Raw genomic sequence first — 54,919 nt, forward strand, 5'->3', positions numbered from 1 at the left:
CCGGGCAGGACGTCGAGGTGATCCTGGACCGCAGCCCGCTCTATGCCGAGTCCGGTGGCCAGATCGCCGACCGCGGGTCGCTGGTCTCGTCGCACGGCCTCAAGGTGAAGGTCAACGACGTGCAGAAGATCGCCAAGAAGGTGTGGGTGCACAAGTCCACCGTCGAGGCCGGCCAGCTCACCGAGGGCGACACCGTGCTGGCCCAGGTCGATCCGGCCTGGCGGCGGGGCGCCACCCAGGGCCACTCGGGCACCCACATGGTGCATGCCGCGCTGCGACAGGTGCTGGGCCCCAACGCGGTTCAGGCCGGCTCGCTCAACAAGCCGGGCTACCTGCGCTTCGACTTCAACTGGCAGGGCGCGCTGTCCGAGCAGCAGAAGGCCGATATCGAGGCCGTCTCCAATGACGCGGTGGCCGACGACTTCCAGGTCAACACCTTCGTCACCGACCTGACCTCCGCCAAGAAGATGGGCGCCATGGCCCTGTTCGGCGAGAACTACGGCGACGAGGTGCGGGTCGTGGAGATCGGCGGACCGTTCTCCATGGAGCTCTGCGGTGGCACCCACGTGCAGCACTCCTCGCAGATCGGCCCGATCACCGTGCTCGGCGAGTCGTCGGTCGGTTCCGGCATCCGCCGCGTGGAAGCCTTCGTGGGCCTGGACTCCTACAAGTACCTGGCCAAGGAGCGGGCGCTGCTGGCCGGTGTCGCCTCGTCGCTGAAGGTGCCCTCCGAGGATGTGCCGGGGCGCGTCGAGCAGCTGGTCGAGCGGCTCAAGACCGCCGAGAAGGAGCTGGAGCGCACCAAGATGGCGGCCGTGCTGTCGAGCGCGGGCACCTTCGTCGAGCAGGCCCAGCGGGTCGGCAAGGTGTTGCTGGTCGCCGCCGCCGGGCCCGAGGGCGTGGGCGCGGGCGATCTGCGCACCCTGGTGCAGGACATCAAGGGCCGCTTCGGTTCCGAGCCCGCCATCGTGGTGCTGCTCGGCCATGCCGACGGCAAGGTGCCGTTCGTCGCCGCGGTCACCAAGGCCGCGCAGGATCTCGGCGTCAAGGCCGGGGATCTGGTGTCCGCCTTCGGTCCGGCCATTTCCGGCCGGGGTGGCGGCAAGCCCGAGATGGCCCAGGGCGCGGGTTCGGACCCGTCGGGCATCGAGGCGGGTCTGGCCGCCCTACGTGCGCGGGTCGCCGAGCTCGCCGGATAAATGGGCGACGCGGACACATCTGACACGCCGGGTCCCGCAGACGGGACCCGGCCCGTACCCGAAGCAGACCCGGCGCGGCCGGATTCGGGACATTCCTCCGGATTTGCTCGCACGCCGACCGAGGCCTCCGGGGTCTCGGCCGGCGAGCGGGGCTTCGCGTCGGAGCGGCCCTCCCCGGAACGGGACCCGGGCCGCGGCCGGCGCATCGGCATCGACGTGGGGTCGGTGCGCATCGGTGTCGCCTCCAGCGATCCGGACGGGTTGCTGGCCACCCCGGTCGAGACGGTGCCGCGCGCGAAGAAGGTCGCGCCCGGCACCCTCGCCTCCGATCTATCCAGAATTGCCGACATTGTGCGGGAGTACGAGGCCGTCGAGGTGATCGTCGGCCTGCCGCGCACATTGCGCGGGGAGAGCGGCGCGTCGGCTAAGCTGGCGGCCACCTTCGCGGGGCGTTTGCGGACCTTGATCGCGCCGGTGCCGGTGCGACTTTCCGACGAACGTTTGACTACGGTGTCTGCTGCACGTGCGTTGCGAGACAGTGGAGTTCGCGCACGCGGGCAGCGGCAGGTCATCGATCAGGCCGCCGCCGTGTCGATCCTGCAAGGATGGTTGGACGAACGGAGTGCCCTTTTGAAGCCGCGCGGTGATGACGCATGACCGACCGCTGGACGCGGGCCGAGGAACGCTACCGCCAGAACGCCGAACGGCGTTACCGCCGCGACGATCTGGATTGGTCCGAGGCGGACGATTACGAAGACGACACCACCGTCATTCCCCGCTACGAGGATGAGCGTTACGACGACGAGCACTACGCGGGCGAGGACTACGACGAGGAGCTCGCGCACGAGCCGGAACCCCCGCGCCGCAGCGCGCCCCAGCGCACCGAGCGCGGCCGCCGCGGCGACCGGGGTCAGCGCGCCGAGCCGGGCCGCCGGGCCACCCGATCGCAGTCGCGCGCGGGATCGCGGGGCAGCCAGCGCCCCAAGCGATCCCGGATGGCGTCGCGGAAAGCGGCCGAGCGCAAGCGGCGCCGCCGCAACCTGTTCGTCATCGCGGGCGTGTTCGCCGTATTGTTCGTCGGCGCAGTCGGATTCGCGGGCTGGAAGTTCGTCGGCAAGCTGAGCCCGCCCCCCGACTTCTCGGGCCCGCAGGGCCCGCTGGTCGTCATCCAGATCAAGCCGGGTGACACCGCCACACAGATCGCGCAGACCATGGCCGACAAGGGCGTGGTGGCCAGCAGTGGCGCGTTCTACGAAGCGGCCGTGCGCAATACGAACATGAACTCCATCCAGCCCGGCTACTACGCCATTCCGGGCCACAGCAAGGGCTCCGAAGCGGTGACCGCGCTGTTCAGCAAGGACGCCCGGGTCGGCAATGTGGTCATCTCCGAGGGCCGCCAGCTGCACGACTCCAGCGACGTCACCACCGGTGCGCGCAAGGACGGCATCTACCGCAAGATCGCCGAGGCCAGCTGTGTCGGCACCGGCACCGCCGCCAAGTGCGTCACCTACGAGCAGCTCGACCAGGCCGGGACCACCGCCGATCCGGCCACGCTGGGCGTGCCGGCGTGGGCGCTGGACCGGGTGCGGTCGGTGCCGGACCGTTCCCGCCAGCTCGAGGGCCTGATCGCCGGTGGCACCTGGGATTTCGACCCCAGCGCCAACGCGCTGGACATCCTCAAGCAGCTGGTGACGGCGAGCGCGGCGAGCTACGACGCCACCGGGGTGGCGCAGTCCGGCGCGGCCAACGGCCTGAGCCCCTACGACACGCTGATCGCGGCGTCGCTGGTGGAGCGGGAGGCGCTGCCGCAGGACATGTCGAAGGTGGCACGGGTCATCGTGAACCGGCTCGCCGCCCAGCAGCCGCTGCAGTTCGACTCCACCGTCAACTACACCCTCGACAAGACCGAGGTCGCCACCACCGACTCCGACCGTGCGCACAAGACCCCGTGGAACACCTACGCCATGGCCGGTCTGCCCGCCACGCCGATCTCCGCGCCGTCGCTGGATGCCATGCGCGCCATGGAGAATCCGGCGCCCGGCCCGTGGCTGTACTTCGTGACCGTCGACAAGCAGGGCACCACGTTGTTCACCGACGACTACAAGGAGCACCTGCGCAATATCGAAAAGGCCAGGCAGAGTGGAATTCTCGACAGTGGACGCTAGCCGGAGGGCCGCCGTGCTCGGCAGCCCGATCTCGCATTCCCGGTCGCCGCAACTGCATCTGGCGGCCTACCGGGCACTGGGCCTGGACTGGAGCTACGAGCGCATCGAGTGCACCGCCGATCAGCTGCCCGGCCTGGTGGACGGGCTCGGACCGGAATGGGTCGGGCTGTCGGTGACCATGCCGGGCAAGGTCGCCGCGCTCGGCTACGCCGACGAGCGCACCGAGCGCGCGGTCCTGGTCGGCTCGGCGAACACCCTGGTGCGCACCGATTCCGGCTGGCGTGCGGACTGCACCGACGTGGACGGTGTGCGCGGCGCGCTGGAAGGCGCCGGCGTGCAGGAGATCTCCCGCGCCGTCGTGCTGGGCGCGGGCGGCACCGCCCGCCCGGCCCTGCTGGCGCTGTCCGACCTGGGCGCGCACACCGTCACCATCGTGGCCCGCGATCGCGGCCGCGCCGCCGGGACCCTGGAACTGGCCGAGCAGCTGGGCATGTCGGCCGAGGTGCTCGATTTCGACCCCGAGGGCCTGCTGTTCGTCTGTTCCGACGTGGACGCCGTCGTCAGCACCGTGCCCGCCGCGGCGGCCGCGGCGGTGGCGGATTCGGTGGCGGCGGCCCCGGTGGTGCTTGACGCCATCTACAACCCGTGGCCCACGCCGCTCGCGGAAGCGGTTGCCCGCGCGGGCAATACCGTGGTCAGCGGCCTGGAGATGCTGCTCAACCAGGCCTACGGGCAGGTCGAGCAGTTCACCGGCAAGCCCGCCCCGCGCGCCGAAATGGCTGCGGCACTGCGGGACTGATCACGGATGTGACCGGCTAATCGAGGACGGCCGCGGATATTTCCGCGGCCGTTTCCGGTTCGAAGGCCTGCCGGAAGGTGAAAGCGTAAGGCGTGGGCCCGTTCTCACGCAGGTGGTCCAGTCGCGCCATGGCGTCGGTGAGCGTGGGCAGCATGCCCTCCGGCACCCACCACAGCACCGTGAAGACCTCGCGCAGCGGGGTGAACCATTCCCGGCGACGGCGCACGTAGTCCATGTGGCCGCTGCGATAGACGTAGTCGAACAACGCTTCCCGCGATTCCCACACGCTCATGTTCACCAGCATGTCCGGCTCGCCGTGGTACGGGCGCAGGGAGGTGGCGTTGTTGGATTCGCCGTCCACCATGCGCCAGACGAAGCCGGGGGAGGATTCGGCGACGGCATTGATCTCGTCGAGGGCCGAGAAGAATTCGGCGACCCGGGGATCGCCTTCGGGGGCGACCATGTGCCCGATGTTCAGCTGTGCGAGGTGCATTCCTCGACTATAACTAGTCGCCGTTGATTTTAGAAAAGCTTACGCAGCATCGGCCCGGCGCCGGATCCATCCGCGCGGTCCAGCCGGCCTCGGCCGCCGGACCTGCCAGCAGCGCCAGATTCATGCCGCAGACCAGCGGCGGGAAGTCCAGGGCGAGGCGGTGAAAAGGACAGTTGCGCAGGCGGATCGCGTCGCCGTCGAGATAGGGCTCGTAGCCGCGCTCTTGCAGCGCCTCGAACAGGTCGCGGCCCGCGAGGGCCGGCCCGTGCGCGGCGGCGGCCTTCGCGATGGCGTCCTCGAAGCCCTCGTGCTCGACCACCTCGGCGAGAATCGTTGCGACCGTGCGATAGTCGCGGGCCGGCAGCGTGATCGCGAACTCCGCGTCGGCGCGGCGATAGAACTTGGCGGGCCGGCCCGAACCGGGTCCGGTGCGGCCTTCCGGGCGGCGGAACACCGCGTCCAGCAGTCCCGCCTCGGTGAGCTTGTCGAGATGGAAGGCGGCCAGCGGCCGTTTGATCTCGACGGCCGCGGCCGCTTCGTCCCGGCTCACGTCGTGGTCGGCGGCCGCGACATGGTCGTAGAGCCGCTTGCGGATCGGATCCTGAAGCAGGGCGACGGCTTCGATGCTCACGCTGTCTTTGTAGCAGCGTGCCGGGCCCGGGTGTGTCCCGCGGCCCCGCTCCGGCTATGGTTCTGGAACAAGTTTCAATTCATTCGGTTCGGCCGGGCGGCCGCGCAGGTTAAGGTGATCGTCATGAATGCGTGGGTGTTGCGCGCCGTGGGCTTGGGGGCGCTGACCGTTGTGCTGGAGGCCCTGCTCGGTTTCGGCATGAGGTACTGGCCGACCACGGGCGCCTGGATGCGGATCCTGTGCCTGATCGTGCTGGTCGGCTCGGTGGTCGCGTGGGGCGTACTGGACGGCCGCGCCGATCGGCGCGCCAATGCCGATCCCGAGCGTGGCACCGATCTGACCATGCGCTGGCTCAAGGCCGCGCTCGCCGGTGGCCTGGGCTCCGGCCTGGCCGCCTGGATCCTCGACTTCGTTCCGGGCTTCGACCTGGGTGATCAGGGTCTGGTCTTCAACATCACCTCGGCCGCGTCCTTCATCGTGCTGCTGATCTTCATCCCGGGCGTGCTCGGCGTCGCCCTCGGCCGCTGGCTGGCCGGCCGGGGCGGCAAGAAGCAGTCCGGCACCCCCGCCGGCACCGCACCCAACCCGCAACCCGCCGGCGTCTGAGGCTCCCGTCCGCGCTCCACCCCGCGCCACCGATCTCGGTGACGCGGGGTTTTTCGTGTCCGGGGGTGCCGACGGCAGCGCCCGCCGCCGGAGTCCGGCGACGGGCGCTGAGATGAAAGCCGCTGTGCCCTACAGCAGAATCGCGCCGCCGGTCGGGCCGTCCTCGCGGGCGATGGCCGAGTAGGCCGCGGCCAGCAGGCTCGGATCGGGGCCCTCCAGCCGACCCGGCTTGGCCAGGCCGTCGAGCACCACGAAACGCAGCACGCCCGAACGGGTCTTCTTGTCGGTCTGCATGGCGTCCATCAGCTGCGGCAGCGCATCGGCGTCGTAGGTGGTGGGCAGGCCGATGCTGTTCAGGATGGTGCGGTGCCGCTCGGCGGTGGCGTCGTCGAGACGGCCTGCCAGGCGGCCCAATTCGGCCGCGAAGACCAGGCCCACCGAGACGGCCGCGCCGTGCCGCCAGCGGTACCGCTCCCGGCGCTCGATGGCGTGGCCGAGGGTGTGGCCGTAGTTGAGGATCTCGCGCAGATTCGATTCCTTGAGGTCGGCGGCCACCACATCGGCCTTGACCTGGATGGCGCGGCGGATGAGCTCGGGCAGCACGTCGCCGGTCGGGTCCAGGGCGGCCTGCGGGTCGCGTTCCACCAGCTCCAGGATCACCGGGTCGGCGATGAAACCGGCCTTGATGATCTCGGCCATGCCCGCGACGATCTCGTTGCGCGGCACCGTCTCCAGCGTGGCGAGGTCCACCATGACCGCGGCCGGCTCGTGGAAACTGCCGACCAGGTTCTTGCCCGCCTCGGTATTGATGCCGGTCTTGCCGCCCACCGCGGCGTCCACCATGGCCAGCAGCGTGGTCGGCACGTGCACGATGTCCACGCCGCGCATCCAGGTGGCGGCCACGAAACCGGCCAGGTCGGTGGCCGCGCCGCCGCCCAGGCTCACGATCACGTCCTTGCGGGTCAGCCCGATACGGCCGAGCACCTCCCAGCAGAAGCCCGCGACCTGCAGGTCCTTACCGGCCTCGGCGTCGGGGATCTCCACCCGGTGCGCGTCGATGCCCTTGTCGGCGAGGGCCTTCCGCAACACCTCGGCGGTCTCGGCCAGTGGCGGCTGGTAGAAGATCGCCACGGTCCGCACGCCGGACCGGCCGGTCACCTGGTCGACCAGGTCGCCCAGCAGCCCCCGGCCGATGATCACCGGGTACGGGTCGGCCGTGCGGACCTCGATGCGAGTCGGCTCGCTCATAGGACTCCTCCGTGAATGGTCCCGCCCAGCGGCGGGCAATAGCGTGACCCCGTGGTGCGGGGAAGTTGTCGATCGGATCGGCGGCGCGTGCCCGGGGCGCGCGATGGTGCGCTCAGGATCACGAACCTCCCTCCACCGCAGGGGAAGTGGCACCGGGAACCGGGCCGTCGGCCGGCGTGTGCTCCTGCTCGCGGGCGCGGGCCCGGGCTCGTCGGGCCCGGGCCCGACGCGAGCGTCCGCTGCCGGGCTCGGCGACGGCGCCGGGTACGCGGGCCGCGTCCGACGGTGCGGCGGGTGTGTTCGGGGCGGTCGTGTCGGCCGCTCCGGCCGGCGCGGCGGTGCGGGGCGAATTCTGGCCACCGGCAGCGGAATTCGAGGGCGCACCGGCGATGCGGGAGGCGCGGCGACGGCGTCCGCCGGTACGCGCACCCACGGCTCCGGTTCCACCACCTACAGCGTCGGCCGCCGCGGGCGCGCCGGACCGGTCAGGGGACGCGTTCCCCGGCACAGCGGCGGGCGGCGCGACCGCCTCGCCGACGGTGGTCTCCGCATTCGGCGGGAGTGGAGCGGCCGCGGTGGTGCGGCCGCCGCGCCGACGCGAACGCCGGTTGCGCCGAGAGCGTTTCGCGCCCCCGGCCGCATCGGCGGGCGAGGCCCCGGAGCCCTGGCCGTTGCGTGCCTCGGTGGCCGGGGCCGAATCGGCTTCGGCGGCAGTCGTATTCGTGCCGTCGCCCGGCCTGTTCTCGCCGCGGCCGCGGCCGCCGCGGCGGCGTTTGCGGCGGGCGCGTGAGCGGGAGCTGACACCGGGTTCGACGGTGGCGGTCTCGGTGCCCGAATCCTCCGGGCGCGCAATCGGTTCCAGCCCGAGCTTGGCCAGGATCATGCGGACGACGCGGCCGGGGCTGCGGCCGTCGGTGCGCACCCGCACGGTCGCCACCTCGCGGTAGAGGGGGCGGCGGATCTTCATCAGCTCGCGGTACTTCTTGGCGGGGTCGTCGCCGTTGAGCAGCGGGCGGTTGGTGCTGGCGCCGGTGCGGCGCAGCCCTTCGCCCACACTGATTTCCAGGTAGACGACGGTACGGTCGTGCAGCAGGGCGCGGGTCGCGGCCGAGAGCACCGAGCCGCCGCCGAGGGAGACCACGCCGTGCCCGGCGAGGACGGCGTCGCGGACGACCTCCTCCTCCATACGGCGGAACTCCGGCTCGCCGTCCTCGGCGAAGATCTCCGGAATCGTGCGCCCGGCGCGCTCCTCGATCCCGGCGTCGGTGTCGTAGAGGTCCACGCCGAGTTCCCGGGCCAGCTTGCGCCCGATGGTGGACTTGCCCGCGCCCGGCGGGCCGACCAGCACCAGACTGATTGCGGGCCGGTCGGTTTCACCGGCCGCCGCGGTGGGTTCGTGCTCGCCGGACACCGCGCTGTCGTCAGCGGTCACTGCCCGGCGTGGCCCGGGATGTGCGGGCGGGCGTTGATCCGCTTCAGGTAGGCGTGGATGTTGTCGACGGTCTCGGGCAGCGAGTCGCCGCCGAACTTGTCCAGCACGGCCTGCGCCACGACCAGCGCCACCATCGCCTCCGCGACCACACCGGCCGCGGGCACCGCGCACACATCCGAGCGCTGGTGGATGGCGACGGCCTCCTCGCCGGAGGACATGTCGACCGTCGACAGCGCCCGCGGCACGGTCGAGATCGGCTTCATGGCCGCGCGCACGCGCAGCGCTTCGCCATTGGTCATGCCGCCCTCCAGGCCGCCCGCGCGGTTGGTGGAGCGCAGCACGCCGTCGGGGCCCGGCCGCATCTCGTCGTGGGCCTGGCTGCCGCGGCGGCGGGCGGTCTCGAAACCGTCGCCCACCTCGACGCCCTTGATGGCCTGGATGCCCATGAGCGCGGCCGCCAGTCGCGAATCCAGGCGCGCCTCGCCGGAGGTGAACGAGCCCAGGCCCACCGGCAGGCCCTCGATCACGACCTCGACCACACCGCCCAGGGTGTCGCCGTCCTTCTTGGCCGCCTCGATCTCGGCGATCATGGCCGCCTCGGCGTCCTTGTCGAACGCGCGCACCGGCGACTCGTCGATGGCGTCCAGATCCGCGGCGGTCGGGACCACGCCGGTGGTGTTCGCGGCGGCGCCGATGGACACCACGTGCGAGATCACCTCGACGCCCAGCGCCTGGCGCAGGAAGTTCTTGGCGACGGTGCCCGCCGCGACCCGCGCCGCGGTCTCGCGGGCGCTGGCCCGCTCCAGGACATTGCGGGCGTCGTCGAAGCCGTACTTGAGCATGCCCGAGTAGTCGGCGTGGCCCGGACGGGGACGGGTGAGGGGGGCGTTGCGGGCGAGGTCCGCGAGCTCGGTCTCGTCCACCGGATCGGCGGACATGACCTGGGTCCACTTCGGCCACTCCGAGTTCGCCACCTCGATGGCGACCGGGCCGCCCATGGTGCGGCCGTGGCGCACGCCGCCGACCATGGTGACCACGTCGGCCTCGAACTTCATCCGCGCGCCGCGCCCGTAACCGAGCCGTCGCCGGGCCAGCTGCGCGCCGATCTCGGCGGAGGTCACCTCGACACCGGCCACCATCCCCTCGAGGATGGTGACGAGAGCAGGACCATGGGATTCTCCGGCAGTTATCCAGCGCAACACGAGTGACATCTTTCCATGACAACAGGGGTGCTCGAACACACGGCCCGTGCATAGCCCGATGTCAGCGCACGGCCACCACCGCCACCATGCTCGCGGCACACATCGCGGGCCCGTGCGCGAGCGTCCCGGCGACGACCGCCCGCCCGCCCGCGCCCGGGATCGGCAGTCGATGCCCGAGCATGCCGCCCAGGCCGGCGGCGGCGGTGAGCATCGGCGCGGCCAATGCCGCCCAGCACCAGGTCTGGGCGCCGCAGAGGGCTGTCGCCGCCCCTAGACCGAAGGCGAGTTTGACGTCGCCCGCGCCGAGGGCGCGCGGGCAGCAGAGGTGGACCAAGAGGTAGGGAACGGCCAGCAGCAGGGCACCGGAGACCGCGAGTGCCGGCCTGCCCGTGGCGAATCCGTAGCCGAGCACGAGCGCGGCGCCGGGCAGGGTGAGGACGTTCGGTAGCCGCCGGCTGCGCAGATCGCAGACGCTCAGGGCGACGCACCACAGGGTCAGCAGCAGGACCGGCAACGGAGACATGGATCGAGGATCGCGCGGCGGCGGCCGGCGCGGGGGGCGTGAGCGCGAAATGTGGAGAACCGCTTGCGATGTGAACAGCCTGGGTTCCATTACCAGGTCGTTCACGTGTTGCGTGTCGGTGTTGCGGCGTGTCGGCGGTAGCTTTGACGCATGTCTGCTGATCACGATCCGGTCCGGCGCCCCGACTACGCGCTGCGCAGGGCCAGCCTGCGCAATCTGCTGGTGGAGAACCGCGTCGATGCCCTGCTGGTCACGGACCTGATCAATATCCGGTACCTGACCGGTTTCACCGGGTCCAACGCCGCGCTGCTGGTGTACGCCTGGGATTCCAGCGAGGACCGCACCATCATCTGCACCGACGGCCGCTACCTCACCCAGGTCGGCGTGCAGGTGCCCGATCTGCGCGCCGAGATCAACCGGGCCAGTGCCCGCCGCGTCATGGAGATCGCGGGGGAGTGGCAGACCGGCCGGGTCGGTTTCGAGAGCCACGTGGTCACCGTCGAACAGCATCGCGGCCTGTCCGCGCTGGGCACCGGTCTGGACCTGGTCGCGGTCTCGGGCCTGGTCGAGCAGCTGCGCATGGTGAAGGACGACTTCGAGGTCGAGCAGCTGCGCGCGGCCTGCGACGCCGCCGACGCGGCCTTGGCCACCCTGCTCGAGCGCGGCGGCCTGCGTCCCGGCCGCACCGAGCGAGAGGTGGCCCGGGAGCTGGAGTGGCTCATGTTCGAGCACGGCGCGGAGGCGGTCGCCTTCGAGACCATCGTGGCCGCGGGCGCGAATTCGGCTGTCCCGCATCATCGCCCGACCGGGTCGGTGCTGGCCACCGGTGATTTCGTGAAGCTCGACTTCGGCGCGGTGGTCGGCGGTTACCACTCCGACATGACCCGCACCTTCGTGCTGGGTGCGCCGACGGACTGGCAGCGCGAGGTCTACGACCTGGTCCAGCGGGCACAGCAGGCCGGCCGTGAGGCCCTGACCCCGGGCGTCTCGACCAAGGCGGTGGACGCGGCGTCGCGCGCGGTGATCGAGGCTGCCGGGCACGGTGAGCTGTTCGTGCACGGCCTCGGGCACGGTGTGGGCCTGCAGATTCACGAAGCGCCCGGAATAGCCAAAACCGGCACGGGTACACTGCTGGATGGCGTGGCGGTGACCGTCGAGCCAGGTGTGTACTTCCCCGGCCGCGGTGGTGTCCGGATCGAGGACACACTCGTGGTTCGCCAGGGGGGCCCGGAGCTGCTCACCCGCACCAGCAAAGACCTGACCGTCGTCGACTGACGCGCGGTTCGACCGACTAGTAGGAGATCCGAGGACAGTGGCGGACACCAGTGACTTCAAGAACGGCCTCGTGCTGAAGATCGACAATCAGCTGCAGCAGATCGTCGAGTTCCAGCATGTGAAGCCGGGTAAGGGTCCCGCCTTCGTGCGTACCAAGCTGAAGAACGTGGTCTCGGGCAAGGTCGTCGACAAGACCTTCAACGCCGGCGTCAAGGTGGAGACCGCGACCGTCGACCGTCGCGACATGACGTACCTGTACCACGATGGTCAGGACTACATCTTCATGGACGGCGACACCTACGACCAGATCCACCTGAGCGAGCAGCTGCTGGGCCGCAACGCGGGCTTCCTGCTGGAGAACATGGCCGTGCAGATCGCCATGCACGAGGGCGAGGCGCTGTTCGTCGAGCTCCCGGTCGCCATCGACGTGATCGTCACCCACACCGAGCCGGGCCTGCAGGGCGACCGCTCCTCGGCCGGCACCAAGCCCGCCACCGTGGAGACCGGCGCCGAGGTGCAGGTGCCGCTGTTCATCAACCAGGGTGACAAGCTGCGCATCGACACCCGGGACGGCAGCTACATCAGCCGCGTCAACAACTGACGCGACGGATAATGTCTTCCGTGGCCGATCAATCGGACAAGAAGTCGTTCAAGAAGCTCGGCGCACGGCACAAGGCGCGCCGGCGCGCGGTGGATCTGCTCTTCGAGGCGGAGGCCCGCGATATCGATCCCGCGGATCTGCTGTCCGAGCGTGTCTCGCTGGCGGTGCATGAGGAGTCGGTGGCGCCGGTGAACCCCTACACCCGGGTCCTGGTCGAAGGCGTCGCCGACGATCTGGACCGGGTGGACGGCACCATCGAGTCGTACCTGCAGGACTGGACGCTGGGACGGCTGCCCGCCGTGGACCGCGCCATCCTGCGGGTGGCGGTGTGGGAGTTGTTCCACGGCAACGACGTTCCGCCGGTGGTGGCGGTCGACGAGGCGGTGGAGCTGGCCAAGGAGCTCTCCACCGACGATTCGCCGTCGTTCATCAATGGTGTGCTCGGGCAGGTGGTCCAGGTGGCCCCGCAGGTGCGGGCGGCCGCCGCCGCGACCCGTGCCACCGTCGTCGCCGACGACGAGAAGTAGTTCGAAGGAGAAGCGCAGGGTGCGCAAGTATCTCGTGATGGCCATGCGCACCCCGCGCTTCGACGACTCCGTCATCGTCCCGCACAAGGACTGGCTGACGGCCGTCCGCGAGCGCGGACAGCTGGTGGAAACCGGCAAATTCACCGACGGCAGCGGCGGCGCGTACGTGATCACCGCCGAAAACCTGGCTGCCGCACAGGAACTGATCCGCACTGACCCGATTCACACCACGGGCGCTTCGGAACTCACCGTCTACGAGTGGGAAATCACCGGCTGATCCGGACTTTCGTCACGCCCCGCTGGGACGCAGCACGATCGTGCCCTTGGCCGCCCGGTCGGCCAGCAGTTGATGGGCGTGGGCGGCCTGGCCGAGCGGTAGCACGCGGTCGACGAGCGGGGTCAGTGATCCCGTCACGGCGCGATTCAGTGCCGCGGCGCGCGCAGCGGCGACCCCCGCCAGCCAGTCCGGTCCGGAGCAGCCGATCAGGGTGAGGCCGCGCATGATCAGGTCCATGGCGCCGACCTGTGCGGGCGCGCCGGACAGGAAGCCGTAGCTGAGCATGCGGCCGCGCAGCGGCGTCATGAGATCCAGCAGGGCCAGGGCGGATTCGCCGCCGATCGAGTCGAACACCACGTCCAGCGTTGTGCCGCCGAGCATCTCGCGCAGTTGCTCGGTCCAGCCGGGAAGGTGATGGTCGACGACGATGTCCGCGCCGAATTCGCGTGCCTGCGCGGCCTTTTCGGCCCCGCCCGCGGTGGCGATCACCCGCGCGGCGCCGTACTCCTTGGCCAGCTGGGTGAGATAGGCGCCGACACCGGTCGCGGCCGCCTCGATCAGGACGGTCTCGGTGCCGGTGAGCCGCGCGGTCTCCAGCAGCGGGATCGCGACCGACCCGCTCATGGCGACCGCCGCTGCCTCGACGGCGCCCAGGCCGTCCGGAATCGCGGTCGCCGTCTCCACCGGAACGCAGACCTGCTCGGCATAGGTGCCGAAACTGTTGCTGCTCACCACTGCCCGCTGCCCGATCAGCGCCGGGTCCACGCCCGTGCCGACCTCGGCGATGACGCCCGCGGCCTGGGTGCCGAAGACGATCGGGAACTCCACCGGCAGCGGGAACGCGCCCGACCGCAGCATGGTCTCCGGGAACAGCACCGGAATCGCCTCGCTGTGCACCAGGATCTCTCCGTCCCGCGGGCGCGGCGCGGGCACCTCGCTCGCCACCAGGACGTCGGGTGCGCCGGTACCGGTCAATAGGATTGCGTGCATTGAAAACCTCTCATAAGTTGACTGACGGTCAAGATGTGTCTGCGAAGATATTGACCGCCGGTCAAGTTGTCAATGAAAGTGGTGATATGGACCGGCCCAAGGAACGCGCCGACGCAGCGCGCAACCGGCAGGCAATCCTGGCGGCGGCGCGGAAGCTGTTCGCCGAGGAGGGGGCCGAAGCCGCCACGATGGAACGGATCGCGGCAGCGGCCGGGGTGGCCAAGGGCACGCTCTTCCACCGCTTCGGCAGCCGCGCCGGCCTGCTGCACGAACTGATGGCCGAGGGTGCGTTCGACCTGATGGAGGCCGTGCGGTCGGGTCCGCCGCCGCTCGGTCCGGGCGCTCCGGCCGGGGAGCGCCTACTGGCCTACTTCGATGCCATGACCCGTCTGGTCGCCGACGACATCGAGATCTCGGTCGCCTATCGGGCAATACCTCCGCATCCACGTGCCGAGGAACTCCACGCCTTCTGGGCCGCCCACATCAGCACCCTGCTCCGCGAGATCCGCCCCGATCTCGACGCCGACGTGGTCGGCGGGTTGCTGCTCGCGCCCCTGGGTGGTGACCTGGTGCCCTACCTGGTCCGCAACGGCCAGAAAGACCGGCTTCTCGAAGCCGTCCGGCAACTGGTCCAATCGGTCGTCGACGGAGCTGGGTGAGACTACGGACCTGCCTGATTGGGGAGTCGCAACGAATCCGCCAGAGCCGCAGCGAATTCGCCCTAGTCGAAGTGGATGTACCTGAGCCGCAACCGATCTGCCCGAGTTGCGACGGAAATGCCCGGGTCGCGACGGATATGCCCGGGTCGCGACGGATATGCCGGAGCTGCGAGGGATCTGCCTGTCGGGGTGACGGATTTGCCTGAGTGGTGACGGTCCAGGTCAGTTCGGGTTGCTGTCGTAGCGTTCGCGGGCGGCGAGGACGTCCTCGATGCGGGTCTCGGCCCAGCTCTTGATCGCCTGCATGACCGGGAGCAGGCTGCGTCCGAGTTCGGTGAGCTCGTAGTCGACCCGGACCGGCACCGAGGCGGTGACCGCGCGGCTGACCAGCCCGTCGCGTTCCATGGTGCGCAGGGTCTGGGTGAGCATCTTCTGGCTGACGCCCGCGACGATGCGGGACAGGTCGCTGTAGCGGCGGGGTCCGCCGGCGAGCGCGGTGAGCAGCAGGCTCACCCATTTGTCGCTGATGCGATCGAGCAGGTGCCGGGTGGGGCATTCCTGGACGTAGGCGTCGTAGGCGCGGCGGGCTTCGGTGCGCCGCTGGGCCGCGGTCTTGGTCGCCATGGCTCTCCCTCGCGTACGGTACGCACTCCGAGGTGCGTACTTCCCGACGGAGAGTAACACTCCGTACGTTTGCCTCTGGGTGGGAAAACCGTTCAGCAGAGGAGATTTCGCATGCGTGCCGTGGTGATTCGTTCGTTCGGAGGCCCCGAGGTGCTGGAGCAGGCCGACGTTCCGGTGCCGTCGCCGGGTCCCGGGCAGGTGCGGATTCGCGTGACCGCCGCCGGGGTGAATCCGGTGGATCTGCACACCCGCTCGGGTGGTCTGGCACAGGCGGGTCTGATGGTGCCGCGCGACGTGATCGGCCTCGGCTGGGACGTGGACGGCACGATCGACGAGATCGGTTCCGGCGTCGAGGATTTCGCGCTCGGTGACCAGGTGTACGGGTTGTCGGACCGCCTGGACGTGCCGCTGGGCGCGCAGGCGGATTTCGTCGTCCTGGACGCCGTGGCCGTCGCGCTCGCCCCGCGCCGTGCTTCCGCGGTCGAGGCGGCGACGATACCCCTGAATGCCCTGACCGCCGTGCAGTCCCTGGACGCGCTCGCACTCACCGCCGGGCAGACCGTGCTGATCACCGGCGCCGCCGGTGCGGTCGGCGGCTTCGCGGTGGAACTGGCTGTGGCCCAGGGCCTTCGGGTGGTGGCGACCGCCGCCGCGCGGGACGAGGACCTGGTCCGCAAACTCGGCGCAGAATTCTTCGTCCCGCGCGGGGCACGCTTGGGCGAGGCGGTGCGCGCCCTGGTCCCGGGCGGCGCCGACGGTGCGGTGGACGCCGCGTCCCTGGGCGCCGAGGCTCTCGACGCGGTCCGCTCCGGGGGTGCGTTCGCGGCCGTGGTGGGTGGCGCGGAACCGGCGGGTCTGCGCGGAATCCGGGTCGCCAACACCTGGATTCGCGCCGACGGGCCCCGTCTGGCCGAGCTGGCCGCCCTGGTGGACGCGGGCCGCCTGACCCCGCGCGTCGCCGGCACCCTGCCCCTCGACCGGGTCGCCGACGCCCACCACCGGCTCGCCGCAGGCGGCCTGCGCGGCCGCCTGGTGCTGATTCCCTGACCGGCCGTAGTGCGCTGGGCCGTTGTGCCCGCCGCGAATTTCGGTGGGGTGCGGCCCGGTTCGCGAGCCGAGCGGTGCTGCCGCAGGCCGAGGCGTCCGGGCCGGGTCCGGTCGGCTAGGTGAAGGACCAGACGGCGGCGGGGCGGCCGGTGGCCTTCACACGAACCCGTTCGCCGGTGCGGGAGAGCCCGGGGATGGCGGCCAGGGTCCGGTTGAGGTTGCCGGGGTCGGGTTTCGCGCCGTGCAGGGCGGTGGTGAGGTCGACGGCTCTGGTGGCGGTGAACTGGTCGCCGGTCAGGGCGCGGGTGAATGTCAGGTCTTTCCAGAGCATCTCGGCCAGCCGGGCGCGGGCGGCGGCGACGATCTGGTTGTGGTCGAAGGCCAGATGCGGGACGGCGTCGAACGGGACCCAGGTCGCGCTGCCGGTCCCGTGCGGGCCGACCACGGCCCACATGGCGATGGACAGCGTCGGCCCGCGTGGATCGCGGTGCGGCTCATCGAAGGTGGCGACCTGCCCGACGGCGAGGATGGCGTCGGCCGGTACCCCGAGTTTGGTGTGGACCGCGCGGTGGGCGGCCTCGGCCAGGCGTTCGCCGAGGCCGAGCAGTACGCCCGGCAGCGCGAGTTCACCGGCGAAGGGCTCCCACCGCCGGGGCGCGATGCCGAGGGCGGCGGTGGGGTCGTCGGGTCCGTAGCGCAGGGTGATCACATCGATGGACACTGCGGATTGTTGCTCCACAAATGGACAATCATGCCTGAGCCGGGATCCGGAGCGTGCGATCGGCTCGGTCCGGTCCGCATGCGGTGAGCACCACGGGCGCGCCGAGTTCGGCCTCCAGGTAGCCGGGCACGTCGGCGGGCAGGTCGGCCAGGGCCGGGGTGGCGGCGGCGAGGAGATCGGTGAGCCGCCGCTGGTGGCCGAGGTCCTGCCAAGTTCCGCACGCCAGCCGGTCGACGCAGCCGTCGGGGGTGAGATAGCCGGTGGCGGTGCGGATGTCGCCGAGGGCGTCGAGGTGGTTGACGACCACGCCGTCGATCCCGCCGCAGACTTCGACGGCGTAGCGGAGCAGCAGCGGATCGAGGTGCCCGCGCCGGAACGCGCCCTGGTATTCGCCGGTTCCATTGTGCGGCTCCGCAATCGCGAGTGCCGGGTCCTCGGTGGGGAAGGGCCCGGCCCCGTGCCTGGTCATGTACGCGCGGGTCACGCCGAGCGCGTAGCCGGGCGCGCCGAGGCGCGCCAGCATGGCGCGCGCGTGCCGGGGTTCGACGGTCGACCAGGTGGTGTACGGGTGGGTGCCGCGCCACTCGTCCAGCAGCACCCCCTGCGCGCCTTCGAACACGAGCCGGCCCTGACGCGCGAACGCGGCGAGCTGCTCGCCCGGCAGAATGGCCACGGCCCGGGCGAACGCGGCGTACGCCGCGACCAGATCGTCGATCGGGTCGTAGCGGTGCCGTCCGCCCGCGAGCAGCGGTCCGTAGTGCTCTTCGAGCGCGATCAGTTTGCGCCGCAACACCTCCGGCCGCCGGCAATCGGCGACCCGGGGTGCGTCGTGGCCGAGCGCGTAGCTCGCCGTCTCGCCGATGCCGATGCCGCACGAACCGTACCGGGCGGTACCCCTCGTATCCTCCCGGCAACGGTTGGCGGCTCCGTGGATCGGCGTGGTGAGCAGGGCCCGCTCGTCCACGTAGAGCAGGGACAGCGGATCGGCGACGCCGAGCGCGGCGAGTTCGCGCGCCTCGGCGGCCAGGGCCAGCGGTTCCACCAGCATGTGCCGCGACAGCAGGGTCGGCACCCGCGACAGGGTGCCGGACCCGAACTGGTGGAAGGTGTGGTGGCGGCCGTCGGCGATCACATTGTGGGCGGCCTGCGCCCCGCCGTTGAACCGCACCACCGCGGCCACGTCGAGCCCGGCCTGCGGTGAGCACAGCCAGTCCACGGTGGCGCCCTTGCCGGCATCGCCGAAGCCCAGGTCCACCACGATCAGGTGACTGTCGCCGAACATGTTGTGTCCCTTCGTCTATCGGATCCGGTCAGAGATCCACGTCGTCGGTCCCGGTGGCGGCCGGCAGCGCCCCGACGCTGCGTCCGCGCCGGGCGCCGCCCAGCGGTGCGAGGGCCTTGCCCACCGCGTCGGCCTCGCTGGTCGATCCGATATCGCGCAGATCGGCCAGCCCCGCCCCGAGATCGATGCGGTCCTCGGCGATGCCGATGGTCAGGGCGATGAGCTCGCACACCGCGGCCGGATCGTCGAGCCGCAGGAACCGCTCACCCAGCAGCCCCTGCCAGTGCTCGGCGATCTCCGGATCCCGGTAGTAGCTGGACTGATTGGGCAGGATGTAGTGCACGTGCCAGCGGTCGGCCAGCTCGCGGTAGATCGACTCGACCGAGATGTCGTGGTCGACGTCGTCGCCGATGACCGTGCGAAGGTGGCGAGCGGCCAGCCGCTTCTTGTTCAGCTCGTCGCCGACGATGAACAGGTAGCCCTTGCGGCCGCGCTTGTCCCACGCGTCGGTGGCGGTGTGCCGGGCGATGAAATACGCTGCCAGCTCGTAACTTTCGGACTTCTGCCCGCCGCCGCCGCCCTCCAGCAGGATGAGCCGCAGCTGCTCGTCCATCCGGTTGTCGGATTCGAACTGCCCGACCTGCAGAGGCACCCGGTCGCTGTCGGCGTCGCCGATGGCCCCGAACAGGATCTGCGGATCCTCCGCATAACCCTTGCGCTGCAACAGCCCGTGCAGTTTGGCCAGCTTCTCCTGCATGATGCGGGGCACCCTGCCCATGGATCCGGTGACGTCGAACAGCACCGCGATGGGCAGCGAGTTGCCGTGGTCGTCGGAGTCCCGCGACTCCCGCTTGTCCACCCCGAACGGGTCCAGGGTGGGGTGCGCCTTCCACTGATCCCACGGCACCGACCGCATATCCGCGGTGTAGCCGAAGTCGTCGAGCCCCTTCGCCGCGCGGAAGGTCCGCGCCGCGTCGTAGGCACTGTCGTCCCAGCGTCCGTAACCCATTGCTATCACTTACCTTTCGTGAGCTCGAAGGGCCGGAAGCGGCGCTTCCCGTAGAGCCGGTCGAGCAGATCGTCGAATTCCCCGAGCAGGTCCGCGGCGTCGGGCCGCAGTCGTGGATCGGATTGCAGGCACCCCGTGGCGTAGGACCGCAGGGCCGCGGGTGCGCGGTCGCCGAGCATGGTGAGCATCAGGCGATGCGCGAGGTGGACATCGGTGGCGGGGGAGACCGCGTCCCGGATCTCCGGCGGGTAGTCGAGCGACTTCAGGGTGGCCGCCGCCGGATTCCCGGGCCGGGTCGCGAAAGACCAGCCCGCCAGCACGATTCCGTGCAGGCGCGGATGCACCAGCACATTGGCCGGGCTGATGGCGGTGTGCACCCACCCCGCCAGCTGTGCGCCGGCCAGGCAGCGCAGCAGCCGGCGATGCATCCAGGCGTAGTCGCGCGGATCCAGGCCATCGGGGTAGGCGGCCCGGACCTCCTCGAGCGTCACGAACTCCGCGGTGAGCGCGCCGAGCACGTTCACCGTGCGCTGCTCGCCGGTCGCGGAGTCCAGATGGTCGACCGTATCGACCAGCTCCGGGAAGTACGGCGCCGGCCATTCGTGTTCCGCGGCCACGATCGCGATGTCGCGCAGGGCATTTCGTTCCCCGGACAGCAATCGGTTGGCCGCCGCCCGGCGCGGGATCTTCACGACCCGGTCCGAGCCGCTGCGGTACACGTCCGCGACCGAGCCCGATGCGTGCAGCGCACCCACCGGGTACGTCCCGTGTGCGCCGGTCACCTCGAAGGCGGGCTCGTCCAGGTCCAGCCACTGCCGGTACAGCTCGGCCAGCCGTGCGAACGCGGCCCCCGCGATGCCGGCGTCGACGGCCTCCACCCGATCGGGATGCACGATCCCCGCCAGCCGGTGGTAGCGCCGCCGGGCGTCCTGCCGGGCCGCGGAATCCGTTGCGGCAGTACCGAACAGATCCTCGGGCCGCCGGGCCGCCCGAATGTTCTCGGCGGTCTCTCGTGCTGTCGTCATGGTTTTAGGCTAGATGACTAAAACGATGGGCACCAGCGATTCGGGGCAACTTTTTGTAGTTTCGACAAAAAGCCTGGCGGGCGGGCCTCGTCGTCAGCGACCGGGGTGCGCGACCCATCCGGCGACCACGGCCAGTCCGGTGGGCCGGTGCACGGCCAGGAATCCGAACGGGCGGTCGAACGTCACGGTGGTGTGCAGCACGGTGTGCGCGGGTCTCGCGAACCGGGCGCTGCCCAGGATCATCGACAGCGCGGTGACCGCGGCGGCATCGAACCCGGTCTCGGTGAAGCGCGCGAACACGTCCTGCGCGGCCTGGTCGACGTAGAGCGGGCGCGCCGACATCGCCGGGAAATGGCCGCGCGCACTGTCGGTCACCGCGGTCAGGCCGAACAGTGCCGGCTGGTCGATCAGGTTGTGCAGGCTGCGAATCTCGAAGGGCGGCAACAGGGTTTCCAGGCTGTCGCCCTGTCCGCGATCGGGCACGGCCTGCACTCTCAGTCCGGGTGCTTCGGTGCCCGCGGGCAGGTCCGTCCGGATCGGGATGGTGCCCTCCAGTGCGTCGAGGCCGGTCGTCAGAACCGTGCCCGGCGTGCCCTCGCCCAGCAGCAGGTGTACGTCGAGATCTTCTGTGCCGTAGACGATTACGCGGGTCACCGCCGTACCGGCGCCGAGTACGCTCGCGTGCTGTGGGCGCGACGAGAACCGGCGCAGAGCGGGACCGCTGTGCCCGCGCCACGGTCCGTCGGTGACCTCCATGGTGGTCCGGTGGAAGGGGTCCTCCCATCGCGTGCGGGCGACCAGTGCGGTGGCGAGCACCAGGACCGTCGCGGCGTCGATCGGGAGCGGGAACTTCTCGATCAGGCCGTCGGTGTGGTCGTTCGCCCAGGTGTCGAGCGCGGCCTGATCGGTGAGGGTCTCCACGGTTCCCGCCGGCAGTCGTTGCGACCACTCCGGGCGCAGCGGCAGGTCCCGCCGGACCCAGAGGCCGAGTGCCGCCGAGACCGAGTCGGCCTCGGCCAGTGTGCGCAGCAGGTCCAGTGCCCGATCATGGCCGTCGGCGGCGGAAATGCCGGTGGCCGTGGCGAGTTCGCTGCGTCCGGGCTCGTCGGCGGCGGAGGCCAGCAGGGCGAGCAGCGGCCAGACGCCGCAGCCCGACAGCGCGAAGTCGCCGGTCCCCGCGGCGGCGCACCAGCGGGCGGTGAGACGGTTGGCGGCGGCGACGTGGGCGGGCGGCGGGGTCGACATGACGCCAGCCTAGGTGTGGTGTGAGCAAGGGCCGCCGGATACAGTGAGAGAAATTATGTCGATTGCTCTCATCGAGGAGATCATGATGGTTGCCGCCGAGTCGGCCACGGATGGCGCGCTGCGGCTGCGGGCGCTGATGGCAGGGGACGGCACGGCCGCACGGGCCTGGGAGTTGTTCGACAGTCTGCCGGCGGTGCGGGTCGAGGAGATCACCACCGGGCGGTGGCGCGGGGCCGAGGTGGCGACCGGGCATCCCTGGGGCGGGATGTTGGTGGAAAGCGGCTGGTACGGCAAGCAATTCGACAGCGCCGACAGCGTGCAGCCGCTGCTGTTCTCCGATCCGGCCGGGGACATCTTCCCGGTGGATCCGCGGCGGGTGCCTCTGTTCCTGGCGGGAAAGGTGCCGGTCGACACGCTGAAACCGGTGCGCCGGTCACTCGGAGCGCTGCGGCCGATGCTGCGGACCCGGACTCCGCGCGCCCGCCTGCGGAATCTGGAATTCCGCGGAAAGGCCAGCGCCGCAATGATCTACGACGATCTGCCGATCATCGACATCTTCCGCAGGGTCGACGAGGACACCCTGCTGGGTGTGATGGACAAGCGCGGATTGACCGAACCCTACTTCTTCGTGCTCTACCGCGACCGCTAGCTCGGGGGCGAAGTGACTGTGCCCGAGCCGCACTCGGCCTACCATCGAGGGTGACGGTGGTCAACGGCTCGGGAGGTCCCGATGGAACGTACGACCTGTCTGATCGTCGGCGGGGGACCGGCGGGAATGTTCCTGGGGCTGATGCTGGCCCGCGGTGGTGTCCAGGTCACGGTGCTGGAGAAACACGGTGACTTCCTGCGCGACTTCCGCGGCGACACCGTGCACCCGACCACCCTGGACCTCATCGACGCCCTGGGGCTGGGCGAGGACTTCGCGAAACTGCCGCAGCGGCGGTTGAACGACATACAGATACCCATCGGCGGCCGCATGGTGCCGCTCGCGACGTTCGCGCACATCCCGGGCAGGCACAAATATGTGGCCATGGTGCCGCAGTGGGACCTGCTGGACCTACTGGCCCGCGCGGGCGACGTCGAGCCGACCTTCCGGTTGCGCATGAACACCGAGGCGGTCGATCTGGTGTACGAGGGCGGCGCCGTCGCGGGTGTGCGCTATCGCACGAAAGATGGTGCGACCGGCGAGATTCGCGCCGACCTCACGGTGGCATGCGACGGCCGCTCCTCGGTGCTGCGTGCGGCCGCCGGGCTCGGGGTTCACAACTGGCCCACGCCGTTCGACGCGTGGTGGTTCCGCATCCCGCGCAACGGCACCGACCCGGCCGGTCTGATCCCGGTGGTCAGCGCCCGCCGCGTGGCGGTCATGTTCGACCGCGGCGACTACTGGCAGAGCGCCACGCTCATCGCCAAGGGCAGCGACGCCGACCTGCGCACGAGTCGACCGGTCGGCGTCATCATGCGTGATCTGGGCGCGGTGGCCCCGTGGCTGGCCGACCGCGCCGACGCCCTCGCGACCTGGGACGAGGTGAAACTGCTCGACGTCAAGCTGGATCGCGTCGACCGCTGGTACACCGACGGCCTGTTGTGCATCGGCGACGCCGCCCACGCCATGTCCCCGGTCGGCGGCGTCGGCATCAACCTGGCGGTGCAGGACGCGGTGGCCACGGCGCGCATTCTCGGCCCGAAACTGTTGTCGCACACCGTCACCACCGCCGACCTGGCCCGGGTCCAGCGTCGGCGAATCCTGCCCACGGCCGTCGTCCAGAATATGCAGCGGCTGGCCCACGCCGGCGTCATCCGCCCTGCGGTGGCGGGTCGTCTGGACGTCTCGAACGCCACCGAAACGCCCATGGCTCTCCGCGTTTTCCGGCGCATCCCCGTGGTGCGCAGCGTGCCGACCTTCCTGGTCGGCCGAGGTGTGCTACCCGAGCCGGTACCTGCGTTCGCTCGTCGTGCCTGAGCCGCCACTGTCTGTGCGGGAGCGAAAGCCCCTGTGGCGCGGGATATCCGCGCCACAGGGAACTACCAGGCGGTGAGGCGGCCTGGCCGGCGCGGTGTCCGGACCCCTCGTCCTACCGGACTCCGCGCGGGCGGAATTGAATGCTGATGCGTGGCCCCACCGGCCGTCTGGTCTTGGGTATCGCGTGCTCCCAGGTGCGCTGGCAGGAGCCGCCCATGACGATGAGATCCCCGTGCCCGAGGGGATACCGCACGCTCGCCCCGCCGCCGCGCGGGCGCAGCAGCAGGGCGCGCGCCGCACCCACCGAGATGATGGCCACCATGGTGTCGTCGGTCGCCCCGCGCCCGGAGGTGTCCCCGTGCCAGGCGACGCTGTCGTTTCCGTCGCGGTAGTAGCACAGGCCCGCGGTGGTGAACGGCTCGCCCAGTTCAGCGGAGTAGTGCGTGCTCAACGCCTCCCGCGCCTCGACCAGCACCGGATCCGGTAGCTCCCGCTCCGCCTCGTAGAAGCACAGCAGCCGCGGCACATCCACCATCCGGTCGTACATGGCCCGCCGATCCGCGCGCCAGGGCACCTCCGTCACGAGCCGTTCGAACAGTACGTCCGCGCCGCTCAACCAGCCCGGCAGCACATCCACCCAGGCGCCGTCGCCGAGCTGGGTGCGCTGTATCCCCTGCAGCGCACCGAGCTCCACTTCCCCGAAGCCGTCCAGAAGTGATCCCTGCCAAGGCGTCGACATGTCGAAGAACCTACCATAATTCCGAACGTATGTTCGATAGAGGTGTTCAGATGTCGAGTTCTTCGTCGATCTTGCGGAGCTGGTGACGGGCCAGGGCCAGGTTGCCGCGGATGCGGTCGAGGGCGAGATAGAGGAACAGGCGACTCGCCGGGTGCGCGCTCAGCGGGCGCAGCAGATGGTACTGACCGGTCAGGGTGATCAGGATGTCCTCGATACCCTCGTCGAGGCCGAGCTGCTCGATGGTGCGCATCTTGGCGCGGACCACCTCGGTATTGCCGGCCGCGCCGAGCTGCAGGTCCAGGGATCGGGATCCGCCGGCGGTACCGAGCGTCATCCCGCTGCTGTAGTCGACGATCGCGGCGCCGAGCGCCCCGTCGATGGTCATCATGTCCTTCAGTGCCACATCCAGATTCGACATGTGTCTCCCTTTTCGTGTGATGTCCTCGAAGGAATTCGGGTGCCGTCAGTCGTGATGGGCCGGCTCCAGGGTCGCGGCGATGGCGCGGACCACCGGGCGGGCTTCCAGATGAACACGGGCCAGCGTGGCGTCGGCACCGGTGAGCAGGGCCAGGCAGGCGATGGGGCCGGCGCGGTAGACCACCACATGACCGACGCCGCTGTCGAGGACGACCTCGTGCAGGTCGGCGCCATGGGTGGTGGCCGCGAAGGTCAGCGACACCGACAGCAGCGCCGCGGTCAGTGCCGCAATGCCGGTGGCTTCTATGGCATCCGGAAGATCGTCGGCCAGCAGCAGTCCGTCGCTCGAGGCCACTGCGGATCCGATCAGATGCGGAACGCGTCGCCGTAGCGTGCGTAGGTGGGCGTCCAGATCCTTGTCCGCCGGCTCCGTCTGCGGTGATTTGATACGAGCCCCGCTTCCTGGACCGGTGAGGGCGATGGCTTCCGGCGTGATCGTCATGGCTCGTCTCCTGTCTCGGCTGGAACCTCTTCGCTCATACCCGTGTCGATCGAGCTCGGGCCGAACACGGTGTGTCACTGCGCGAATCTGTGAGAGCTCTGCATCTGCCGCGTGACTGCGCTTCGATTCCGGACCCGCCGCAACTTGGACATACGAACACAATGGCCACGACGTGCGCGCGTCAACGCCTCCGATCCCTTTGGGGCGCTGATGGTTTCACAAGCTCACCTTCGGCTCCATCCAGAATAGCGATCCATCGGCGAATGCGCAGCAACAATGTGCACTCCTGCGCTGGGCCGCTTTTCGGCACGGGTGTTTCGTCATGTCAGAACCGTCGACTCTGCATGGCTTGCGTGCCTGGGCATTTCGAAACCGACCGACCAGTTGCACCGGCGTCCGGTGCGTAGGGGACTAATCCTCTTGAGTTATACATACGGGCGGACGTATTGTTTTCTGCATGGAACAACACGTCTTCACCGAGGCGACCGATCCGTTCTGTCTGGACCGAGCGGATGCCGTCGCACTACTGGCCGGGGCTCGCTGGGGGAGGTATGCCGTTGTGGGAGACAGCCTTTCGGCGGGAATCGGCGATCCCACACCGGGCTACCGGGACGAGGGCTGGCCGGACCGGGTGGCCGAGATCCTGCGGACGGTCCGGCCGGACCTGGACTACCTCAATGTCTCCGAGGTCGGGGCGACGACTGCGCGGACGCTCGAGAATCAGGCCGCCCGCCTGCTCGAGTTCTGCCCGGACCTGGTTCATCTGCCCTGTGGGGCCAACGACATCGCGCGGCGCACACCGGACTTCGACGAGATCGAGCGGACACTGCGCCAGATGTACGACCTGGCGAAGCAGACCGGCGCCCTGCTCACCACATTCACGCTCGGCCGGGCCTACGTCGTCGCGGTCTTCCCAGACTGGCCGGAGCGGGTCGCCGCGGTCAACGAGATCGTGCGCGGGCTGGCGGCCGAGTATGACGCCCTCGTGGTCGACATGTGGGACCACCCGGTCAACGACCGCGCCAACCTGCTCAGCGCGGACCGCATCCACTTCTCGACTTCCGGTCAGGCCGTGATGGCGGCCGAGGTGGTCAAGAAGCTGGCGAATTCGCTCGGGCGCAACTGAAAGCCCCGGACCCCGACAAGGTCGAGGTGCTGACGGCCATGCCCCGGGCCTGGCCGTCAGCGCCCGGTACCGCTAGGCCCGGACCTGGTCGTGCTCGTTCACGAAGTCGAGGAACCGCGGAATCACCTGTTCGGGAATGGCCCACAGCATTTCGTGACCCACGCCCGGGTAGATCTCGACCTCAGCCCCCGGAATGTGCTCGCGGACGCGCCGCGCCCCGGCCTCCGGATCGTTGGCGACCGTGGTAGCGCCGAACAGCACCATCAGCGGCGCGGTGACGGCCGCCAGCTGCTCATCGGTGAGCGGCCGCTCCCACGGCATGGCGATGCGGAATTTGATGGCGCTCAACGTCAATGCCCACTGCTCCTCGCTGAGCTGCAGACCCGGCGTGAGCCACTCCGTGAGCTTCGCCAGCCGCTTGCGTGTCGGCACGATCCCGCCGACGAGGAACCTGAACAGCACGCTCCAGCGCGGCTTCGTGAAGGTGGCGCCGCCGGGTTCGAGCATGGTCAGGCTCGCCACCCGCTCGGAATGGTGGACGCCGACCAGCAGCGACAACCAGGAGCCGGCGGAGTACCCGCCCAGGTGCACGCGCTCCGCGCCCAATCCGTCGAACACCTCGATCAACCATCGGACGATGCCGGCTTCATCGCGCAGCGGCGCGGTCTGCTCGCTGCGCCCCGCCCAGCCGAGCGGATCGACGGTGTACACCACCCGATCCCGCGACAGCTCCGTGATCACCGACTCCCAGAACAGCCCATTGCCCGGCATCCCCGGCAACAGCACGATCGGCGTCCCGTCCCCCGATCCGGATTTGCGCACTCGCGTTGTCCCGAACGAGGTTTCGATATCGAGCTCCATCGACGGCACCGGCCACCGCGCGGCCATCGCGTCATAGGCGCGCAGATAGCTCTCCTTGGCCTTCACGCTGGTGAAACGTCCTATCTTGTTGGCCATCAAGCCTTCCCAATCCGCTTTCGTGCAGTGGTTGTCGTCGGTCGTCTAGTCGGCCGCGAGCGCGTTCGCTGGCTCGTTCTGCCGGGCGAAGCTCAGAATCCGGTCGAGCACGGCGTCCTTGTCGGGGCCGTGGAACAGCAGCCCGTGCGACGCGCCCGGGTAGATCTCCACTTCGCAGTGCGGCATCTGCTGTCGCGCCCGCGCCGCGGACCGCCCGGGACTGCCCAGCACCGTCTCGGAGCCGTAGACGAGCAGGGTCGGAGCGGTGATCGATTGCAGCTCTTCGTCTTTCAGCCGCTGCGGCCACGGGGTTCGGGCCCGATAGCCGAGTCCCGCCTTCGCGTAGGCCTTCATGTAGGCGTCCCGTGCCGCCTCGCTCTTCCATTGCCCGATCCCGGCCATTGCGGCTCCCCGTTCATCATCGTTGATGATACGAACGTATCATAAAAATGATATGGGCGTACCATCAAAAGCTTCGATGCCCGGGAGTGATAGGAGAGCTGGTCATATGCCGCGTTTGGTGGATCACGAGCAGCGGCGGCGGGAGATCACCACGGCCGCGCGGGCGGTCATCGCCGCAGGTGGGCTGGATGCCGCCACGTTCCAGTCCGTGGCGGCGGAGGCCGGGATCTCGGTGCGCCTGATCCAGTACTACTTCGGCACCAAGCGTGATCTCATGCTCGCCACGCATCGTGCGGTGGTGGAGGACTGGGGGAGAGGGTTCGCGGAGGCGCTGGGAGCGCTGGGGCCCGGTGCCGCTCCGCGCGAGGTCATCCGGGCTGTCTCGCTCGGGCTGATTCCCCTGGATGATGTTCGGCACCAGGACAATCTGGTGTTCGCGGCCTTCCATGCGGCGAATCTGACCGGCAATACCGTCACCTCGGCGGAGATGATGGGCGCGCCGCAGTATCTGATCACCAGCTTCACCGAGCAGCTGGGGCGGGAGCGTCCGGGCGAAACCGGCACGCGTGCACTGGAACTCGACGCGGAGCTGATCGTGCTCGCGGTCACCGGGATCAGTCAGGCGGTCCTGGCCGGCGGGACCACCCGGGAGACGGCGGTCGAACTGCTCGACCACCTGCTCGACCGGGTGTTCACCGGTGAATAGCGGCTAGCGGCCCTCATCGCCGATCTGAGCGCGCACGAAATCGACCACCGCGTCGGTGAATTCGTCATTGGCGTCGCTGGCGGCGGTGTGCGCCGCGGTGCCGATCTCGGTGTAGTCGGCGTGCGGGACCAGGGCCCGGAACGCGGCCACGCCCTCCTCGCTGACGACGTCGGACAGCGCGCCGCGTACCAGCAGCACCGGGATGGTCAGCTGCTGCGCCGCGTTCTCCAGTTGCTCGGTGTGCACGTCGATCTCCTCGCCGCGCCCGTCGCGCGGGCCGCCCATCATGGCGGGATCCCAGTGCCAGTACCAGCGGCCGTCGGCGCGCTGGCGCAGATTACGTTGCAGCCCTTCGGGATTGCGCGGGCGGCGGCGGTGGGGGAGGTAGGCGGCGACGGCGTCGGCGGCCTCCTCGAGGCTGGCGAAGCCCTCCGGGTTGCTGCTCAGGAAGTTGATGACGCGCTCGACGCCCTTGCGCTCGGGACGCGGCACCACGTCGACGAGGACGAGACCGGTGATGCGCTCACGCTCCGGGTGGGTGGTGGCCATGAGCCCGGTCAGGCCGCCCATGCTGGCGCCGACGATGAAGGCGGGCTGGTCCAGTTCGCGCAGCACCGCCATGAGGTCCTCGACCATGGCCTCGCGCGTGTAGTTGCCGTCCGGGTCCCAGTCGCTGTCGCCGTGCCCGCGCGCGTCGAGCAGGACCGCGTGCATCCCGGCCTTGGCCAGGGCGAGTCCGGAATCCTTCCACGAGCCGCGGGTCTGCCCGCCGCCGTGCAGGAACACCACCAGCGGGCCGTCCTGGGGTCCCCAGCTGTCCCCGGCGATGGTGATACCGCCGTGCCCGCGGAAGCTCACCCGGGCGGGTTCGGTGAATTCAGCGTCGTTGCTCACCCTCCGAGCATTGCACACGCGTGTTTACGGTGTATGAAGACTGGCCGGTAGCTAGGACCACCGGCGCTGAAGGCCGGCCGTCGCGCTGGTCGCCGCTGGTCACAGCGAGCGGTCGATCACCGCGAGGACCAGGCACAATGCCGCCGCAGCCAGCATGAACCCGGCCAGATTGTGCAGTCCCGCGATGCCGGAACCCGGAGTGAGGAATGCGCCACTGACCGCCGCCGACCCGATCGCGCCGAAATAGGAGAAGGTCCGCATCAGGCCCGCCGAGGAACCGATGCGCTCCGGCTCGGCCTGGTGGTAGAGGGCGTTCTGGTTGGCCAGATTGTTGAGCCCCTGCGGGATGCCGTTGATGACGGCCGCGCCGACCAGCCACCACAGGGCGGTGCCGGAGTGCAGGGTCAGCAGCAGCACCGTCATGACCACCTGGCAGGTGCAGCCGACCAGCAGCTTGCCGCGAATCTCGGGACGCCGCCCGGTGAGCGCGGACACGCCGATCGCGGTGGCCGACATGGGTAGCAGGATCAGTCCCGCCCCGGCGGCGGAGAGGCCACGGCCCTCCTCCAGCCACTGGGTGAAGCCGTACAGGAAGCAGTAGCCGACCAGGGCGGTCAACAGAGTGCGGGTGTAGGTGGCCAGCAGCGGGACATTGCCCGCGAGCAGCCGCGCATCGAGGAAGGGCCGCTCGGCCCGCCGCTCCCGCCACACCAGCCCGGCCCCGGCGGCGATCGCCGGCACCGGCAGATACCAGTGCGCCGCTTGCGGTTTCATCAGGAAGATCAGGAAGCTGATCAGCATCGCCGCGAACAGCCCGATACCGGGCAGATCGAGATCCGACCACCGGCCACCGTGCGGCGCATCGGTTCTCGCTATCCGCCGCCATCCGATGACCAGGCACACCAGTGCCAGCGGCAGATTGACCGCGAACGTCGCCCGCCACCCGCCGAGATGGATCAGGAGACCGCCCAGGGTCGGGCCGATGACGGCAATGGTCTGAGTGGCCACGGCCAGGGCGGTGAGCACCCCCTGGGGACTGTCCTTCCCGGTGCGTTCGGACTCGCTGCGGATCAGGTACATGGATGCGGGATAGCCCGCGCACGTGCCGAATCCGAGAATCACCCGGGCCAGCACCAGTACCCAGAGACTCGGCGCGACCATGCCCAGCAGGCCGGCGAATCCGGTGAGCGCGGCGCCGCCGAGATACAGCCGCCGCGGCCCGTAGAGGTCGATGAGCCGCCCCACCACCGGCTGCCCGATGGCGGTGGCCAGGTACAGCGCCGACACCAGCCACGCGGTCTCCGACGCCGGCGCGCCGAACGCGACACCGATCGGCACCAGCGAGACCGCGATGATGGACGAATTGATCGGGTTCAGGATCGAGCTGGTGATCATGGGCACCAGTAGCCGCCGGTCGAACCCTTCGGGCGGTCGCTCCCGGGTGTGCCGGTGCAGCGTCGAGATCATTGCGGCCCGAGTCTTTCCAGCAGCTCCAGCGCCGCCAGCAACGTCTGCCGCTCGGCCTCGGTGTACTTCTCCTCGAGCGCGGTGGTGAGCCATTCCTGCTTCGCCCGGCTGCGGCCCGCCATCAGCTCCCGCCCGGCCGGGCTCAGCGAAACCAGTTGCCGCCGGCCGTCTTTGGGATCGGGCCGCCGCAGCACGAAGCCGCGGTCGCTGAGAATGGCGAGGTGGGTGGCGATGGCCTGCGGCCGCACCCGCTCCGCCGCGGCGATCTCGCTGGCGGTGGCATCACCGTTCTTCAACCGGCTCAGTACCGACAGCTGCGAGGGCGTCAGCTCCACATTGTCCGACGCCTCGAGGAACCGCCGTCGCAGGCGGCTCACCAGCACGCGCAGTTCCCGGGCCGCCTGGGCCGAGGACGCGGACAGGATCGCGGGGGCATCGGTCATGCCTCGACCCTAGATAGACAATCCAGGTTGTGCAATTGAAATTGAACAACCTGAGTTGTCTATCTCGCCACGGCCGGCCGGTCAGGCGGCTGCGGGCTCAGCGTCGAGGTACTCCTCACGGATCTGCTTCGGCCCGAACGGCCAGGTCTTCTCCCTCCGTGACCAGAGCAGGAAGGCCGCGATACCCAGGGCAGTCCAGGCCAGTGACCACTCGATCGGGTGCACGCCCGGATTCGCCTTGTCGGCGTACCCGTAGATGACCGCCCAGCCGATGGCCGCCACGACCGCCGGCAGCGGATACAGCAGCATCCGGTAGGGCCTCGCGAGCCCGGGCTGCCGTCGCCGCAGGACGACTACGGCCGCGATCTGCGCGAAGGCCTGCACGATCACCATGACCGTGGTCAGCAGTGAGATCAGCACCGCCAGCGGGGGATGGGTGGCCGAGGCGCCCACATGCCGGGCGAAGACGAACCCGGCCGCGGTGATCGCACCCATCACGATCAGCCCGAGCACCGGGAACTCGTGTTCGGGGTGCAGCCGTCCGAAGGATCGGAAGAACACCCCGTCGCGGGCGGCGTCGAACGGTACCCGCGAGCCGCCGAGCAATCCGGCGAAGACCGAGGCGAAGGCGGTGACGAGAATCAGTACGGTCACCACATCGGCGGCACCCTTTCCGAAGGTCTTCTCCAGCACCGCCGACGCAACCGATTGTGAGGCAACGTTGTTCGGGTCGAGCATGTCGTGCCAGTCGATGACCCCGAGCACACCGATCTGCATGCCGAGATAGATGACCATGACCGCGAGCACCGCGAAGATGATCGAGCGGGGGAGGACCCGCCCCGGACTCTTCAGCTCCGCACCGATATATGCGCTGGTGTTGTAGCCCAGGTAGTCGTAGATGCCGATGGTGAGCCCGGAAGCGAAGCCCAGCCAGAAGCCGCCGCGACCGAAATCGATGGCATGGTCGGGCCAGGTGAACGCCATACCCGGATGAAAGTGGGTGAACGCCGCCAGGATCACCGCGGCCACCGACACGATCATGACCGCCCACATCACCACGGTGATGCGGCCGATGGAATCCACCCGCCGCCACAGCAGCACCACGACCAGCGCCACCACCGCGAGCCCGGCGATGTCACCCTGCCCGGTGGTCATGGACGGCCACAGATAGGTCAGGTACTGCACCAGTCCCTGCACGCCGGTCGACATGATCAGCGGAATGAAAAGGATTGCGGTCCAGACGAACAGGAACGGCATGAGCCTCCCCGTGCGGTACTGGAACGCCTCGCGCAGATACACATAGGTGCCGCCCGCGCCCGGCATGGCCGCGCCGAGTTCGGCCCAGATCAGGCCGTCGGCCAGCGCCAGCACCGCGCCGGCGACGAATCCGATGACGGCGTGCGGCCCGCCGAAGGCCGCGACCATGAGGGGGATGGTGACGAAGGGTCCGATGCCGACCATCTGGCTCATATTGATGGTCGTGGCCTGGAACAGGCCGATTCTTCGGGGGAGGGTGCGGGGGCCGGTCATGGCTGCCTCCGGGTCGCGCAGGGGGCGTATGGGTTTTGTAAAGTTAAATTCCTTTACTATCGGAGTCAAGGGCCGCGGCCGATTGTTTACAGTCGGCTCGATGACGCATCAGGATCGGACGGTCATGGACGAACTCCCTTGGAACAGGCAGCGTTTGCGCAGCAACAACGAGTGGTTGCTGCTCGAGCAGCTGCGCACCGCCGGACCCGGCTCGCGCGCTCAGCTCGCCCGTGACACCGGCCTGTCCAAGCCCACCGTGTCCAGCGCCCTTGCCGCGCTGCAGGAGCACGGACTCGTGCGGGAGGTCGGGACGGTCGTCCCCGAGCGCGGACGGACGGCGGTGCTGTACGAACCGGATCCGACCGCGGGCTACGTGCTCGGCATCGATGTCGGCCGCGCGTTCCTGCGGACCGCCGTGGCCGATCTGTCGGGAAAAGTACTGTCCCGCACCGACATTCCGAACCGTGCGCGCACCGCCACGGCCCTCGCCCAGACGACGGCCGGGGCCGTGCGCGAAATCCTGGGCGACGCCGCGATTCCCGTGGACCGCATCGTCCACACCGTCCTCGGCAGCCCGGGCGTCTTCGATCCCCAGGACGGCCGGATGCACTACGCCGTCAACCTGCCCGGCTGGGGCCGCGCGGGCCTGCTCGACGAATTACGGGACGCTCTTGGCGTTTCCGAGCTGTCGGTCCACAATGACGCCAACCTCGCCGCGCTCGGCGAGTACGCCCACGGCGGCGGCCGCGGCAGCCGCCTGTTCGTCTACGTCCTCATCGGCACCGGCCTCGGCGTCGGAATCGTCTCCCAGGGTGAGCTTTTCACCGGCGCCCACGGTGCGGCCGGCGAAGTCGGCTTCCTTCCGGCCGCTTTCGGCGACACCGCCGCCGCCGTCTCCCGGCGTGGCGCCCTCGAGGAAGCCGTCACCGCCGACGCCGTGGTCCGCGCCGCCCGCGCCCGCGGCATGACCGGCCGCCTCACCGCCAAACGTGTCTTCGATGCCGCCCGCGCCGGCGACGCCATCGCCACCGAGGTGGTCCGCCAGGAAGGCGAACGCATCGCCCTGGTGGTGGCCGCCGTCACCGCGGTCCTCGACCCCGATGTCATCGTGGTCGGCGGCGGCCTCGGCCGCAGCGCCGACCTGCTGCTCGACCAGGTCCGCGCGGCGCTGCAACGGACGACCCCGCTGCGCCCCACCGTCCGTCCGAGCGAACTGGGCGACGACGCCGTGCTGCTCGGCGCCATCGCCACCGCCCTGCGCACCGCCCGCCCCTTGGTCTTCGACCGCAGAACCCCGAGCGGCCACTGACGCGGGACTGCTCCGGCGGCTGGATCGTGAACCTGGCCACAGGGCGACCGGGCGCGCATAGCTGCGGGCTTGCCGGTTGGTCTGGACGTTTCGGGTTCGGGCTGGTCGCGGCGTGTCGCGAAGGGCACGCTGACGCCGGTCGCGGAGGGGGGTGCCCGGTCAACGGCGGGTAAGCGCGCTGGTAGGGTGACCGCTCGAAAGACATCCTTTAACGGACCGTCCCGTGAGGCGGGGAAGGAGGTCGGCATGGCTGTGCCCGAAGACCGGGCGGCCAAGTCGAGCGCTGCCGAGTTCTCGCAGCGGCACGACCCGGACCGGGTCGAGACCGGACGCGAGTTGCTCTCGGATTCGGATGTGGGCCGGACCATCGCGCGCATGGCGCACCAGATCATCGAGAAGACGGCTCTGGACTCCGGCGACCCCCAGGTTGCTCGTGTGGTGCTGATCGGAATCCCCACCCGCGGAACCACTCTCGCCCATCGCCTGGCCGGCCGGATCGAGGAATTCTCCGGCGTCCGCCCCGCGATCGGCTCCCTGGACATCACGCTGTACCGCGACGACCTGCGCTCCAAGCCGCACCGTCCGCTCGAGCGCACCTCGGTGCCCGAGGGCGGGATCGAGGACGCGCTGGTGGTGCTGGTCGACGATGTGCTGTTCTCCGGCCGCACCGTGCGCTCCGCGCTGGACGGCCTGCGCGATCTGGGCCGCCCCCGCGCGGTGCAGCTGGCGGTGCTCATCGATCGCGGCCACCGCGAACTCCCCATCCGCGCGGACTACGTCGGCAAGAACGTTCCCACCGCCCGCACCGAGGACATCTCGGTGCTGCTGCGTGAGCACGACGGACGCGACGGTGTCTACCTGCGTCAGGAAGGTGACAACCAGTGAAGCACCTGCTGTCGGTCACCGACCTGGACCGGGACGCCGCCACCGGCCTGCTCGACGAGGCCGAGCGGTTCGAGCAGGCGCTGCTGGGCCGGGAGGTCAAGAAGCTGCCGACGCTGCGCGGGCGCACGGTCATGACCGTGTTCTTCGAGAACTCCACCCGCACCCGCGTGTCCTTCGAGGTCGCGGGCAAGTGGATGAGCGCCGACGTCATCAATGTCAGCGCGTCGAGTTCCTCGGTGTCCAAGGGCGAGTCACTCCGCGACACCGCGCTGACCCTGCACGCGGCGGGCGCGGACGCGCTCATCGTGCGGCACCCGGCGTCGGGCGCGGCCCATCAGATCGCGCGCTGGTTCGCCGAGATGAACGAGGCCGCAAGCGGTTACGCCGGTCCCGGCCCCGCGATCATCAATGCCGGTGACGGCACGCACGAGCACCCGACCCAGGCGCTGCTCGACGCGCTGACCCTGCGCCAGCGCCTCGGTGACCTGGAGGGCAAGCGGGTCGTGCTGGTCGGCGACATCCTGCACAGCCGGGTCGCGCGCTCGAATGCGTTCCTGCTCGACACGCTCGGCGCGGAGGTCGTGCTCGTCGCGCCGCGCACGCTGCTGCCGGTGGGCGTGGAAGCCTGGCCGGTGCGGGTCTCGGATTCCCTCGACGCCGAGCTGCCGGGCGCGGACGCGGTCATGATGCTGCGCGTGCAGGCCGAGCGCATGAACGGCGGCTTCTTCCCGTCGGCGCGCGAGTACTCGATCCGGTACGGCCTCAACGAGCGCCGCATGAAGATGCTCGACGAGCACGCGGTGGTGCTGCACCCCGGACCCATGCTGCGCGGCATGGAGATCGGGTTCTCCGTGGCCGATTCCCCGAAAGCGGCTGTGCTGCAACAGGTCAACAACGGAGTCCATATGCGCATGGCGGTGCTGTTCCGCCTGCTGGTCGGAACCGACGAGGTGGTCGCGTGATCGGGTCAGGCCCGGAGGCGTCGCTCCTCCTCCCCGTGCTTGCCCGCGTAACCACGGAGGGCCCCCGATCGCGCGGAAAGGAGACAGCATGAGCGTCCTGATCAAGAATGTCCGTCTGTACGGCGAGGGTGACGCGGTCGACGTGCTGCTGGCCGACGGTGAGATCCGCGAGATCGGCGCGGGCCTGAACGCACCCGACGCGGAGATCGTCGAGGGCAAGGGCCAGTTCCTGCTGCCCGGCTTCATCGACCTGCACACGCACCTGCGCGAGCCGGGCCGCGAGGACACCGAGACCATCGAATCCGGTTCCGCCGCAGCGGCTCTGGGCGGCTACACCGCCGTGTTCGCCATGGCCAACACCAGCCCGGTCGCCGACACCGCGGTCATCACCGACCACGTGTGGAAGCGCGGCCAGGAGGTCGGCCTGGTCGACGTGCACCCGGTGGGCGCGGTCACCGTCGGGCTCGAAGGCAAGCAGCTCGCCGAAATGGGCACCATGGCCGCCGGAGTCGGCGGGGTGCGCATGTTCTCCGACGACGGCCACTGCGTCTACGACCCGCTGATCATGCGCCGCGCCCTCGAATACGCGAACTCGCTGGGCGTGCTCATCGCCCAGCACGCCGAGGAGCCGCGTCTGACCAAGGGCGCGGTCGCGCACGAGGGTCCGACCGCCTCCCGCCTGGGCCTGGCCGGCTGGCCGCGCGCCGCCGAGGAGTCCATCGTGGCCCGCGACGCGCTGCTGGCCCGCGATGCCGGCGCCCGCGTGCACATCTGCCACGCTTCCACCGCCGGCACCGTCGAACTGCTGAAATGGGCCAAGGCCCAGGGCATTTCGATCACCGCCGAGGTGACCCCGCACCACCTGCTGCTCGACGACTCGCGCCTGGAGACCTACGACGCGGTGAACCGGGTGAACCCGCCGCTGCGCGAGACCTCCGATGTGGCCGCGCTGCGACAGGCCCTCGCCGAGGGCGTCATCGACTGCGTCGCCACCGACCACGCCCCGCACGCCGACCAGGACAAGTGCTGCGAGTTCGCGGCCGCCCGTCCCGGCATGCTGGGCCTGGAGACGGCGCTGTCGATCATCGTGGAGACCATGGTCGAGCCCGGACTGCTCGACTGGCGCGGTGTCGCGCAGGTGATGAGCGAGAACCCGGCGCGGATCGTTGGCCTGGACGATCAGGGCCGGCCGCTCGCGGTCGGCGAACCCGCCAACCTGGTGCTGATCGACCCGGCCGCCGAATGGACGGTGGAGGCGGACGAACTCGCCTCGATCGCCCGCAACACGCCCTTCCAGGCGATGACCCTGCCCGCGAAGGTGACCGCCACCTTCCTGCGCGGCCGGCTCACCGCCCGGGACGGCAAGATCGTCGCCGGTTAGCGGCGGGTGGGGAACCACGGGATGAGCGCTCAGGGCCCGGAGGCGGCAGCTTGCGTAACCACGCAGGTCCCCTCGCTCATCCCAAGAGGACACGGAGGACCGTAATGGAGCGCACACTGCAGGTACTGGTTTTGCTGGTGCTGTTCGCGCTGTGCCTGTGGCTGATGTACCGGGCGTGGACCCGGCGGGCCGAGAAGCAGGCTTCGGCGATCGGCGACCTGCCGCCGGTGCCCGCCGACTGCGGCGCGCAGCTGCTGGAGCCGACCACGGGGCTCTACCTCGGCAGCACCCTCGCCCCCAGCTGGATTCAGCGAATCACGGTGGGCGACCTGGGTTTCCGCGCCACGGCGGAACTGACCCGGTTCGAGCGCGGCATCCTGCTGGAGCGGGACGGCGCGGCGGCGATCTGGATTCCCCAGGAATCCATTACCGCGGTGCGCGCCGAGCGCGGGCACGCGGGCAAGGTAATGACGGAAGACGGTGTGCTGGTGATTCGCTGGACATTGCCGACCGGAACCGAGGTGGATACCGGTTTCCGCGGTGATGACAAAGCGGTGTACCCGGCATGGACCGCAGCAGCTACGAAGACGGGAGACGAGGCATGAGCAGCGGAAACACCGCCGTGATGGTGCTCGAGGACGGCCGCGTGTTCCGCGGGACGACCTTCGGCGCCGTCGGGCAGACATTGGGTGAGGCGGTGTTCTGTACCGCCATGACGGGCTACCAGGAGACCCTCACCGACCCCAGCTACGACCGCCAGATCGTGGTGGCCACCGCGCCGCAGATCGGCAACACCGGCTGGAACGACGAGGACGACGAGTCCTCGAGGATCTGGGTCGCCGGGTACGCCGTGCGCGACCCCGCGCGCCGCGCCTCCAACTGGCGCGCCACCCGCACCCTGCAGGACGAACTGGAGAACCAGAACGTCGTCGGCATCGCGGGCATCGACACCCGGGCCCTGGTGCGGCACCTGCGCACCCGCGGTTCCATGAAGGCGGGCATCTTCTCCGGTGAGTCGCTCACCGAATACGAGGACATGCTCGACAAGGTCAACGGCCAGCAGTCCATGCTGGGCGCCGACCTGGCCGGTGAGGTCTCCACCGACGAGATGTACACCGTCGACCCGATCGGCGAGCACCGCTTCACGGTGGTCGCGGTGGACCTGGGCATCAAGTCCAACACCCCGCGCATGTTCGCCCAGCGCGGCATGCGGGTGCACGTGGTGCCGTCCAACGTCACCTTCGACCAGATCAAGGAACTGAACCCGAACGGTGTGTTCCTGTCCAACGGCCCGGGCGACCCGGCCACCCAGGACGCCATGGTGGCGCTCACCCAGCAGGTGCTGGGCGAGGACATCCCGCTGTTCGGCATCTGCTTCGGCAACCAGATCCTGGGCCGCGCCTTCGGGCGCAAGACCTACAAGATGAAGTTCGGCCACCGCGGCATCAATGTGCCGGTCGTCGAGCATCATTCGGGCCGCATCTCGATCACCGCGCAGAACCACGGCTTCGCCCTGGAGGGCGAGCGCGGCGAGGTCTTCGACACCCCGTTCGGCAAGGCCGAGGTCAGCCACGTCTGCGCCAACGACGGTGTCGTCGAGGGCGTGCAGCTGGTGAGCGGCCGCGCCTTCTCCGTCCAGTACCACCCCGAGGCCGCGGCCGGACCCCACGACGCCGCCTACCTGTTCGACCGTTTCGCCATGCTGATGGAAGGAGCCTGATGCCACGCCGCACCGATCTCAACCACATCCTGGTGATCGGCTCGGGCCCGATCGTCATCGGCCAGGCTTGCGAGTTCGACTACTCGGGAACCCAGGCGTGTCGCGTCCTCAAGTCCGAGGGCCTGCGCGTGTCGCTGGTGAACTCCAACCCGGCGACCATCATGACCGACCCGGAGTTCGCCGACTCGACCTATGTCGAGCCGATCACCTGGGAATTCGTCGAGAAGGTCATCGCCAAGGAGCGCCCGGACGCGATCCTGGCGACCCTGGGCGGCCAGACCGCGCTCAATTGCGCTGTCGCCCTGCACGAGAACGGCATTCTGGAGAAGTACAACGTCGAACTGATCGGCGCCGACTTCGAGGCCATCCAGCGCGGTGAGGACCGCCAGAAGTTCAAGGACATCGTCGCCAAGGTCGGCGGCGAGTCGGCGCGCTCCAAGGTCTGCTTCACCATGGACGAGGTCCGCGAAACCGTTGCGGAACTGGGCTTCCCGGTGGTCGTACGCCCGTCGTTCACCATGGGCGGCCTGGGCTCGGGCATGGCCTACAACCACGACGACCTCGATCGCATCGCCGGCGGCGGCCTGGCCGCCTCGCCCACCGCGAACGTGCTCATCGAGGAATCGATCCTGGGCTGGAAGGAATTCGAGCTCGAGCTCATGCGCGACGGCAAGGACAATGTCGTCATCGTCTGCTCGATCGAGAACGTGGACCCGATGGGCGTGCACACCGGTGACTCGGTCACCGTCGCCCCGGCCATGACCCTCACCGACCGCGAATACCAGAAGATGCGCGATCTGGGCATCGCCATCCTGCGCGAGGTCGGCGTCGACACCGGCGGCTGCAACATCCAGTTCGCGGTGGACCCGAGCGACGGCCGCCTGATCGTCATCGAGATGAACCCGCGTGTGTCGCGCTCGTCCGCGCTGGCCTCCAAGGCGACGGGTTTCCCGATCGCCAAGATCGCCGCCAAGCTGGCCATCGGCTACACCCTCGACGAGATCCTCAACGACATCACCGGCGAGACCCCGGCCTGCTTCGAGCCGACCCTCGACTATGTCGTGGTCAAGGCCCCGCGCTTCGCCTTCGAGAAGTTCCCGGGCGCCGACCCGACGCTGACCACCACCATGAAGTCGGTCGGCGAGGCGATGTCCATGGGCCGCAACTTCTCCGAGGCCCTGGGCAAGGTGCTGCGCTCGCTCGAGACCAAGGCCGCGGGCTTCTGGACCCAGCCCGACGGCGAGTGGACCGACGTGCAGGCCATCCTGGACGACCTGAAGGTTCCGACCGAGGGCCGCATCTACCAGGTGGAGCGGGCGCTGCGCCTGGGCGCGAGCATCGAGGACGTGGCCGCCGCCTCCGGCATCGACCCGTGGTTCGTGGCCGAGGTCGCGGGCCTGGTGGAGCTGCGCCAGGAGATCATCGACGCCCCCGTGCTGGACGAGCCGCTGCTGCGCACGGCCAAGCACTACGGCCTCTCCGATCGCCAGATCGCTTCGCTGCGACCGGAACTCGCCGGTGAGGGCGGCGTGCGCGAGCTGCGTCACCGCCTCGGCATCCGCCCGGTGTTCAAGACCGTCGACACCTGCGCGGCCGAGTTCGAGGCCAAGACCCCGTACCACTACTCGGCCTACGAGCTGGATCCCGCCGCGGAATCCGAAGTGGCGCCGCAGAAGGAACGCGAGAAGGTCATCATTCTCGGCTCGGGTCCGAACCGCATCGGTCAGGGCATCGAGTTCGACTACTCGTGTGTGCACGCCGCGCAGACGCTGTCGGCCGCCGGGTTCGAGACCATCATGGTCAACTGCAACCCGGAGACCGTGTCGACCGACTACGACACCGCCGACCGCCTCTACTTCGAGCCGCTCACCTTCGAGGACGTGCTCGAGGTGTACCACGCCGAGACCGAGTCCGGCACCGTCGCGGGCGTCATCTGCCAGCTCGGCGGCCAGACCCCGCTGAGCCTGGCCCAGCGTCTCACCGACGCGGGCGTGCCCGTGGTCGGCACCTCCGCCGCCGCCATCGACCTGGCCGAGGACCGCGGCGAGTTCGGCGATGTCCTGGTGGCAGCCGGTCTTCCGGCTCCCAAGTACGGCACCGCCACCACCTTCCCGCAGGCCAAGAAGATCGCCAACGAGATCGGCTACCCGGTGCTGGTGCGCCCGTCCTACGTGCTGGGCGGCCGCGGCATGGAGATCGTCTACGACGAGACGTCCCTCGAGGACTACATCTCCCGCGCCACCGAGATCACCCCGGACCACCCGGTGCTGGTCGACCGGTTCCTGGAGGACGCCATCGAGATCGACGTCGACGCCCTGTGCGACGGCGAGGAGGTCTACCTGGGCGGCGTCATGGAGCACATCGAGGAGGCCGGTATCCACTCCGGTGACTCGGCGTGCGCCCTGCCCCCGATCACCCTGGGCCGCAGCGATATCGAGGCCGTGCGCCGCTCCACCGCCGCGCTCGCCAAGGGCATCGGCGTGAAGGGCCTGCTGAACGTGCAGTACGCGCTCAAGGACGACGTGCTCTACGTCCTCGAGGCCAACCCGCGCGCCAGCCGCACCGTGCCGTTCGTCTCCAAGGCCACCGCGGTGCCGCTGGCCAAGGCCGCGGCGCGAATCGCGCTGGGCGCCAGCATCGCCGAGCTGCGCAAGGAGGGCCTGCTCCCGGCCGAGGGCGACGGCGGCTACGCGCCGATCGACGCCCCGGTCGCGGTCAAGGAGGCCGTGCTGCCGTTCCACCGCTTCCGCCGCCCCGACGGCACCGGCGTGGATTCGCTGCTCTCCCCGGAGATGAAGTCCACCGGCGAGGTCATGGGCATCGACGCCGACTTCGGCACCGCGTTCGCCAAGTCGCAGTCGGCCGCCTACGGTTCGCTGCCGACCGAGGGCACCGCGTTCGTGTCCATCGCCAACCGCGACAAGCGCGCCATGGTGTTCCCGATCAAGCGCCTGCACGACCTGGGCTTCCGCATCCTCGCCACCGAGGGCACCGCGGAAATGCTGCGCCGCAACGGCATTCCCTGCGATCAGGTGCGCAAGCACTCCGACGAGGTGGCCGACCAGCCCAGCATCGTGGACATGATCAAGGACGGCGACGTCGACATCGTGTTCAACACCCCGTACGGCAACAACGGCCCGCGCGTGGACGGCTACGAGATCCGCACCGCGGCGGTGGGCGCGAACATCCCGTGCATCACCACCGTGCAGGGCGCGGCCGCGGCCGTGCAGGGCATCGAGGCCACCATTCGCGGCGGCATCGGCGTGCGGTCCCTGCAGGAACTCCACGCGGTGCTGCGCGGATGACGACCTTCGGTGCGCGGCTGCGGGAGTCGATGCGCGAGCACGGCCCGCTGTGTGTCGGCATCGACCCGCACCCGCCGCTGCTGCGGGCCTGGGGCCTGAGCGAGGACGCCGCGGGCGTGGCGAAGTTCGCCGACGCCTGCGTGCGGGCCTTCGCGGGCCGGGTGGCACTGGTCAAACCGCAGGTGGCGTTCTTCGAGACCTACGGTTCGGCCGGAATCCTGGTGCTGGAGGAGACGATTGCCGCACTGCGGGCGGCGGGCACCCTGGTGCTGGCCGACGCCAAGCGCGGCGATATCGGCTCCACCATGGACGCCTACGCCCACGCCTGGCTCGGCGACGGCCCGCTCGGCACGGACGCGGTCACCGTCTCCCCGTACCTCGGATTCGGTTCCCTCGCACCGGCTCTGGACCTCGCCGCGGCCAATGACCGCGGGGTGTTCGTGCTGGCCGCCACCTCCAACCCGGAGGCGGTGGAACTGCAGAACATCACTGGCTCCGACGGCCGCAGCATCGCCCAGCGCATGGTCGACGACGCCGCGGCCGCCAATGCCGGAGCCGAATTCGGTTCCGTGGGTGTGGTGGTCGGCGCGACCCTGGACGCGGCTCCGGACCTGAGCGCGCTCAACGGCCCCATCCTCATGCCCGGCGTCGGCGCGCAGGGCGGGGGAGCGGACTCGATCCGCAAGCTGGTCCCCGCGAGCGGCCTCGGCGCCGTCCTGCCGAACGTCTCCCGCGAGGTCCTCAAGTCGGGGCCGTCGGTCACCGCGCTGAAGCAGCGGGTCGCCGAGCTCGCAGCGGAATTCGCGTTCCTGCAGGACTGAATACGGTAGCGCCGCGACGCCCCACCCGGCGCGGAATCGCCCCGACCGCCCCAGCGTGACCGGGGCGATTCCCGTTCAGGCCCGAGCCGGATTTCGGAGGACGACCCTCCGTTTCCTTCCGCTCGGATACAGTGGCAGCATGTCTGCCGCGGTGCCGCCCAACGAGATTCGTCATGCGCTCGTGCTCGGAGGGGGTGGCGCGGTCGGCCTGAGCTGGATGGCGGGCGTGGTCATCGCGCTGCGCGAGGCCGGTATCGACCCGGCCCTGGCCGAGCGGATCGTCGGCACCTCCGCCGGTGCGGTCGTCGGTGCGGCGCTCGCCGCCGAGGTCGACCTGAGCCTGCTGCTGCGGCGGCCCGCCCCGGACTCCGACCTGCCGCCGATCCGGTTCGACCCGAACAGTTTCGGTGAGATCCTGGGCATCCTCGCCACCCCCGGACTGGACCCCGATGAGGCGCGCCGACGCGCCGGCGTCCGCGCGCTGGAGATGGCGGTCGGCGATCCGGCCGACCATATCGCCCGCATCGGCGGGTTCGTCGGCAACGCATCCTGGCCGCAGCGCGATCTGCGGATCACCGCCATCAGCGTCACCACCGGCGCACTCCAGGTGTGGACTCCCGATGGCAAGGCCACCCTGCCCGAGGCGCTGGCCTCGAGCACGTCGGTGCCCGGCGTCTTCCCGCCCATCCCGATCGACGGTGCCTACTACTTCGACGGCGGCATGCGCTCGCCGATCAATGCCGACCTGGCCGCCGGCGCCGAACGCATGCTGATCATCGAACCGCTGGCCCACCTGTTCCCGCACAGCCCCACCGATCGCGAGCTGGGCGGTGCGGCAACGGCATTCATCGTCCCCGACGCCGGCGCCATCGCCGCATACGGCCCCGACCTGTTCAACGCCGCCGCCCTGAAGCCCGCCTACGAAGCGGGCCTGCGCCAGGGCGCGGAGGCGGCTCCCGGCCTGAAGGACTTCTGGCCCGGCGCCTGAATCGGGGCCGGAACCGGCACCGGGCCGCCGCGTAGGCTGGCCGAGTGCTGTCGCTCACCGAGATTCTCACGCTGGCCGGGGTGATCGTGCTCGGCTCCATGTCGCCCGGGCCGGATTTCCTGATCGTGCTGCGGAATTCGGTGGTCTCCGGCCGTCGCGCCGGGGCCGCCAGCGCGGGCGGCATCGCGGTCGGCGTGTTCGTGTGGGCATTGGTCACCGCGATCGGCGTGGCCGGGCTGCTGGCCGCCTCGGCCGAGGCGTACACGGTGGTGAAGCTGGTCGGCGCGATCTACCTGGCCTACATCGGCATTCGCGCGCTGCTGGCCGCGCGGCGCGGCGACTACCGGCCCGATCCCGATGCGGCCGCGAACCGTCGCGGCACGCTGGTCGCCTTCCGGCAGGGCCTGCTCACCAACCTGCTGAATCCCAAGTGCGCCGTGTTCTTCATCGCACTGGTGCCGCAGTTCCTGCCCGCCGATCCCTCCGCGCTGGGCACCCTCGAACTGGCCATCGTGTGCACGATCGCCAACCTGTTCTGGTTCGTGATCCTGGCCTTCGGTGTGGGCGCGCTGCGGCACGTGTTCACCCGCCGCCGGGTGCGCCGCGCCCTCGACGCCGCCATGGGCACCTTCATGGTCGGGCTGGGCCTGCGAATCGCCATGGAGAGCAACTGATTCCGTCTGGGAGGGCCTGATCGGCCGCCTTCCCCGGTGCACTTAGGCTGAAACCCGACTGCTCGGTAGAAAGGTGGGATTTCTCATGTCCGACGCCGGCCTCGGCCTCGTCTCCTACGGCCAAACCCGCGTCCTGGTGGACGATTTCGCGTCCAGCTATCGCTTCTATCGCGACGTCCTGGGCCTGCCCCTGAAGCGGGAGGTGCCCGGCGACGTCCCCGAATCCGACGATGGCCCCTACGCGTGCTTCACGCTCGGCGGCCAGGATCTCGCGCTGTTCACCCGCGCCTACATGGACGCCGCGATCGGCGTCGCGCACCGCCCGCGCGGCGAGATCGACACGGTCGTCGTGGTTTTGCGCGTCGCCGATGTCGACCGGGCCGTCGAGAGCCTGCGCGAGCGCGGCGCCCGGATCGCCGCCGAGCCCGCCGAACAGCCCGCGTGGGGCATGCGCGTGGCGCATGTGCGGGCTCCGGAGGGCACGCTCGTTGAGCTGTGCCAATACGACGACTGACGCGATCTTGTTCGCTGTTGGCGAACCCGTCCGGCGAGCCGATCGAACGCTTGTCCGTATCGCCTCTCTCGCGCCCGCCGCACCGCGGCGGGCGTAGTTCTCGGTGCCGGGAGGTTTGAGCCGTCAGTGGCCGCGTGAGGGGTGGAAAACGGGCCGTTCCGACGGTGGCAGGGCCGCCCCGAACCGGCCCGACCTGCAAGGGAAGGTGTCGGAATTGCGTGATTCGGCACCGTTCGCTGCGCCTCGGGTGACGCGCGACACGCGGTGTTGAATCGAACGACACGCCGAGAAATCCAAGAAAAATCCAGGTCGCGTGATTACAGGTCGGTCACGGTTTCGCGCGGGGCCCGTCCGACCTCTCCCGGGCCCTGTCAAGTCCGTGAAAAAGCCCTGGCTGCAAGGCTATTCGCGACCGTATCGAGCCGACCGCGGGGGCCGGTCCGGCACTGCCCGCGCCGCTGCCCATCCGGCCCGGTCGCGGCCCGAATCACGCGCTGACCTGGGGGGTGGGTTCGCAATCGGCAAGCGTCGTGGGTACGGTCGCTGAGACCACCGGGTTACCGGAGGTAGATCAAGCAATGAACGATGAGACGGAGGAACCGTGGCCCTTCCCCAGCTGACTGACGAGCAGCGCGCCGCTGCTTTGGAGAAGGCGGCTGCCGCTCGCCGCGCTCGGGCGGAGCTCAAGGAGCGCTTGAAGCGTGGTGGCACCGATCTGAAGACGGTCCTTGCGGACGCCGAGAAGGACGAAGTCCTCGGCAAGATGAAGGTTTCGGCGCTGCTCGAGGCCCTGCCGAAGGTCGGCAAGGTCAAGGCGGCCGAGATCATGAGCGAGCTCGAGATCGCTCCCACCCGCCGCCTGCGCGGACTGGGCGACCGGCAGCGTAAGGCGCTGCTGGCCCGGTTCGACTTCAGCGCCGAATAATCCGAGGGTGGTCGAACACACTCGGAAGGGTCGACTGGTTGTCCTGGTCGGCCCCTCGGCCGTCGGTAAGTCCACCGTCGTGCGCTGCGTGCGCGAACGACTGCCCGAATTGGTATTCAGTGTGTCGGCCACCACCCGGGCTCCGCGGCCCGGGGAGGTCGACGGCCGGGACTACCGATTCGTCACCCGTGAGAAGTTCGACGCCATGATCGCGGCGGGCGAACTGCTCGAATGGGCCGACATCCATGGTGGACTGCAGCGGTCGGGCACCCCGGCCGCACCCGTGCGGGAAGCGCTCACGTCCGGACATCACGTCCTGATCGAGGTGGACCTCGAGGGCGCGCGCTCGATCCGCAAGACCATGCCGGAAGCCAAACTGGTCTTCCTGGCCCCACCCAGCTGGGACGAGCTGGTGTCCCGCCTGACCTCGCGCGGGACGGAATCGCCCGAGGTGATCGAGCGTCGTCTGCAGACCGCTCGCACCGAATTGGCTGCATGTGACGAGTTCGACATCGTCATCGTGAACGACCACGTGACCAGCGCCTGTGAGCAGTTGGTATCGTTGTTCGTTAGCACAAATTCGGGGTCATAGGCCCCGAACTACCGGCTCATCTTCGAAGTGAGCCGGACTCCACCCTTCCGAACAACCCCGCAGGAGTCCTCCTAGTGAGTACGGACATCAAGACCGCGCCCGCCTACGACACTCCGGTCGGCCTCACCAACCCGCCGATCGACGAACTGCTGGAGCGGACTTCGTCCAAGTACGCGCTGGTCATCTACGCGGCCAAGCGGGCGCGGCAGATCAACGATTACTACAACCAGCTCGGCGACGGCATTCTCGAATACGTCGGTCCGCTGGTCGAGCCGGGTCTGCAGGAGAAGCCGCTGTCGGTGGCGATGCGCGAGATCCACGCCGACCTGCTCGAGCACTCCGAAGGGGAGTAGTCCCGCGGTGACCCGGATCGTCGTCGGAGTCGGCGGCGGTATCGCCGCCTACAAGAGCTGCAACCTCGTGCGCCGGTTCACCGAAACCGGGCACGAGGTTCGTGTCATTCCCACCGAGTCGGCGCTGCAATTCGTCGGCAAGGCCACCTTCGAGGCGCTGTCCGGCCACCCCGTGCACACCGGTGTCTTCGCCGATGTGCCCGAGGTGCCGCACGTGCGCCTCGGCCAGGAGGCCGACCTGGTCGTCATCGCCCCCGCCACCGCGGACCTCATGGCCCGCGCCGCGCAGGGCCGCGCCGACGATCTGCTGACCGCGACGCTGCTGACCGCGCGCTGTCCGATCCTGTTCGCCCCGGCCATGCACACCGAGATGTGGGAGCACCCGGCCACCCGGGCGAACGTGGCGACGCTGCGCGCGCACGGCGCCGTGGTCATGGAACCGGCCTCGGGCCGGCTGACCGGCACCGACACCGGCCCGGGCCGGCTGCCCGAGCCGGAGGAGATCTTCGGTCTGGCCCGGCTGCTGCTCGAACGTGCCGACGCCCTGCCGCGCGACCTCGAGGGCCGCCGCGTCGTGGTGTCCGCGGGCGGCACCCGGGAACCGCTGGATCCGGTGCGTTTCCTGGGCAATCGGAGTTCCGGCAAGCAGGGCTACGCGATCGCCCGCCTGGCCGCCCAGCGCGGTGCGCAGGTGACGCTGATCGCGGGCAATACCGTCGGGCTCGAGCCGCCGGCCGCGGTCGAGGTCGTGCACGTGACCACCGCCGAACAGCTGAAGGTGGCCGTCGACAAGCACTCGCTGGGTGCGGACGCGGTCGTCATGGCCGCGGCGGTGGCCGACTTCCGTCCGGTGAACGTGGCGGCGGCTAAGATCAAAAAGGGTGCGGGAGAACCGGATTCGATCGCGCTCGCCAAGACACCGGATATCCTGGCCGGGTTGGTGCAGTCCCGTCGCGACGGGCACCTACCGGGCACCGCGATCGTCGGCTTCGCCGCCGAGACCGGGGACGAGCACGCGGATGTGCTCACCCACGCCCGGGCCAAACTGGCCCGCAAAGGCTGCGACCTGCTGGTCGTGAATGCCGTCGGGGAGGGGAAGGCCTTCGAGGTCGACACCAACGACGGCTGGTTGCTCGGTGCCGACGGCACCGAGATCGCCCTGGACCACGGGTCCAAGGCACTGCTGGCCAGCCGGGTGCTGGATGCACTCGGCCCCTTGCTCCGCTGAAGCCTCGGCACCGCAGGGTTCGGGCACTTGCCGCTGCCCCCGCTGGGGCGGCAGATTAACGGCGACTGTCTGAGTCACGATGTGTTCTTAACGAGGGCGGCTCGCCCCTGTGACGAACATATTGGAATAACCTGAGACAAAGGGTTGTGCGATGCAGCGGAGACGCTACTGTCGCCACCCGATACGAGAAACCCGTTGAGGGAGAGGGAACAACTGTGCGCACGTCTGGCAGCCGCCTATTCACCAGTGAGTCGGTGACCGAGGGTCACCCCGACAAGATCTGTGATGCCATCAGCGATTCCATCCTCGACGCGTTGCTCGCGGCCGATCCGCGCAGCCGGGTCGCGGTGGAGACCCTGGTGACCACCGGTCAGGTACACGTGGCCGGTGAGGTCACCACCACGGCCTACGCCGATATTCCGACCATCGTCCGCGAGAAGGTCCTGGAGATCGGGTACGACTCCTCGGCAAAGGGGTTCGACGGCGCCTCCTGCGGTGTGAACGTCGCCATCGGCGCCCAGTCGCCGGACATCGCCATGGGCGTGGACACCTCGCACGAGGCCCGCGTGGGCGGCGAGGACGACGAGATCGCCCGTCAGGGCGCGGGCGACCAGGGCCTGATGTTCGGCTACGCCACCGTCGAGACCCCCGAGCTGATGCCGCTGCCGATCTCGCTGGCGCACAAGCTGTCTCGCCGCCTGACCGAGGTCCGCAAGTCCGGCGTGCTGCCGTACCTGCGTCCCGATGGCAAGACCCAGGTCACCATCGAGTACGACGGCGCCATCCCCAAGCGCCTCGACACCGTGGTCATCTCGACCCAGCACGCGGCCGACATCGACCTGGACAACCTGCTCACCCCGGACATCCGCGAGAAGGTCGTCGACGCGGTGCTCGGCGAGCTCCAGCTGCCCAACCCGCTGGACACCTCCGATGTCCGCCTGCTGGTCAACCCGACCGGCAAGTTCGTGCTCGGTGGACCCATGGGTGACGCGGGCCTGACCGGCCGCAAGATCATCGTCGACACCTACGGCGGCATGGCCCGCCACGGCGGCGGCGCCTTCTCGGGCAAGGACCCGTCGAAGGTCGACCGCTCGGCCGCCTACGCCATGCGCTGGGTCGCCAAGAATGTCGTCGCCGCCGGCCTGGCCGAGCGGGTCGAGGTCCAGGTCGCCTACGCCATCGGCAAGGCCGCCCCGGTCGGTCTGTTCGTCGAGACCTTCGGCACCGAGCTGATCGACCCGATCAAGATCTCCGACGCCATCGGTCAGGTCTTCGACCTGCGTCCCGGCGCGATCATCCGCGACCTGGACCTGCTGCGCCCGATCTACGCGCCGACCGCCGCCTACGGCCACTTCGGCCGCACCGACGTCGATCTGCCGTGGGAGCGCACCGACCGCGCGGAGAAGCTGCGTGCGGCCGCCGGGCTGTAATTGAGCGGCACCCCACCACTCTCGACGGGAGCGTCGGGCACGGAGAACCTCTCCGAGTCCGACGCTCCCGCCAAGCGCAGGGGGGTGGAGCGCGTTGGCGAGTTCCGCCCGATCGCGCGGGTCCTGCCCCTGCTCGAACCCGCGCACCTGGACCGGGATTTCGACTACCTGGTCCCGCCCGAGATGGACGAACTCGCCCAGCCCGGCGTCCGTGTCCGCGTCCGCTTCTCCGGCCGCCTCGTCGACGGCTACCTCCTCGAACGCCGCGAAAAGTCCGATCACACCGGCAAACTCGTCCGCCTCGAACGCGTCGTCTCCGGCGAACGCGTCCTCACCCCGGAGATCCTCGCCCTCGTCACGGCCGTGGCCGCCCGTTACGCGGGCACCCGCGCCGACGTCCTCCGCCTCGCCATCCCGCCCCGCCACGCCAAGGTCGAATCGGAGGGCGTGGAAAAGCCCGAAAAGCCCAAGCGCACTTCGAAGAAGAGCCCACCGGCCGCTGATCCGGTTGTGGCAGCCGATGACTCGGCCCACGCCGGCGTTACGCAGGCCCGCGCCATCGCATCGCATCCGAGTGACGCGGCGATCTCCGTCGTGGCCGGAAACGCTGAAGACGCTGCCGCGCAAACCGTTCCGCAAGGTGTCGAGTCCGTGGGGGAGTCGGCGCTCGCGATGGCGGAAGGCGGAGGCGACATCGGGTACGCCGCGTACGGCGAGGGCGCGGACACCGTCCCGGTCCTGGGCAGCGATGTATCCGCCGCGGATGAGGTGACTCTTGTCGCCGACAGAGATTCGGTGTCGATGTCTGTGGCCGTCGATTCGGGCGCGCTCGCCGCCGAAAGCTCGACGGGAACCGTTGCGGCGCAGCCTGATCTGGTTGTGCTCGCTGCCGGCGACCACTCGACGGCTTCGGCGGCCGCGGTGCCGGCGGGCGAGTCGGGGCAACAGCCGGTGACTGCTGCTTCGCCGACGTCGGCCGCAGAGTTCCCGGCGTGGGGGCGGTATGTCCACGGGCATTCGTTCCTGGGCGCGCTGGCGGCAGGGCGCGGGCCGCGGGCGGGGTGGCAGGCATTGCCGGGGGAGGACTGGGCGCGGCGGCTGGCGGAGCTGGCGGCGGTGACCGTGCGTGGCGGGCGCAGTGCGGTGATCATGGTGCCGGATCAGCGGGATCTGGATCGGGTGCTGGGGGAATGTGTTGCGCTGGTGGGGGAGTCGGCGGTGGGGTTGGCGGCGGGGTTGGGGCCCTCGGCGCGGTATCGGCGGTGGCTGTGGGTGTTGCGGGGAAAGGCGCGGGTCGTCGTGGGGACGCGGAGTGCCGTGTTCTCGCCGGTGAAAGACCTTGGGCTGATCGCCATCTGGGATGACGGGGACGACACCTTCGCCGAACCGCGGTCGCCGTATCCGCATGCGCGGGAAGTGGCCATGTTGCGGGCGCACGAGACCGGGGCGGCGTTCGTGGCGGGCGGGTTCTCGCGGACGGCCGAGGTGCAGGCGATCGTCGAATCCGGCTGGGCGCACGATCTGCTCGCGGATCGGGCCGTGGTGCGGCAGGCCATGCCCCGCATCACCGCGCCCGGCGACACCGACGCGGCATTGGAGCGGGACCCGATCGCGCAGGCCATCCGCATTCCGGCCGTGGCGTTCACGGAGGCGCGCAAGGCGATCAAAGCCGGTGGGCCGGTGCTGGTTCAGGTGCCGCGGCGCGGATACATCCCGGCGCTCGCCTGCGCCAAGTGCCGGACCCCGGCACGCTGCCGCCATTGCAACGGTCCACTGGCGCTGCCGGACAGCGCGCCCGCGTCACGTGGCGCGCTGCGCAGCGGGCGGGAAGGGGTGGCCGAGGCACAGAGCCCGGCCTGCCGCTGGTGCGGGATCACCGAGGCGGCCTTCCGCTGCGGAGCCTGCGGATCGCGGGCGCTGCGGGCCGTCGTCATCGGTGCGTCGCGCACGGCCGAAGAACTGGGACGCGCGTTTCCCGGTGTGCCCGTACGAGGTTCGGGCGGGTCGTCGATCCTGAACACCGTGCCGGAAGGCCCGCAGGTCGTGGTGTCCACCATCGGCGCGGAACCCCGGGTGACCGGCGGTTACGCCGTCGCCATGCTGCTCGACGGCTGGGCCCTGCTCGGCCGCGCCGATCTCCGCGCCGCCGAAGATGCCCTGCGCCGCTGGATGTCGGCCGCGGCGCTGGTGCGCCCCGGCGGCCGGGTCATCGTCATGGCGGACGCCGGGATCCCGACCGTGCAGGCGCTGGTGCGCTGGGACCCGGTGTGGCACGCCGGTTTCGAGCTCGAGCAGCGCACCGAGGTGCGCTTCCCGCCCGCGGTCCGCTTCGCCGCCATCGACGGCACACCGGACTCCATCGCCGAATTGCTCGGCGAGGCACAGCTCCCCGACGGTGTGGAGATCCTGGGCCCGGTGCCGCTGCCGCCGGGTGCGCGAAAGCCGTTCTCCTCCGGAGACTCTCCCGCCGAGGTCGAACGCATGATCCTGCGCGCCGACCGCGCCACCGGCGCCGCTCTCTCCCGGGCCCTCACCGCCGCTCAGGCCGTCCGCAGCACCCATCGCTCCGACGCGCCCCTGCGCGTCCAGATCGACCCCATCGACATCGGCTGAACCTGGTCAGGGGCCGCTGATTTCGTCACGGGGGAGGGCGGCGAGGGTGATGAGGGCATTGAGGAAGCCGCGGCGATCGGCGGCGGGGAGCTTGCCCAGCAGGTGATCCTCGTGGGCCTGGATCCCGGCCTGCGCCGCATCACGCAGGCGACGGCCCTCGGGCGTGAGGGCGAGCAGCCGGGCGCGGCGGTCGGCCGGATCGGGGTGGCGTTCGATGAGGCCGCGCTCCTGCAGGTCGTCGAGCACCGCGATGATGCGCGTCTTGTCCGCCCCGATCTCCTGCGCCAGCACGCCCTGACCCCGCGCGGGCCCCTCGTCCAGATGCAGCAGCACGACGTACGCCCACATGGTGAGTCCGTGTGCGGTGAGCACCGGTTGCTCCGCCGCCATGAGGGCGCGGCCCAGGGGGACGATCATCGCTGCCAGGTCCGGACGGTCTGTCATGCGGACAAGATTAGGCGGCGCGCCGGTGCGGCCTTTCGATCGTGTCGCCGGCGCGGGTCAGAATCGCGTCGGCGTCGAACTTTTCGGCCTGCCAGGAGTCGACGCCGATGCCGACCCGGCCGCGCCAGGCTCGCACGATCGCGGTGTGCACCGGCCACCGCACGAACCGGCGCATATCCCGCTCCGACTCCCACACCGAGATCGAGCCGCCGCGGAACTCGGCCGGCCTGCCCCACAGCCACAGGCCGATCGCGCCCTGCATGACCGGCCACGTTTTCCCCAATTCCAGCCCGGTCGTATAGATCTCGCGCGACTCCGTCTCCGAACTCGCGAGGAAATCGGTGACGCTGACGAAGACCGGGCCCGAGAGCTGGTGATTCGGGCCGGGATTCCACGGCATCAGCACGGTCCCGTCCGAGAACGATTTAGTATGCATACGCTTACGATAAGCGATAGCATACTAAATGTTCAATGGCGAGATTCACCGGAAGGCCGGAGCCACGCGGGCCGCCCATTCGGCGTATCCGGTTGCCCGCCGGCCCAGCACCCGCTCGACATCACCGCTGACCAGCTGCTCCTCGGGCGTCGGCTCGCCGAGGATGGTGAGCGTGTGGTCCGCGACCGATTCCGGCATGAACCGCAGCATGTTCACCCGGGCCTGCTCGCGGGTGAGCTCCGCGAACCGCAGCGGCTCGCCCAGTGCGGCCGCCAGCGCCTGTGCCTGCTGGCGCGGGGTGACGAGCTCGGGGCCGGTCACCGTGTAGACCTGCCGGTCATGGCCGTCCTCCCGCAGCGCCGCCGCGGCCATGGCCGCGATATCGGCCGGATCCACCTGCGGCAGGCCGACATCCCCGAACGGCGCGGGAATCATCCGCTCGGCCCGCACCGGCTCGATCCAGGCGAAGGTATTGCTGAAGAACCCGCCCGGCCGCAGCACCGTCCACTCCAGATCCGAAGCGGCCAGCGCCTTCTCGAATTCCAGCGTGCGGGCGTAGCCGTCGCTGCCCGGCCGCGTCACCGCGCCCTGCGAGGACAGGAACACCACTCGCCGGACACCCGCCGCCGCAACGGTTTCCAGCACCTCGGCGACCGCCGGTCCCGTCACCAGCTGCGGGCCCGTGATGAGCAGGAACAACGCCCGCGCACCCGCCACCGCCTCGGCGAGGCTGTCCAGCTCCCCGATATCGGCGCGGCGGTGCTCGGCGCCCTCGGGCAGATCCACCGGCTTCTCGCCGCGTGACACCGCGACCACCTTCTCGCCGGCCTCCGCGAGCTCCCGCACGAGAGCGCTGCCGACATTTCCGGTCGCACCGGTTACCACGATCATCTGTCCACTCCTGAGTTAGTTGGCTGACTAACTCGAACCTTAGGGCATGTGACCGGGCATTGTCTATAGTTAGTTGTATGACTAACTCAGCGCCGCGAGCGGCGACCCCGAAGGCCGGGAAGCGGGAGCGGCTCGCGGACGCGGCGGCCAAGGTCTTCCACGAACAGGGCGTCGAGAAGACGACCATCGCCGATATCGCGCGCGCCGCCGAGGTGCCGGTGGGCAATGTCTACTATTACTTCAAGACAAAAGACCAGCTGGTCCAGGCCGCGATCGGCGCCCACGCCCGTACCGCCCAGGAGATCATCGCGGCCCTGGAGCTCTTCGATGCCCCCGCCGAACGACTGAAGGCCCTGGTCCGCGGCTGGGTCGACCAGCGCGACCTCGCCGCCCAATTCGGTTGCCCCTCCGGCTCTCTCGCCACCGAACTCGACAAACGCGCCGACGGCCTGGACCGTGAACTGGCCGCCGTCATGCGCGGCCTCTTGGACTGGATCGACACCCAGTTCGCCGCCATGGGCCGCACCGACTCCCATGAACTGGCCGTCGCCCTCCTGGCCGCCTACCAGGGAATCTCCCTGCTCACCAACACCTTCCGCGACCCCGCGATGATGGAAGCCGAAGGCGCACGCCTGGAACGCTGGATCGACTCCCTCGTCCCCGCAACCTGAGTGCCCCCATCTCGCCGCGAGGCGGATAGGCCCATTCGGGCAGGTGAGCGG

General features: G+C 69.8%; 57 protein-coding genes and 1 pseudogene (1 of these 58 only partly in view). 33 read left to right on the top strand and 25 right to left on the bottom strand.

Annotated elements, in window-relative coordinates:
• The 4 genes from alaS to ACWEQQ_RS38305 all read left to right on the top strand — a co-directional run.
• Positions 1-1,199, top strand: partial view of an alanine--tRNA ligase gene (gene alaS, locus ACWEQQ_RS38290; protein ID WP_452351653.1) — the 3' end only. The gene continues 1,468 nt to the left of window position 1, outside the view; the window shows 1,199 of its 2,667 coding nt (coding positions 1,469-2,667); its start codon lies beyond the left edge, outside the window; the stop codon is at positions 1,197-1,199.
• A 204-nt stretch (positions 1,200-1,403) separates the two neighbouring features.
• The gene (gene ruvX, locus ACWEQQ_RS38295) at positions 1,404-1,856 is read left to right on the top strand and encodes a Holliday junction resolvase RuvX (protein ID WP_357008253.1); all 453 of its coding nucleotides are present in this window, start codon (positions 1,404-1,406) and stop codon (positions 1,854-1,856) included.
• Positions 1,853-3,364, top strand: a complete 1,512-nt coding sequence (mltG, locus tag ACWEQQ_RS38300) for an endolytic transglycosylase MltG (RefSeq protein WP_452340058.1) — start codon at positions 1,853-1,855, stop codon at positions 3,362-3,364. The genes ruvX and mltG overlap by 4 nt, the downstream gene beginning before the upstream one ends.
• Complete coding sequence (locus ACWEQQ_RS38305) at positions 3,354-4,163, top strand: shikimate dehydrogenase (protein ID WP_452351617.1); 810 nt, start codon at positions 3,354-3,356, stop codon at positions 4,161-4,163. The genes mltG and ACWEQQ_RS38305 overlap by 11 nt, the downstream gene beginning before the upstream one ends.
• A 16-nt stretch (positions 4,164-4,179) precedes the next feature.
• Here the strand turns inward: ACWEQQ_RS38305 and ACWEQQ_RS38310 are convergent, their stop codons facing one another.
• Both ACWEQQ_RS38310 and ACWEQQ_RS38315 read right to left on the bottom strand, forming a co-directional pair.
• Positions 4,180-4,656 carry a DUF3291 domain-containing protein gene (locus ACWEQQ_RS38310; RefSeq protein ID WP_452351618.1) on the bottom strand — a complete coding sequence of 159 codons (477 nt, stop codon included), beginning with the start codon at positions 4,654-4,656 and terminating at the stop codon, positions 4,180-4,182.
• Between the two features lie 13 nt (positions 4,657-4,669).
• Positions 4,670-5,287, bottom strand: a complete 618-nt coding sequence (locus ACWEQQ_RS38315; protein ID WP_452351619.1) for a helix-turn-helix transcriptional regulator — start codon at positions 5,285-5,287, stop codon at positions 4,670-4,672.
• A gap of 123 nt (positions 5,288-5,410) precedes the next feature.
• Here ACWEQQ_RS38315 and ACWEQQ_RS38320 point away from each other — a divergent pair, with 123 nt between their 5' ends.
• The gene (locus tag ACWEQQ_RS38320) at positions 5,411-5,893 is read left to right on the top strand and encodes a B-4DMT family transporter (protein ID WP_452351620.1); all 483 of its coding nucleotides are present in this window, start codon (positions 5,411-5,413) and stop codon (positions 5,891-5,893) included.
• Between the two features lie 129 nt (positions 5,894-6,022).
• Here ACWEQQ_RS38320 and aroB read toward each other — a convergent pair whose 3' ends face one another.
• The 4 genes and pseudogenes from aroB to ACWEQQ_RS38340 all read right to left on the bottom strand — a co-directional run bounded on the left by aroB (position 6,023) and on the right by ACWEQQ_RS38340 (position 10,298).
• The gene (gene aroB, locus ACWEQQ_RS38325) at positions 6,023-7,141 is read right to left on the bottom strand and encodes a 3-dehydroquinate synthase (RefSeq protein WP_452340053.1); all 1,119 of its coding nucleotides are present in this window, start codon (positions 7,139-7,141) and stop codon (positions 6,023-6,025) included.
• Between the two features lie 865 nt (positions 7,142-8,006).
• Positions 8,007-8,498: pseudogene (locus ACWEQQ_RS38330) on the bottom strand (shikimate kinase); the annotation flags it as partial.
• A 71-nt stretch (positions 8,499-8,569) separates the two neighbouring features.
• Positions 8,570-9,775 (bottom strand): chorismate synthase, encoded by a 1,206-nt coding sequence (gene aroC, locus ACWEQQ_RS38335; protein WP_452340175.1) that lies wholly within the window; start codon positions 9,773-9,775, stop codon positions 8,570-8,572.
• A gap of 61 nt (positions 9,776-9,836) precedes the next feature.
• The gene (locus ACWEQQ_RS38340) at positions 9,837-10,298 is read right to left on the bottom strand and encodes a prepilin peptidase (protein WP_452340052.1); all 462 of its coding nucleotides are present in this window, start codon (positions 10,296-10,298) and stop codon (positions 9,837-9,839) included.
• A gap of 150 nt (positions 10,299-10,448) precedes the next feature.
• Between ACWEQQ_RS38340 and ACWEQQ_RS38345 the strand changes: the two genes are divergently transcribed.
• The 4 genes from ACWEQQ_RS38345 to ACWEQQ_RS38360 are packed head-to-tail and all read left to right on the top strand — an operon-like array spanning position 10,449 to position 12,978.
• Complete coding sequence (locus ACWEQQ_RS38345; RefSeq protein WP_354837341.1) at positions 10,449-11,573, top strand: M24 family metallopeptidase; 1,125 nt, start codon at positions 10,449-10,451, stop codon at positions 11,571-11,573.
• A gap of 37 nt (positions 11,574-11,610) precedes the next feature.
• Positions 11,611-12,174, top strand: coding sequence for an elongation factor P (gene efp / locus ACWEQQ_RS38350; RefSeq protein WP_354837343.1), 564 nt, complete (start codon positions 11,611-11,613; stop codon positions 12,172-12,174).
• Positions 12,175-12,194: 20 nt separating this feature from the next.
• A complete protein-coding gene (nusB, locus tag ACWEQQ_RS38355) occupies positions 12,195-12,701 on the top strand; it encodes a transcription antitermination factor NusB (protein ID WP_452340051.1) in 507 nt (168 codons plus the stop codon).
• 19 nt (positions 12,702-12,720) lie between these two features.
• A complete protein-coding gene (locus ACWEQQ_RS38360; protein ID WP_452340050.1) occupies positions 12,721-12,978 on the top strand; it encodes a YciI family protein in 258 nt (85 codons plus the stop codon).
• 12 nt (positions 12,979-12,990) lie between these two features.
• Here the strand turns inward: ACWEQQ_RS38360 and ACWEQQ_RS38365 are convergent, their stop codons facing one another.
• The gene (locus ACWEQQ_RS38365; protein WP_452351621.1) at positions 12,991-13,968 is read right to left on the bottom strand and encodes a quinone oxidoreductase family protein; all 978 of its coding nucleotides are present in this window, start codon (positions 13,966-13,968) and stop codon (positions 12,991-12,993) included.
• 86 nt (positions 13,969-14,054) lie between these two features.
• Here ACWEQQ_RS38365 and ACWEQQ_RS38370 point away from each other — a divergent pair, with 86 nt between their 5' ends.
• Positions 14,055-14,627 carry a helix-turn-helix domain-containing protein gene (locus ACWEQQ_RS38370; RefSeq protein WP_452351622.1) on the top strand — a complete coding sequence of 191 codons (573 nt, stop codon included), beginning with the start codon at positions 14,055-14,057 and terminating at the stop codon, positions 14,625-14,627.
• A 222-nt stretch (positions 14,628-14,849) separates the two neighbouring features.
• Here ACWEQQ_RS38370 and ACWEQQ_RS38375 read toward each other — a convergent pair whose 3' ends face one another.
• Positions 14,850-15,251 carry a winged helix-turn-helix transcriptional regulator gene (locus ACWEQQ_RS38375; RefSeq protein ID WP_452340047.1) on the bottom strand — a complete coding sequence of 134 codons (402 nt, stop codon included), beginning with the start codon at positions 15,249-15,251 and terminating at the stop codon, positions 14,850-14,852.
• A 111-nt stretch (positions 15,252-15,362) separates the two neighbouring features.
• Between ACWEQQ_RS38375 and ACWEQQ_RS38380 the strand changes: the two genes are divergently transcribed.
• Positions 15,363-16,298: an NADP-dependent oxidoreductase gene (locus ACWEQQ_RS38380; RefSeq protein WP_452351623.1), complete on the top strand. Its 936-nt coding sequence runs from the start codon at positions 15,363-15,365 to the stop codon at positions 16,296-16,298.
• A gap of 115 nt (positions 16,299-16,413) precedes the next feature.
• Here ACWEQQ_RS38380 and ACWEQQ_RS38385 read toward each other — a convergent pair whose 3' ends face one another.
• From ACWEQQ_RS38385 to ACWEQQ_RS38405, 5 genes are all read right to left on the bottom strand, one after another.
• A complete protein-coding gene (locus tag ACWEQQ_RS38385) occupies positions 16,414-17,019 on the bottom strand; it encodes an NUDIX domain-containing protein (RefSeq protein ID WP_452351624.1) in 606 nt (201 codons plus the stop codon).
• A 28-nt stretch (positions 17,020-17,047) separates the two neighbouring features.
• Positions 17,048-18,301 (bottom strand): adenylosuccinate synthetase, encoded by a 1,254-nt coding sequence (locus ACWEQQ_RS38390; RefSeq protein WP_452351625.1) that lies wholly within the window; start codon positions 18,299-18,301, stop codon positions 17,048-17,050.
• Between the two features lie 28 nt (positions 18,302-18,329).
• Positions 18,330-19,310, bottom strand: coding sequence for a hypothetical protein (locus ACWEQQ_RS38395; RefSeq protein ID WP_452340043.1), 981 nt, complete (start codon positions 19,308-19,310; stop codon positions 18,330-18,332).
• Between the two features lie 5 nt (positions 19,311-19,315).
• Positions 19,316-20,335: a hypothetical protein gene (locus ACWEQQ_RS38400; protein WP_452351626.1), complete on the bottom strand. Its 1,020-nt coding sequence runs from the start codon at positions 20,333-20,335 to the stop codon at positions 19,316-19,318.
• 93 nt (positions 20,336-20,428) lie between these two features.
• On the bottom strand, positions 20,429-21,580 hold the full coding sequence (locus ACWEQQ_RS38405) for a serpin family protein (protein WP_452351627.1): 1,152 nt from the start codon (positions 21,578-21,580) through the stop codon (positions 20,429-20,431).
• A gap of 136 nt (positions 21,581-21,716) precedes the next feature.
• Here ACWEQQ_RS38405 and ACWEQQ_RS38410 point away from each other — a divergent pair, with 136 nt between their 5' ends.
• Complete coding sequence (locus ACWEQQ_RS38410; RefSeq protein WP_452351654.1) at positions 21,717-22,229, top strand: DUF4334 domain-containing protein; 513 nt, start codon at positions 21,717-21,719, stop codon at positions 22,227-22,229.
• An 81-nt stretch (positions 22,230-22,310) separates the two neighbouring features.
• On the top strand, positions 22,311-23,543 hold the full coding sequence (locus ACWEQQ_RS38415; RefSeq protein ID WP_452351628.1) for an FAD-dependent oxidoreductase: 1,233 nt from the start codon (positions 22,311-22,313) through the stop codon (positions 23,541-23,543).
• Between the two features lie 112 nt (positions 23,544-23,655).
• Here ACWEQQ_RS38415 and ACWEQQ_RS38420 read toward each other — a convergent pair whose 3' ends face one another.
• From ACWEQQ_RS38420 to ACWEQQ_RS38430, 3 genes are read right to left on the bottom strand one after another with little or no spacing between them, the layout of a single operon-like run.
• Positions 23,656-24,282: an alpha-ketoglutarate-dependent dioxygenase AlkB gene (locus tag ACWEQQ_RS38420; RefSeq protein WP_452351629.1), complete on the bottom strand. Its 627-nt coding sequence runs from the start codon at positions 24,280-24,282 to the stop codon at positions 23,656-23,658.
• A 46-nt stretch (positions 24,283-24,328) separates the two neighbouring features.
• Positions 24,329-24,700 (bottom strand): hypothetical protein, encoded by a 372-nt coding sequence (locus ACWEQQ_RS38425; RefSeq protein ID WP_354837374.1) that lies wholly within the window; start codon positions 24,698-24,700, stop codon positions 24,329-24,331.
• Positions 24,701-24,745: 45 nt separating this feature from the next.
• Positions 24,746-25,201: a roadblock/LC7 domain-containing protein gene (locus ACWEQQ_RS38430; protein ID WP_452351630.1), complete on the bottom strand. Its 456-nt coding sequence runs from the start codon at positions 25,199-25,201 to the stop codon at positions 24,746-24,748.
• 457 nt (positions 25,202-25,658) lie between these two features.
• On the opposite strand from ACWEQQ_RS38430, the gene ACWEQQ_RS38435 reads away from it, so the two are divergent.
• Entirely contained in the window at positions 25,659-26,327 is a 669-nt protein-coding gene (locus tag ACWEQQ_RS38435) for an SGNH/GDSL hydrolase family protein (protein ID WP_452351631.1), read from the top strand.
• A gap of 72 nt (positions 26,328-26,399) precedes the next feature.
• Here ACWEQQ_RS38435 and ACWEQQ_RS38440 read toward each other — a convergent pair whose 3' ends face one another.
• Together ACWEQQ_RS38440 and ACWEQQ_RS38445 are read right to left on the bottom strand one after the other, a co-directional pair.
• Positions 26,400-27,284, bottom strand: coding sequence for an alpha/beta fold hydrolase (locus ACWEQQ_RS38440; RefSeq protein ID WP_452351632.1), 885 nt, complete (start codon positions 27,282-27,284; stop codon positions 26,400-26,402).
• A gap of 45 nt (positions 27,285-27,329) precedes the next feature.
• A complete protein-coding gene (locus ACWEQQ_RS38445; RefSeq protein ID WP_452351633.1) occupies positions 27,330-27,686 on the bottom strand; it encodes a hypothetical protein in 357 nt (118 codons plus the stop codon).
• A 106-nt stretch (positions 27,687-27,792) separates the two neighbouring features.
• Between ACWEQQ_RS38445 and ACWEQQ_RS38450 the strand changes: the two genes are divergently transcribed.
• Positions 27,793-28,392 carry a TetR/AcrR family transcriptional regulator gene (locus tag ACWEQQ_RS38450; RefSeq protein ID WP_452340034.1) on the top strand — a complete coding sequence of 200 codons (600 nt, stop codon included), beginning with the start codon at positions 27,793-27,795 and terminating at the stop codon, positions 28,390-28,392.
• A gap of 3 nt (positions 28,393-28,395) precedes the next feature.
• Here ACWEQQ_RS38450 and ACWEQQ_RS38455 read toward each other — a convergent pair whose 3' ends face one another.
• From ACWEQQ_RS38455 to ACWEQQ_RS38470, 4 genes are all read right to left on the bottom strand, one after another.
• Positions 28,396-29,286 (bottom strand): alpha/beta fold hydrolase, encoded by an 891-nt coding sequence (locus tag ACWEQQ_RS38455; protein WP_452351634.1) that lies wholly within the window; start codon positions 29,284-29,286, stop codon positions 28,396-28,398.
• A 99-nt stretch (positions 29,287-29,385) separates the two neighbouring features.
• Positions 29,386-30,753 (bottom strand): MFS transporter, encoded by a 1,368-nt coding sequence (locus ACWEQQ_RS38460; protein ID WP_452351635.1) that lies wholly within the window; start codon positions 30,751-30,753, stop codon positions 29,386-29,388.
• The gene (locus ACWEQQ_RS38465; RefSeq protein WP_452340031.1) at positions 30,750-31,196 is read right to left on the bottom strand and encodes a MarR family winged helix-turn-helix transcriptional regulator; all 447 of its coding nucleotides are present in this window, start codon (positions 31,194-31,196) and stop codon (positions 30,750-30,752) included. Before ACWEQQ_RS38465 ends, ACWEQQ_RS38460 begins: the two co-directional genes overlap by 4 nt.
• A gap of 81 nt (positions 31,197-31,277) precedes the next feature.
• Complete coding sequence (locus tag ACWEQQ_RS38470; RefSeq protein WP_452351636.1) at positions 31,278-32,726, bottom strand: APC family permease; 1,449 nt, start codon at positions 32,724-32,726, stop codon at positions 31,278-31,280.
• A gap of 100 nt (positions 32,727-32,826) precedes the next feature.
• Here ACWEQQ_RS38470 and ACWEQQ_RS38475 point away from each other — a divergent pair, with 100 nt between their 5' ends.
• The 17 genes from ACWEQQ_RS38475 to ACWEQQ_RS38555 all read left to right on the top strand — a co-directional run bounded on the left by ACWEQQ_RS38475 (position 32,827) and on the right by ACWEQQ_RS38555 (position 52,426).
• Positions 32,827-34,035: an ROK family protein gene (locus ACWEQQ_RS38475; RefSeq protein ID WP_452351637.1), complete on the top strand. Its 1,209-nt coding sequence runs from the start codon at positions 32,827-32,829 to the stop codon at positions 34,033-34,035.
• Positions 34,036-34,281: 246 nt separating this feature from the next.
• Complete coding sequence (gene pyrR, locus ACWEQQ_RS38480) at positions 34,282-34,920, top strand: bifunctional pyr operon transcriptional regulator/uracil phosphoribosyltransferase PyrR (protein ID WP_452351638.1); 639 nt, start codon at positions 34,282-34,284, stop codon at positions 34,918-34,920.
• Positions 34,917-35,882: an aspartate carbamoyltransferase catalytic subunit gene (locus ACWEQQ_RS38485; RefSeq protein ID WP_452340027.1), complete on the top strand. Its 966-nt coding sequence runs from the start codon at positions 34,917-34,919 to the stop codon at positions 35,880-35,882. The genes pyrR and ACWEQQ_RS38485 overlap by 4 nt, the downstream gene beginning before the upstream one ends.
• A gap of 88 nt (positions 35,883-35,970) precedes the next feature.
• Positions 35,971-37,263 (top strand): dihydroorotase, encoded by a 1,293-nt coding sequence (locus tag ACWEQQ_RS38490; RefSeq protein WP_452340026.1) that lies wholly within the window; start codon positions 35,971-35,973, stop codon positions 37,261-37,263.
• Positions 37,264-37,367: 104 nt separating this feature from the next.
• Positions 37,368-37,868 carry a PH-like domain-containing protein gene (locus tag ACWEQQ_RS38495; protein WP_379468809.1) on the top strand — a complete coding sequence of 167 codons (501 nt, stop codon included), beginning with the start codon at positions 37,368-37,370 and terminating at the stop codon, positions 37,866-37,868.
• A complete protein-coding gene (carA, locus tag ACWEQQ_RS38500) occupies positions 37,865-38,983 on the top strand; it encodes a glutamine-hydrolyzing carbamoyl-phosphate synthase small subunit (RefSeq protein WP_452351639.1) in 1,119 nt (372 codons plus the stop codon). Before ACWEQQ_RS38495 ends, carA begins: the two co-directional genes overlap by 4 nt.
• A complete protein-coding gene (gene carB / locus ACWEQQ_RS38505; RefSeq protein ID WP_452351640.1) occupies positions 38,983-42,288 on the top strand; it encodes a carbamoyl-phosphate synthase large subunit in 3,306 nt (1,101 codons plus the stop codon). The genes carA and carB overlap by 1 nt, the downstream gene beginning before the upstream one ends.
• Positions 42,285-43,109: an orotidine-5'-phosphate decarboxylase gene (pyrF, locus tag ACWEQQ_RS38510; protein WP_452351641.1), complete on the top strand. Its 825-nt coding sequence runs from the start codon at positions 42,285-42,287 to the stop codon at positions 43,107-43,109. The genes carB and pyrF overlap by 4 nt, the downstream gene beginning before the upstream one ends.
• Positions 43,110-43,248: 139 nt before the next feature.
• Entirely contained in the window at positions 43,249-44,097 is an 849-nt protein-coding gene (locus ACWEQQ_RS38515; protein WP_452340022.1) for a patatin-like phospholipase family protein, read from the top strand.
• Positions 44,098-44,141: 44 nt separating this feature from the next.
• A complete protein-coding gene (locus tag ACWEQQ_RS38520; protein ID WP_452351642.1) occupies positions 44,142-44,771 on the top strand; it encodes a LysE family translocator in 630 nt (209 codons plus the stop codon).
• Between the two features lie 85 nt (positions 44,772-44,856).
• The gene (locus ACWEQQ_RS38525; RefSeq protein ID WP_452351643.1) at positions 44,857-45,285 is read left to right on the top strand and encodes a VOC family protein; all 429 of its coding nucleotides are present in this window, start codon (positions 44,857-44,859) and stop codon (positions 45,283-45,285) included.
• Positions 45,286-45,886: 601 nt separating this feature from the next.
• Positions 45,887-46,210, top strand: coding sequence for an integration host factor, actinobacterial type (mihF, locus tag ACWEQQ_RS38530; protein WP_033086940.1), 324 nt, complete (start codon positions 45,887-45,889; stop codon positions 46,208-46,210).
• A gap of 7 nt (positions 46,211-46,217) precedes the next feature.
• Complete coding sequence (gene gmk, locus ACWEQQ_RS38535) at positions 46,218-46,802, top strand: guanylate kinase (RefSeq protein ID WP_364612498.1); 585 nt, start codon at positions 46,218-46,220, stop codon at positions 46,800-46,802.
• Between the two features lie 74 nt (positions 46,803-46,876).
• Positions 46,877-47,155, top strand: a complete 279-nt coding sequence (rpoZ, locus tag ACWEQQ_RS38540; protein ID WP_067713345.1) for a DNA-directed RNA polymerase subunit omega — start codon at positions 46,877-46,879, stop codon at positions 47,153-47,155.
• A gap of 7 nt (positions 47,156-47,162) precedes the next feature.
• The gene (coaBC, locus tag ACWEQQ_RS38545) at positions 47,163-48,383 is read left to right on the top strand and encodes a bifunctional phosphopantothenoylcysteine decarboxylase/phosphopantothenate--cysteine ligase CoaBC (protein ID WP_452351644.1); all 1,221 of its coding nucleotides are present in this window, start codon (positions 47,163-47,165) and stop codon (positions 48,381-48,383) included.
• A 215-nt stretch (positions 48,384-48,598) separates the two neighbouring features.
• Positions 48,599-49,813 (top strand): methionine adenosyltransferase, encoded by a 1,215-nt coding sequence (gene metK / locus ACWEQQ_RS38550; protein ID WP_354837423.1) that lies wholly within the window; start codon positions 48,599-48,601, stop codon positions 49,811-49,813.
• 84 nt (positions 49,814-49,897) lie between these two features.
• Positions 49,898-52,426, top strand: a complete 2,529-nt coding sequence (locus ACWEQQ_RS38555; protein WP_452351645.1) for a primosomal protein N' family DNA-binding protein — start codon at positions 49,898-49,900, stop codon at positions 52,424-52,426.
• Positions 52,427-52,432: 6 nt separating this feature from the next.
• On the opposite strand, the gene ACWEQQ_RS38560 is transcribed toward ACWEQQ_RS38555, so the two are convergent.
• The 3 genes from ACWEQQ_RS38560 to ACWEQQ_RS38570 are packed head-to-tail and all read right to left on the bottom strand — an operon-like array spanning position 52,433 to position 54,197.
• On the bottom strand, positions 52,433-52,870 hold the full coding sequence (locus ACWEQQ_RS38560) for a MarR family winged helix-turn-helix transcriptional regulator (protein ID WP_452351646.1): 438 nt from the start codon (positions 52,868-52,870) through the stop codon (positions 52,433-52,435).
• Positions 52,871-52,880: 10 nt separating this feature from the next.
• Positions 52,881-53,306, bottom strand: a complete 426-nt coding sequence (locus tag ACWEQQ_RS38565; protein WP_452351647.1) for a hypothetical protein — start codon at positions 53,304-53,306, stop codon at positions 52,881-52,883.
• Between the two features lie 45 nt (positions 53,307-53,351).
• The gene (locus ACWEQQ_RS38570) at positions 53,352-54,197 is read right to left on the bottom strand and encodes an SDR family oxidoreductase (protein ID WP_452351648.1); all 846 of its coding nucleotides are present in this window, start codon (positions 54,195-54,197) and stop codon (positions 53,352-53,354) included.
• A 77-nt stretch (positions 54,198-54,274) separates the two neighbouring features.
• Here ACWEQQ_RS38570 and ACWEQQ_RS38575 point away from each other — a divergent pair, with 77 nt between their 5' ends.
• Complete coding sequence (locus ACWEQQ_RS38575) at positions 54,275-54,868, top strand: TetR/AcrR family transcriptional regulator (RefSeq protein ID WP_452340015.1); 594 nt, start codon at positions 54,275-54,277, stop codon at positions 54,866-54,868.
• Positions 54,869-54,919: the final 51 nt, after the last annotated feature.

It is taken from the genome of Nocardia sp. NPDC004123, from assembly GCF_053603795.1.

Excerpts from the sequence above, each read along its gene's own strand:
- mltG (WP_452340058.1), top strand. The coding sequence starts at position 1,853 with ATGACCGACCGCTGGACGCGGGCCGAGGAACGCTACCGCCAGAACGCC.
- ACWEQQ_RS38310 (WP_452351618.1), bottom strand. The coding sequence starts at position 4,656 with ATGCACCTCGCACAGCTGAACATCGGGCACATGGTCGCCCCCGAAGGC.
- ACWEQQ_RS38320 (WP_452351620.1), top strand. The coding sequence starts at position 5,411 with ATGAATGCGTGGGTGTTGCGCGCCGTGGGCTTGGGGGCGCTGACCGTT.
- aroB (WP_452340053.1), bottom strand. The coding sequence starts at position 7,141 with ATGAGCGAGCCGACTCGCATCGAGGTCCGCACGGCCGACCCGTACCCG.
- ACWEQQ_RS38340 (WP_452340052.1), bottom strand. The coding sequence starts at position 10,298 with ATGTCTCCGTTGCCGGTCCTGCTGCTGACCCTGTGGTGCGTCGCCCTG.
- ACWEQQ_RS38345 (WP_354837341.1), top strand. The coding sequence starts at position 10,449 with ATGTCTGCTGATCACGATCCGGTCCGGCGCCCCGACTACGCGCTGCGC.
- ACWEQQ_RS38365 (WP_452351621.1), bottom strand. The coding sequence starts at position 13,968 with ATGCACGCAATCCTATTGACCGGTACCGGCGCACCCGACGTCCTGGTG.
- ACWEQQ_RS38370 (WP_452351622.1), top strand. The coding sequence starts at position 14,055 with ATGGACCGGCCCAAGGAACGCGCCGACGCAGCGCGCAACCGGCAGGCA.
- ACWEQQ_RS38375 (WP_452340047.1), bottom strand. The coding sequence starts at position 15,251 with ATGGCGACCAAGACCGCGGCCCAGCGGCGCACCGAAGCCCGCCGCGCC.
- ACWEQQ_RS38380 (WP_452351623.1), top strand. The coding sequence starts at position 15,363 with ATGCGTGCCGTGGTGATTCGTTCGTTCGGAGGCCCCGAGGTGCTGGAG.
- ACWEQQ_RS38390 (WP_452351625.1), bottom strand. The coding sequence starts at position 18,301 with ATGTTCGGCGACAGTCACCTGATCGTGGTGGACCTGGGCTTCGGCGAT.
- ACWEQQ_RS38395 (WP_452340043.1), bottom strand. The coding sequence starts at position 19,310 with ATGGGTTACGGACGCTGGGACGACAGTGCCTACGACGCGGCGCGGACC.
- ACWEQQ_RS38400 (WP_452351626.1), bottom strand. The coding sequence starts at position 20,335 with ATGACGACAGCACGAGAGACCGCCGAGAACATTCGGGCGGCCCGGCGG.
- ACWEQQ_RS38405 (WP_452351627.1), bottom strand. The coding sequence starts at position 21,580 with ATGTCGACCCCGCCGCCCGCCCACGTCGCCGCCGCCAACCGTCTCACC.
- ACWEQQ_RS38410 (WP_452351654.1), top strand. The coding sequence starts at position 21,717 with ATGGCAGGGGACGGCACGGCCGCACGGGCCTGGGAGTTGTTCGACAGT.
- ACWEQQ_RS38415 (WP_452351628.1), top strand. The coding sequence starts at position 22,311 with ATGGAACGTACGACCTGTCTGATCGTCGGCGGGGGACCGGCGGGAATG.
- ACWEQQ_RS38420 (WP_452351629.1), bottom strand. The coding sequence starts at position 24,282 with ATGTCGACGCCTTGGCAGGGATCACTTCTGGACGGCTTCGGGGAAGTG.
- ACWEQQ_RS38425 (WP_354837374.1), bottom strand. The coding sequence starts at position 24,700 with ATGTCGAATCTGGATGTGGCACTGAAGGACATGATGACCATCGACGGG.
- ACWEQQ_RS38430 (WP_452351630.1), bottom strand. The coding sequence starts at position 25,201 with ATGACGATCACGCCGGAAGCCATCGCCCTCACCGGTCCAGGAAGCGGG.
- ACWEQQ_RS38435 (WP_452351631.1), top strand. The coding sequence starts at position 25,659 with ATGGAACAACACGTCTTCACCGAGGCGACCGATCCGTTCTGTCTGGAC.
- ACWEQQ_RS38440 (WP_452351632.1), bottom strand. The coding sequence starts at position 27,284 with ATGGCCAACAAGATAGGACGTTTCACCAGCGTGAAGGCCAAGGAGAGC.
- ACWEQQ_RS38445 (WP_452351633.1), bottom strand. The coding sequence starts at position 27,686 with ATGGCCGGGATCGGGCAATGGAAGAGCGAGGCGGCACGGGACGCCTAC.
- ACWEQQ_RS38450 (WP_452340034.1), top strand. The coding sequence starts at position 27,793 with ATGCCGCGTTTGGTGGATCACGAGCAGCGGCGGCGGGAGATCACCACG.
- ACWEQQ_RS38460 (WP_452351635.1), bottom strand. The coding sequence starts at position 30,753 with ATGATCTCGACGCTGCACCGGCACACCCGGGAGCGACCGCCCGAAGGG.
- ACWEQQ_RS38465 (WP_452340031.1), bottom strand. The coding sequence starts at position 31,196 with ATGACCGATGCCCCCGCGATCCTGTCCGCGTCCTCGGCCCAGGCGGCC.
- ACWEQQ_RS38470 (WP_452351636.1), bottom strand. The coding sequence starts at position 32,726 with ATGACCGGCCCCCGCACCCTCCCCCGAAGAATCGGCCTGTTCCAGGCC.
- ACWEQQ_RS38475 (WP_452351637.1), top strand. The coding sequence starts at position 32,827 with ATGACGCATCAGGATCGGACGGTCATGGACGAACTCCCTTGGAACAGG.
- pyrR (WP_452351638.1), top strand. The coding sequence starts at position 34,282 with ATGGCTGTGCCCGAAGACCGGGCGGCCAAGTCGAGCGCTGCCGAGTTC.
- ACWEQQ_RS38490 (WP_452340026.1), top strand. The coding sequence starts at position 35,971 with ATGAGCGTCCTGATCAAGAATGTCCGTCTGTACGGCGAGGGTGACGCG.
- ACWEQQ_RS38495 (WP_379468809.1), top strand. The coding sequence starts at position 37,368 with ATGGAGCGCACACTGCAGGTACTGGTTTTGCTGGTGCTGTTCGCGCTG.
- carA (WP_452351639.1), top strand. The coding sequence starts at position 37,865 with ATGAGCAGCGGAAACACCGCCGTGATGGTGCTCGAGGACGGCCGCGTG.
- carB (WP_452351640.1), top strand. The coding sequence starts at position 38,983 with ATGCCACGCCGCACCGATCTCAACCACATCCTGGTGATCGGCTCGGGC.
- pyrF (WP_452351641.1), top strand. The coding sequence starts at position 42,285 with ATGACGACCTTCGGTGCGCGGCTGCGGGAGTCGATGCGCGAGCACGGC.
- ACWEQQ_RS38515 (WP_452340022.1), top strand. The coding sequence starts at position 43,249 with ATGTCTGCCGCGGTGCCGCCCAACGAGATTCGTCATGCGCTCGTGCTC.
- ACWEQQ_RS38525 (WP_452351643.1), top strand. The coding sequence starts at position 44,857 with ATGTCCGACGCCGGCCTCGGCCTCGTCTCCTACGGCCAAACCCGCGTC.
- ACWEQQ_RS38560 (WP_452351646.1), bottom strand. The coding sequence starts at position 52,870 with ATGACAGACCGTCCGGACCTGGCAGCGATGATCGTCCCCCTGGGCCGC.
- ACWEQQ_RS38565 (WP_452351647.1), bottom strand. The coding sequence starts at position 53,306 with ATGCATACTAAATCGTTCTCGGACGGGACCGTGCTGATGCCGTGGAAT.
- ACWEQQ_RS38570 (WP_452351648.1), bottom strand. The coding sequence starts at position 54,197 with ATGATCGTGGTAACCGGTGCGACCGGAAATGTCGGCAGCGCTCTCGTG.
- ACWEQQ_RS38575 (WP_452340015.1), top strand. The coding sequence starts at position 54,275 with ATGACTAACTCAGCGCCGCGAGCGGCGACCCCGAAGGCCGGGAAGCGG.